General features: G+C 41.0%; 57 protein-coding genes and 2 tRNA genes (1 of these 59 cut by a window edge). 17 read left to right on the forward strand and 42 right to left on the reverse strand.

Features of this window, described 5'->3' with window-relative positions; all coding sequences use genetic code 11:
- Positions 1 to 44 precede the first annotated feature (44 nt).
- Positions 45 to 452: a hypothetical protein gene (locus BM386_RS05300; protein ID WP_091692057.1), complete on the forward strand. Its 408-nt coding sequence runs from the start codon at positions 45 to 47 to the stop codon at positions 450 to 452.
- A 60-nt stretch (positions 453 to 512) separates the two neighbouring features.
- Here BM386_RS05300 and BM386_RS05305 read toward each other — a convergent pair whose 3' ends face one another.
- Entirely contained in the window at positions 513 to 917 is a 405-nt protein-coding gene (locus tag BM386_RS05305; protein ID WP_091692058.1) for a hypothetical protein, read from the reverse strand.
- A 937-nt stretch (positions 918 to 1,854) separates the two neighbouring features.
- Here BM386_RS05305 and BM386_RS05315 point away from each other — a divergent pair.
- Positions 1,855 to 3,471, forward strand: coding sequence for a CTP synthase (locus BM386_RS05315; RefSeq protein WP_091692060.1), 1,617 nt, complete (start codon positions 1,855 to 1,857; stop codon positions 3,469 to 3,471).
- A 41-nt stretch (positions 3,472 to 3,512) separates the two neighbouring features.
- The gene (yidC, locus tag BM386_RS05320) at positions 3,513 to 5,321 is read left to right on the forward strand and encodes a membrane protein insertase YidC (protein WP_091692061.1); all 1,809 of its coding nucleotides are present in this window, start codon (positions 3,513 to 3,515) and stop codon (positions 5,319 to 5,321) included.
- Positions 5,322 to 5,382: 61 nt separating this feature from the next.
- On the opposite strand, the gene BM386_RS05325 is transcribed toward yidC, so the two are convergent.
- Positions 5,383 to 5,628: a YgdI/YgdR family lipoprotein gene (locus tag BM386_RS05325; protein ID WP_091692062.1), complete on the reverse strand. Its 246-nt coding sequence runs from the start codon at positions 5,626 to 5,628 to the stop codon at positions 5,383 to 5,385.
- 294 nt (positions 5,629 to 5,922) lie between these two features.
- A tRNA-Arg gene (locus tag BM386_RS05330) sits at positions 5,923 to 5,996 on the reverse strand.
- A gap of 181 nt (positions 5,997 to 6,177) precedes the next feature.
- Here BM386_RS05330 and BM386_RS05335 point away from each other — a divergent pair.
- Entirely contained in the window at positions 6,178 to 6,933 is a 756-nt protein-coding gene (locus tag BM386_RS05335) for a porin family protein (RefSeq protein ID WP_091692063.1), read from the forward strand.
- A 46-nt stretch (positions 6,934 to 6,979) separates the two neighbouring features.
- Here the strand turns inward: BM386_RS05335 and BM386_RS05340 are convergent, their stop codons facing one another.
- Both BM386_RS05340 and rpoN read right to left on the reverse strand, forming a co-directional pair.
- The gene (locus tag BM386_RS05340) at positions 6,980 to 7,600 is read right to left on the reverse strand and encodes a PA-phosphatase (protein ID WP_091692064.1); all 621 of its coding nucleotides are present in this window, start codon (positions 7,598 to 7,600) and stop codon (positions 6,980 to 6,982) included.
- Positions 7,600 to 9,054, reverse strand: coding sequence for an RNA polymerase factor sigma-54 (rpoN, locus tag BM386_RS05345; protein WP_091692065.1), 1,455 nt, complete (start codon positions 9,052 to 9,054; stop codon positions 7,600 to 7,602). The genes BM386_RS05340 and rpoN overlap by 1 nt, the downstream gene beginning before the upstream one ends.
- 177 nt (positions 9,055 to 9,231) lie before the next feature.
- Between rpoN and asnS the strand changes: the two genes are divergently transcribed.
- Positions 9,232 to 10,683 carry an asparagine--tRNA ligase gene (asnS, locus tag BM386_RS05350; protein WP_091692066.1) on the forward strand — a complete coding sequence of 484 codons (1,452 nt, stop codon included), beginning with the start codon at positions 9,232 to 9,234 and terminating at the stop codon, positions 10,681 to 10,683.
- Positions 10,684 to 10,722: 39 nt separating this feature from the next.
- On the opposite strand, the gene BM386_RS24100 is transcribed toward asnS, so the two are convergent.
- The 17 genes from BM386_RS24100 to BM386_RS05435 all read right to left on the reverse strand — a co-directional run bounded on the left by BM386_RS24100 (position 10,723) and on the right by BM386_RS05435 (position 24,629).
- Positions 10,723 to 11,013: a type II toxin-antitoxin system RelE/ParE family toxin gene (locus BM386_RS24100; RefSeq protein ID WP_091692067.1), complete on the reverse strand. Its 291-nt coding sequence runs from the start codon at positions 11,011 to 11,013 to the stop codon at positions 10,723 to 10,725.
- A 2-nt stretch (positions 11,014 to 11,015) separates the two neighbouring features.
- Positions 11,016 to 11,240, reverse strand: coding sequence for a hypothetical protein (locus tag BM386_RS05360; protein WP_091692068.1), 225 nt, complete (start codon positions 11,238 to 11,240; stop codon positions 11,016 to 11,018).
- Positions 11,241 to 11,287: 47 nt separating this feature from the next.
- On the reverse strand, positions 11,288 to 12,475 hold the full coding sequence (locus tag BM386_RS05365; RefSeq protein WP_091692069.1) for an MFS transporter: 1,188 nt from the start codon (positions 12,473 to 12,475) through the stop codon (positions 11,288 to 11,290).
- 62 nt (positions 12,476 to 12,537) lie between these two features.
- Positions 12,538 to 14,007 (reverse strand): NAD(P)H-hydrate dehydratase, encoded by a 1,470-nt coding sequence (locus BM386_RS05370; protein ID WP_091692070.1) that lies wholly within the window; start codon positions 14,005 to 14,007, stop codon positions 12,538 to 12,540.
- A 1-nt stretch (position 14,008) separates the two neighbouring features.
- Positions 14,009 to 15,322: an MFS transporter gene (locus tag BM386_RS05375; RefSeq protein ID WP_091692071.1), complete on the reverse strand. Its 1,314-nt coding sequence runs from the start codon at positions 15,320 to 15,322 to the stop codon at positions 14,009 to 14,011.
- A 63-nt stretch (positions 15,323 to 15,385) separates the two neighbouring features.
- Entirely contained in the window at positions 15,386 to 15,850 is a 465-nt protein-coding gene (locus tag BM386_RS05380) for an ExbD/TolR family protein (protein ID WP_091692072.1), read from the reverse strand.
- A gap of 1 nt (position 15,851) precedes the next feature.
- Positions 15,852 to 16,487: an ExbD/TolR family protein gene (locus BM386_RS05385; protein ID WP_091692073.1), complete on the reverse strand. Its 636-nt coding sequence runs from the start codon at positions 16,485 to 16,487 to the stop codon at positions 15,852 to 15,854.
- Between the two features lies 1 nt (position 16,488).
- Positions 16,489 to 16,818 (reverse strand): hypothetical protein, encoded by a 330-nt coding sequence (locus tag BM386_RS05390; protein ID WP_091692074.1) that lies wholly within the window; start codon positions 16,816 to 16,818, stop codon positions 16,489 to 16,491.
- Positions 16,819 to 16,874: 56 nt separating this feature from the next.
- Positions 16,875 to 17,678, reverse strand: coding sequence for a MotA/TolQ/ExbB proton channel family protein (locus BM386_RS05395; RefSeq protein WP_091692075.1), 804 nt, complete (start codon positions 17,676 to 17,678; stop codon positions 16,875 to 16,877).
- 576 nt (positions 17,679 to 18,254) lie between these two features.
- Positions 18,255 to 18,341 (reverse strand) — tRNA-Ser (locus tag BM386_RS05400).
- 99 nt (positions 18,342 to 18,440) lie between these two features.
- Positions 18,441 to 19,508, reverse strand: a complete 1,068-nt coding sequence (locus BM386_RS05405) for an asparaginase (protein ID WP_091692076.1) — start codon at positions 19,506 to 19,508, stop codon at positions 18,441 to 18,443.
- Positions 19,505 to 20,281 (reverse strand): TatD family hydrolase, encoded by a 777-nt coding sequence (locus BM386_RS05410; protein ID WP_091692836.1) that lies wholly within the window; start codon positions 20,279 to 20,281, stop codon positions 19,505 to 19,507. The genes BM386_RS05405 and BM386_RS05410 overlap by 4 nt, the downstream gene beginning before the upstream one ends.
- Positions 20,278 to 21,405, reverse strand: a complete 1,128-nt coding sequence (locus BM386_RS05415) for a glycosyltransferase (protein WP_091692077.1) — start codon at positions 21,403 to 21,405, stop codon at positions 20,278 to 20,280. The genes BM386_RS05410 and BM386_RS05415 overlap by 4 nt, the downstream gene beginning before the upstream one ends.
- On the reverse strand, positions 21,402 to 22,028 hold the full coding sequence (locus BM386_RS05420; protein ID WP_091692078.1) for a polysaccharide deacetylase family protein: 627 nt from the start codon (positions 22,026 to 22,028) through the stop codon (positions 21,402 to 21,404). The genes BM386_RS05415 and BM386_RS05420 overlap by 4 nt, the downstream gene beginning before the upstream one ends.
- 1 nt (position 22,029) lies before the next feature.
- Positions 22,030 to 23,241 carry a PP2C family protein-serine/threonine phosphatase gene (locus BM386_RS05425; RefSeq protein ID WP_091692079.1) on the reverse strand — a complete coding sequence of 404 codons (1,212 nt, stop codon included), beginning with the start codon at positions 23,239 to 23,241 and terminating at the stop codon, positions 22,030 to 22,032.
- A gap of 2 nt (positions 23,242 to 23,243) precedes the next feature.
- The gene (locus tag BM386_RS05430) at positions 23,244 to 23,495 is read right to left on the reverse strand and encodes a hypothetical protein (protein ID WP_091692080.1); all 252 of its coding nucleotides are present in this window, start codon (positions 23,493 to 23,495) and stop codon (positions 23,244 to 23,246) included.
- 33 nt (positions 23,496 to 23,528) lie between these two features.
- Positions 23,529 to 24,629, reverse strand: coding sequence for a glycosyltransferase (locus BM386_RS05435; RefSeq protein ID WP_091692081.1), 1,101 nt, complete (start codon positions 24,627 to 24,629; stop codon positions 23,529 to 23,531).
- A gap of 21 nt (positions 24,630 to 24,650) precedes the next feature.
- Between BM386_RS05435 and ruvC the strand changes: the two genes are divergently transcribed.
- Positions 24,651 to 25,226, forward strand: a complete 576-nt coding sequence (gene ruvC / locus BM386_RS05440) for a crossover junction endodeoxyribonuclease RuvC (RefSeq protein WP_091692082.1) — start codon at positions 24,651 to 24,653, stop codon at positions 25,224 to 25,226.
- Between the two features lie 50 nt (positions 25,227 to 25,276).
- Here the strand turns inward: ruvC and BM386_RS05445 are convergent, their stop codons facing one another.
- Complete coding sequence (locus tag BM386_RS05445) at positions 25,277 to 25,828, reverse strand: porin family protein (protein ID WP_091692083.1); 552 nt, start codon at positions 25,826 to 25,828, stop codon at positions 25,277 to 25,279.
- Positions 25,829 to 26,006: 178 nt separating this feature from the next.
- On the opposite strand from BM386_RS05445, the gene BM386_RS05450 reads away from it, so the two are divergent.
- On the forward strand, positions 26,007 to 26,570 hold the full coding sequence (locus BM386_RS05450) for a Crp/Fnr family transcriptional regulator (protein ID WP_091692084.1): 564 nt from the start codon (positions 26,007 to 26,009) through the stop codon (positions 26,568 to 26,570).
- 19 nt (positions 26,571 to 26,589) lie between these two features.
- Here the strand turns inward: BM386_RS05450 and BM386_RS05455 are convergent, their stop codons facing one another.
- The 3 genes from BM386_RS05455 to BM386_RS05465 all read right to left on the reverse strand — a co-directional run bounded on the left by BM386_RS05455 (position 26,590) and on the right by BM386_RS05465 (position 30,823).
- Positions 26,590 to 27,129 carry a hypothetical protein gene (locus tag BM386_RS05455; RefSeq protein WP_091692085.1) on the reverse strand — a complete coding sequence of 180 codons (540 nt, stop codon included), beginning with the start codon at positions 27,127 to 27,129 and terminating at the stop codon, positions 26,590 to 26,592.
- A 149-nt stretch (positions 27,130 to 27,278) separates the two neighbouring features.
- The gene (locus BM386_RS05460; RefSeq protein WP_091692086.1) at positions 27,279 to 28,445 is read right to left on the reverse strand and encodes a PepSY-associated TM helix domain-containing protein; all 1,167 of its coding nucleotides are present in this window, start codon (positions 28,443 to 28,445) and stop codon (positions 27,279 to 27,281) included.
- Positions 28,445 to 30,823 carry a TonB-dependent receptor gene (locus BM386_RS05465; protein WP_091692087.1) on the reverse strand — a complete coding sequence of 793 codons (2,379 nt, stop codon included), beginning with the start codon at positions 30,821 to 30,823 and terminating at the stop codon, positions 28,445 to 28,447. Before BM386_RS05465 ends, BM386_RS05460 begins: the two co-directional genes overlap by 1 nt.
- Before the next feature lie 222 nt (positions 30,824 to 31,045).
- Between BM386_RS05465 and BM386_RS05470 the strand changes: the two genes are divergently transcribed.
- From BM386_RS05470 to BM386_RS05515, 10 genes are all read left to right on the forward strand, one after another.
- Positions 31,046 to 31,645: a hypothetical protein gene (locus BM386_RS05470; protein ID WP_091692088.1), complete on the forward strand. Its 600-nt coding sequence runs from the start codon at positions 31,046 to 31,048 to the stop codon at positions 31,643 to 31,645.
- Positions 31,646 to 31,835: 190 nt separating this feature from the next.
- Positions 31,836 to 33,515: a hypothetical protein gene (locus tag BM386_RS05475; RefSeq protein WP_091692089.1), complete on the forward strand. Its 1,680-nt coding sequence runs from the start codon at positions 31,836 to 31,838 to the stop codon at positions 33,513 to 33,515.
- Between the two features lie 10 nt (positions 33,516 to 33,525).
- Complete coding sequence (locus tag BM386_RS05480) at positions 33,526 to 35,049, forward strand: ferritin-like domain-containing protein (RefSeq protein ID WP_091692090.1); 1,524 nt, start codon at positions 33,526 to 33,528, stop codon at positions 35,047 to 35,049.
- A 188-nt stretch (positions 35,050 to 35,237) separates the two neighbouring features.
- Positions 35,238 to 36,605, forward strand: coding sequence for a purple acid phosphatase family protein (locus BM386_RS05485; RefSeq protein ID WP_091692091.1), 1,368 nt, complete (start codon positions 35,238 to 35,240; stop codon positions 36,603 to 36,605).
- Positions 36,606 to 36,777: 172 nt separating this feature from the next.
- A complete protein-coding gene (locus tag BM386_RS05490) occupies positions 36,778 to 41,829 on the forward strand; it encodes a translocation/assembly module TamB domain-containing protein (protein ID WP_244545464.1) in 5,052 nt (1,683 codons plus the stop codon).
- Positions 41,819 to 44,113, forward strand: a complete 2,295-nt coding sequence (gene tamL, locus BM386_RS05495) for a translocation and assembly module lipoprotein TamL (protein WP_091692092.1) — start codon at positions 41,819 to 41,821, stop codon at positions 44,111 to 44,113. Before BM386_RS05490 ends, tamL begins: the two co-directional genes overlap by 11 nt.
- A 181-nt stretch (positions 44,114 to 44,294) precedes the next feature.
- Positions 44,295 to 44,753 (forward strand): DinB family protein, encoded by a 459-nt coding sequence (locus BM386_RS05500; RefSeq protein WP_091692093.1) that lies wholly within the window; start codon positions 44,295 to 44,297, stop codon positions 44,751 to 44,753.
- Between the two features lie 121 nt (positions 44,754 to 44,874).
- Complete coding sequence (locus BM386_RS05505) at positions 44,875 to 45,246, forward strand: VOC family protein (protein WP_091692094.1); 372 nt, start codon at positions 44,875 to 44,877, stop codon at positions 45,244 to 45,246.
- 31 nt (positions 45,247 to 45,277) lie between these two features.
- A complete protein-coding gene (locus BM386_RS05510; protein ID WP_091692095.1) occupies positions 45,278 to 45,985 on the forward strand; it encodes a class I SAM-dependent methyltransferase in 708 nt (235 codons plus the stop codon).
- Positions 45,986 to 46,086: 101 nt separating this feature from the next.
- Positions 46,087 to 47,193, forward strand: coding sequence for an acyltransferase family protein (locus BM386_RS05515; protein ID WP_091692096.1), 1,107 nt, complete (start codon positions 46,087 to 46,089; stop codon positions 47,191 to 47,193).
- 124 nt (positions 47,194 to 47,317) lie between these two features.
- Here BM386_RS05515 and BM386_RS05520 read toward each other — a convergent pair whose 3' ends face one another.
- The 16 genes from BM386_RS05520 to secY form a co-directional block, all read right to left on the reverse strand.
- Positions 47,318 to 47,854 (reverse strand): pyridoxamine 5'-phosphate oxidase family protein, encoded by a 537-nt coding sequence (locus BM386_RS05520; protein ID WP_091692097.1) that lies wholly within the window; start codon positions 47,852 to 47,854, stop codon positions 47,318 to 47,320.
- A 227-nt stretch (positions 47,855 to 48,081) separates the two neighbouring features.
- The gene (gene cysM, locus BM386_RS05525) at positions 48,082 to 48,957 is read right to left on the reverse strand and encodes a cysteine synthase CysM (RefSeq protein WP_091692098.1); all 876 of its coding nucleotides are present in this window, start codon (positions 48,955 to 48,957) and stop codon (positions 48,082 to 48,084) included.
- A 51-nt stretch (positions 48,958 to 49,008) separates the two neighbouring features.
- Positions 49,009 to 49,857, reverse strand: coding sequence for a serine O-acetyltransferase (locus BM386_RS05530; RefSeq protein WP_091692099.1), 849 nt, complete (start codon positions 49,855 to 49,857; stop codon positions 49,009 to 49,011).
- Positions 49,858 to 49,877: 20 nt separating this feature from the next.
- Positions 49,878 to 50,429 carry a hypothetical protein gene (locus BM386_RS05535; protein WP_091692100.1) on the reverse strand — a complete coding sequence of 184 codons (552 nt, stop codon included), beginning with the start codon at positions 50,427 to 50,429 and terminating at the stop codon, positions 49,878 to 49,880.
- Positions 50,410 to 50,697: an FtsB family cell division protein gene (locus tag BM386_RS05540; protein WP_091692101.1), complete on the reverse strand. Its 288-nt coding sequence runs from the start codon at positions 50,695 to 50,697 to the stop codon at positions 50,410 to 50,412. Before BM386_RS05540 ends, BM386_RS05535 begins: the two co-directional genes overlap by 20 nt.
- A gap of 104 nt (positions 50,698 to 50,801) precedes the next feature.
- Entirely contained in the window at positions 50,802 to 52,082 is a 1,281-nt protein-coding gene (gene eno, locus BM386_RS05545; protein WP_091692102.1) for a phosphopyruvate hydratase, read from the reverse strand.
- Positions 52,083 to 52,104: 22 nt separating this feature from the next.
- On the reverse strand, positions 52,105 to 53,202 hold the full coding sequence (carA, locus tag BM386_RS05550) for a glutamine-hydrolyzing carbamoyl-phosphate synthase small subunit (RefSeq protein ID WP_091692103.1): 1,098 nt from the start codon (positions 53,200 to 53,202) through the stop codon (positions 52,105 to 52,107).
- 119 nt (positions 53,203 to 53,321) lie between these two features.
- Positions 53,322 to 53,879 carry a 50S ribosomal protein L17 gene (rplQ, locus tag BM386_RS05555; protein ID WP_091692104.1) on the reverse strand — a complete coding sequence of 186 codons (558 nt, stop codon included), beginning with the start codon at positions 53,877 to 53,879 and terminating at the stop codon, positions 53,322 to 53,324.
- Positions 53,880 to 53,885: 6 nt separating this feature from the next.
- A complete protein-coding gene (locus BM386_RS05560; protein ID WP_091692105.1) occupies positions 53,886 to 54,875 on the reverse strand; it encodes a DNA-directed RNA polymerase subunit alpha in 990 nt (329 codons plus the stop codon).
- Between the two features lie 39 nt (positions 54,876 to 54,914).
- Positions 54,915 to 55,520: a 30S ribosomal protein S4 gene (gene rpsD / locus BM386_RS05565; RefSeq protein ID WP_091692106.1), complete on the reverse strand. Its 606-nt coding sequence runs from the start codon at positions 55,518 to 55,520 to the stop codon at positions 54,915 to 54,917.
- 18 nt (positions 55,521 to 55,538) lie between these two features.
- Positions 55,539 to 55,937, reverse strand: coding sequence for a 30S ribosomal protein S11 (rpsK, locus tag BM386_RS05570; RefSeq protein ID WP_057939435.1), 399 nt, complete (start codon positions 55,935 to 55,937; stop codon positions 55,539 to 55,541).
- A gap of 15 nt (positions 55,938 to 55,952) precedes the next feature.
- On the reverse strand, positions 55,953 to 56,330 hold the full coding sequence (gene rpsM, locus BM386_RS05575) for a 30S ribosomal protein S13 (RefSeq protein ID WP_091692107.1): 378 nt from the start codon (positions 56,328 to 56,330) through the stop codon (positions 55,953 to 55,955).
- 3 nt (positions 56,331 to 56,333) lie between these two features.
- Positions 56,334 to 56,450: a 50S ribosomal protein L36 gene (gene rpmJ, locus BM386_RS05580; RefSeq protein WP_082632371.1), complete on the reverse strand. Its 117-nt coding sequence runs from the start codon at positions 56,448 to 56,450 to the stop codon at positions 56,334 to 56,336.
- Between the two features lie 7 nt (positions 56,451 to 56,457).
- A complete protein-coding gene (gene infA / locus BM386_RS05585; RefSeq protein WP_057939437.1) occupies positions 56,458 to 56,676 on the reverse strand; it encodes a translation initiation factor IF-1 in 219 nt (72 codons plus the stop codon).
- A gap of 1 nt (position 56,677) precedes the next feature.
- Positions 56,678 to 57,451, reverse strand: coding sequence for a type I methionyl aminopeptidase (map, locus tag BM386_RS05590; RefSeq protein WP_091692108.1), 774 nt, complete (start codon positions 57,449 to 57,451; stop codon positions 56,678 to 56,680).
- 1 nt (position 57,452) lies between these two features.
- Positions 57,453 to 57,671: the final stretch of a preprotein translocase subunit SecY gene (gene secY / locus BM386_RS05595; protein WP_091692109.1), read on the reverse strand. Its footprint extends 1,101 nt past the window's final position; only the last 219 of its 1,320 coding nucleotides appear in the window; its start codon lies beyond the right edge, outside the window; its stop codon occupies positions 57,453 to 57,455.

Genomic DNA, 57,671 nt, shown 5'->3' on the forward strand with positions numbered 1-57,671 from the left:
ATCAGCCACACGCAAGTATGCTTAGTATAAATAAAAAAGAACAGATGGAAAAGCGAGAAAAAGAAGAAGAATATATCCGAAAGTTTATAACCGAACTAGGCACAGAGTCTCCCTCCAAAGGCTTTCATAAATCCGTACTTTCTAAACTAAATCCTGGTACTTCCAGGTCAATTTACAGACCAGTGATTTCTCCTTTTATGTGGAAACTCATAGGAGGAGCTATAGCTACGCTAGTTATTTCTGTTCTATTATTTGTACCGAATGACAATCAGAATCCATTAATTAACCAGATTCCGGAATTTTCACTTCCGGAAGTTGCTGTTTCTCTCCCAAAAATAGCATTGCCAGTGATTGACATTTCTCCAATTGTACTTCAGTCATTGGTGGTATTTACCCTTATGGCATTTCTAATGGTCGTCACCAAAATTCGGAAATGGCGGATTTTGGGCTAAGTTCTAAGCATAAAAAAAGACAGCTCAAGGGCTGTCTTTTTTTATGCGTTAAATAAGGAATTATCCTCTCAACCAGTTGATGAAAGTCTGATAGCCTACACCAATTTCTCTTGCAAATGCTGCTTTAGTTTTCTTACCCGCAGCCTCTACTTTCTTCCACTCTTCTACGATTTTACTTTTTTCAGCATCGGAGAAAGTTCTTCTTTTAGAAGTCTTAGTAGCAGTGCTATTACCTGTTACTAGGGAAATCAGCTCGTTTAATTCGTTTAAGAATCTACCGTCATTCAAGTGAAGACCTGCAGCTTCCAATTTCTTAATTACTTGATCTTTTGGATTGACAGGGGTAACTGCTATTCCCTTAGAAGCTGCTTCATGTAAATCAATTTTACTTCCATCAGCTGTTACATAAATAAAACCATCACCTTTTTTCAGGTCAGCAATAGCTTCTTTGATTAGATCTCTCATATTTTTATTCGTTGATAATTAATTATTACAAACTAAGCGCAATATATATAATTATCATATCTGAAATAATTTCATTGAAAAATAAATTGCTTTTTTAACAAAAAATACGATACACCTACGACTCTATAATTGTGTGTGTAATTAGATATCCATTGCTTCACAGGGGTATTCGAGTTAAAATTTCGAACAATTGCATTATACTATAGTTTTTTAAACCCACTATTAGAAAATTTAGCACATAATTCTTTACTACTAATTTCACTTTGACGAATACTTCTTTGCTCCGGAAAGTTTGAAAAAGCATTTCCTCCTAGCCTCTAGATTAGAGAAATCAGAACTTGATTCCATTTCAATTAAGACAATGGGGATATTATATAAGAAAAATGATTTATTTAGTTTCTTCTTACACTAAAACTCAATACACTTTCGTTGTCGCATCTCAAGATTTCTATTTCTTAATTAAACAAAAAATCATCATCTATGGATTTAATTAAAATGAGATAGAATACACTAGCATTGATACTATCAGGATGTTCCTCAAACTCAGTTCAACCAACTGTATTTATTAACTCGGCGAATTAACTATAAGGCATTCGCTATCAACTCATTAAAACTTATTATCAGTTAATTAATATTCAACCACACACTGATTTATAAGGGTAATTTCTCACAATTTAGCATTCATTATAGTTAGGAGTTTAATAAAAAAACGAGGTAATGACTGGAAAAAAAGTCAAACAAGGGCAGCAAGAAACTAGGCTCTGACAACCCATTTTTGAAAAATTGTCACGTATTGTCAGCTTATACTTTGTGACAAAACCAGAAGAAATTCGAGAAAAGTGAGGTATTTCAAGTTCAAAAAGCCAGAAATCGGGAATTTTTCCATAATTTTGAGCCCCATAAGAATCCAACCAAAATCCCATCCTCCCCCATTCTTATGGCTTCAAGCACCAAATACATCTTTATTACCGGAGGCGTCACCTCCTCTCTCGGCAAAGGCATTATTGCAGCTTCACTAGGCAAGCTATTACAGGCCAGAGGCTTCAGAGTGACCATCCAAAAATTTGACCCGTATCTTAATATCGACCCAGGAACTCTAAATCCTTACGAACATGGAGAATGCTATGTGACGGATGATGGAGCAGAGACTGATTTGGACTTAGGGCATTACGAGCGCTTTCTGAATATCCCCACCTCCCAGGATAATAACATCACTACGGGTAGAATTTACAATAATGTGATTACCAAAGAGCGTAAAGGTGAATTCCTTGGCAAAACCGTGCAGGTAATCCCACATATTACCGATGAAATCAAAGCCAATTTTTATAAACTAGGCGAAGACGGAAAATTTGACGTCGTCATTACAGAGATCGGTGGCTGTGTAGGTGATATCGAATCACTCCCGTTCATTGAAGCGGTTAGGCAAGCAAAATGGGATTTGGGATCAAATAATTTCTTGGTAATACACTTAACGCTGATTCCATTCCTAAAAGCAGCAAAGGAATTAAAGACCAAGCCAACCCAACATTCTGTAAAGCAATTGCTCGAAGCAGGTATTCAGCCGGACATTCTGGTATGCCGTACCGAATATCATCTGCCTTCTGATGTAAAAAAGAAGCTTGCACTATTCTGCAACGTGCAACTGAATAACGTGATCGAAGCAATGGATGCGGACTCTATTTATGATGTCCCCTTGCTGATGAAAAAGGAAAAGCTGGATGAGCGAGTGATGACAAAGCTCAAGCTGACTTCTAAGGAAAACACGGATCTGGAAAACTGGAAAGATTTCCTCGGGAAGCTTAAAAATCCTACACAAGAGGTAACCATAGGTCTTGTCGGGAAGTATGTATCTCTTCCAGATGCGTACAAATCAATTATCGAAGCCTTTACACATGCAGGTGCTTCTATCGAGTGCGATGTAAACCTACGCTTGATTTCATCGGAAGAATTAAATCCAGATAACATCGTTCAAAAACTAACGGATTTAGACGGAATTGTCGTAGCGCCAGGCTTTGGTGAGCGTGGTTTTGAAGGGAAAATCGAGACCGTGAGATACGCTAGAGAAAATAAAATTCCGTTCCTAGGGATTTGCTTAGGAATGCAGGTGGCTGTGATTGAATACGCCAGAAATGTACTCAACCTAAAAGACGCAAACAGCACCGAAATGGATCCAACTACTACTAACCCAGTAATTGGATTAATGGAAGAGCAAAAAAATATTGATCAAATGGGCGGAACTATGCGTCTTGGTGCGTATGCTTGCGACCTCAAAAAAGGAAGTAAAGCTTACCAAGCCTATGGAAAGTCTAAAATCCAAGAAAGACACCGCCATAGATATGAGTTCAATAACGAGTATTTGAAGGAAATGGAAGCCAGCGGGATGATAGCCACAGGCAAAAACCCAGAGACAGGTTTGGTAGAAATAGTTGAAATCAAAAGCCACCCATGGTTTGTAGGAGTTCAATTCCACCCAGAATATAAAAGTACAGTACTTACCCCTCAGCCACTGTTTGTGAAATTCATACAGGCGGCAGTTGACAAAAAAATTAAATAAAACTCCCCGAAGCCTCACTTTCGGGATTACGATTAATCTTTATGGACAGAAATCAAGCAACTGGTTTGATTCTTTTTGCAGCGGTTATCCTTGTTTATTCGTATTTCTTTGCGAGTACACCTGAGATACCTGAAGCTGAAACAGCCAGTGCCACCCAAACAGAATCAGTTCAATCAAATGCAGCTAGCCAACCCCCATTAGCAGAGACAGTTTCTGAAAATGATAGTACGCTAGATGCTGCAAGACTTGCAAAATACGGTGCATTAGCAACCTTGACAGTAGGAGAAGAAGAAACACTTACCCTAGAAAATGACTTAATCCAGGTTGAAATTTCTTCTAAAGGAGCGCAGGTCAAAAAAGTAATCCTAAAAGAATACAAAAGCTGGAAAATGGAGCCTTTGGAACTCATCAATGCAGAGAGCTCCAATATGGATTTCATCATCGAAAGTAAAAGTGGCCCGCTCAACCTAGGCGATCTTTATTTCAGCCCGTCTGTAGAAAGCAGCCAAAATGAAGATGGCGTGTCCATCCAGACACTAACACTTCAGGCAGGTACAGAAAGCGGGCAAATCATCCATACGTTCACTCTTGCTGACGGCAGCTACCAAGTACACAAATCATTTGAAGTAGATCGCTTCCAAGGAGTATTTACCGGAAATGCACTCGCACTGAACTGGGAAGATCAGGTAATTGCGCAAGAAAGTAACCTTGCAGAATCCAGAAGACAAGCGCAGCTTAATTACTATACTACTTCAGGATCATTTGACAACCTCGGAGCTGGCAATGATCTGGAAACTGAGACTATTGCCGAGCCAGTCAAATGGGTAGGTTTTAGCCAGCGATTCTTTACCGCAGCAATGATTGCTGACACTGAGTTTCAAAGCGTGTCTATCACCCAAAGTACTCCTGAGGCAGACAGTACCATCGTACGGAATATGGCCACCAGTCTTTCTATCCCTCTTCAAGATGGTAAGGCTGGATTTACATTTTACTTCGGACCAGACCAGTACAACACACTCAAAAAAGTCACTGATGGCTTTGAAGACAATGTGGACATGGGATACTTTTTCGTCTCATGGGTGAACAAATACATCATCGTGAATCTTTTCGCCTTTTTGGAGAAGTTTTTCACCAATTACGGGGTGATCATTATCATCATCGTTTTCCTGATCAAACTGGCGCTTTTCCCACTTACCTATAAATCATACATCGGTATGGCCAAGATGCGTGTGATCAAGCCTGAGATCGATGAGCTGAAAGAGAAATACGGAGACGATGCCACTAAGATGCAGCAGGAGCAAATGAAGCTCTTCTCCAAATTGGGAGTAAGTCCTATTTCGGGATGTTTGCCAATGGTGCTACAGATGCCATTCCTGTTTGCCATGTTCTTTTTCTTCCCAAATGCGATTGAACTGCGTCAGGAATCATTCCTTTGGGCAAATGATCTCTCTACCTACGACGTGTTTTTCAAACTCCCATTTACCATCCCTTTCTATGGATCCCATGTGAGTATGTTTACGCTCCTGATGACGGTTTCTCAGATTATTTACACGCACTTTAACAATCAGCTGACTACAGCAACAGGACCAATGAAAAACCTGGGCTATATCATGCCTGTGATGTTCATGTTTATCTTGAACTCCTATCCTGCAGGTCTGAGTTTCTACTATTTTGTGTCAAACATGGTGACATTTGGTCAGCAAGCTTTGATCAAGCTATTTGTAGATGATGAGAAAATCAGAGCAAAAGTGGAAGAAAGCAAAGCGAAGAATGTCAATAAAAAGAAATCGAAATTCCAGCAAAAACTGGAAGACGCGATGAAAGCAGCTGATAATTCGAAAAAGAAATAAATCAAAAAAAGAGCCCGATATGGGCTCTTTTTTTTGCTCTAGTTATCCAGAAGGAACGTAATTATTCGCAGGAATAGCTAGTGTAATCATCCTTGAAAAGTGACCAGATCTTTCCATCTTCATCCCGATAAGTGATCGCCTGCGTACGCTTACTGATCTCGATATTCCCATTACTCACCACCGTAGTCCCATCGACAAGCTGTATCGTGCATGGACCGTTCACATCTAAAACATCCACTAAGTCTGTCTCCTCAAAAAGGCTACAACTCGCTAAACCAAAAAACAGAACAGGCAGGTACTTTTTCATTAGTTATCTCAAAGGGCTAAAAGGATTGACTAAAATGAGTAAAAATTACTTCTAAAAAAAAATGGATTTATACACCTCAGTCAGCAGCGGCTAACAAGCCACCCGTTTGATTGAGCGTTGTGACCTCGTCAGAGCCTTTCCCGTATCAGCGGGAATTCAAATACCGAAATTCGGCACTGGCTCTGAAACCTTCCCGAACCCTGTTCGGGATGCGCTATTCAGTAGAGCTATAACAACGCAGCTAGCAATAATAGAACTAAAATGAAAAAAGCCCAACCGTTAGGTTGAGCTTTGTGACCTCGTCAGGATTCAAACCTGAAACCTCCTGAGCCGTAATCAGGTGCTCTATTCAGTTGAGCTACGAAGCCGAATTGGAATGCAAAGGTATTTAAAAATCGATTTGATGCAAGCGCTAACCCCTAAGAATTTTTATAATTTTCTTTGCTAGCTTACGTTCCTACTTAAGAATAATTAAGATCAAAAGAGGGGTAAATCCTCTGGGATTTCCTATTTTTGCCCGCATTGAGTGCATTTAAGTAAACCAATTTGATGAAAAAAATATACACCTTCCTGCTCGCTTTTGTTTTAATTCAAGGAGCATTCGCTCAGGACAGCTTACAAATCGCCAAAAAACCAAAGACTCCAATCGGCGGAAGACCAAATATCCCAAGTGATTTGAAGTTTGAGTTTGGCTTTAATCAACTTAACAATAGATCAGAGGACCTAGGCATCAATTTCTTTGCCTCCCGCACTTTCAATGTTTATTATCAATACCCTGTAGCTATTTTTGGAGACGCATCTGGATTTACTATGGACATAGGAATCGGAGTCGGTACAGATAAATATGCCTTCAAGGACGACCAGACTTTGTATAACAATCCTGCACTGGGACCTGAATCCAGCATATTGCGGGATATCACAGATGTATTGGGAGACGATATCAGGATTAAAAAGAACGTCGTTGCTGCCAACTACTTTGACATGCCGATCGACTTCGTTTACCACTTTAATAAAAACAACTATTCTAAAGGCTTTAAAATAAGTGTAGGAGGTAAAGTTGGCTACTTGTATGAGTCGCACACCAAAGTAAAGTATGAGGATTCAGACAACCTGAAAAGACAAATCAAAGACTCTCAGAATTACGGTTTCGAAAAATTCAGATACGGAATATCTGTCAAAGCCGGTTCCCCAGGATTTTATGCCTGGAGTTACTTCGGGCTGAATAAGGTATTTCAAAAGGGTATGGGACCAAATGGCACAGAAGCCACTCAAATCAACTTTGGTGTAGCGGTGAACGTTTTCTAACAATATTCACGACATAAAATTAAACCGGGGTAAGACTCGGTTTTTTTTATGCCCAAATCCAACTAAAACCCACAAAGCATAAGACGAAGCCAAACAACAAGCCAACGTAAATCTCAATAGGCCTGTGCGCTTCCAGGTACAATCGAACAGTAGCAACTAACCCAGTCAAAATCAAGGATGCAAGTAGTGGATATAGGGGTTGAAAAGTAGGGAATCTAATTCCCAGCACAACTACCACGGCAACTAACCCTCCCAATCCTGTCATATGTGCCGACATTTTCCAGGCAAAGGTAACTAGGGTAAGTCCAACAATTGCCAAAGTAATAACTCCAAGTACCTGCCATAGAATGGGATCCAGCTCCTTCTTTTGGTATAAAAAATAGACGGTAAGCACATAATAAATACTAGTAACCGAAAACGGGATAGCACGATCCTTTAACTCTGCCATGTGAACGCTTTTAAGCGTCCCACTCAATCGTAAGCCTAGAATGGTGATCATCGGAATCGCCAAAGTGGACAATACAATCAAGTAAAAGATTCGGACTTTAAACTCCTGAGGGATACTAGTGGACTCCGGTACGCTAAACAACATCAATCCAAAAACTAAACTTGGAATGACCAATGGCTGTAAAACAACTGAAACAATCAACGAAAAAATTCTCCCCACTACAATTCTTTTCTTAATCTAGCTACAGGGATTTGAAGTTGCTCACGGTATTTCGCAACCGTTCTCCTCGCAATATTGTAGCCTTTTGCGTTTAGCATTTTGACCAACTTATCGTCAGAGAGTGGTTTCTTTTTGTCCTCAGCATCCACCATACCTTGGAGGACAAACTTCACTTCACGATTACTTACATCTTCTCCACTATCGGTAGCTATACCTTCTGAGAAAAAGTATTTAAGCGGATAAACACCAAATTCGGTCTGGATAGCCTTACTATTTGCTACACGGGAAACAGTAGATATATCCATGTCAATTCGTTCCGCAATATCCTTCAAGATCATCGGACGAAGGTTGGTTTCATCCCCATCGATAAAAAACTCTTTTTGATACTGGAGTATAGCCTCCATAGTTCTCAAAAGCGTGTTTTGCCTTTGCTTGATCGCATCGATAAACCACTTGGCAGCGTCTAGCTTTTGCTTGACAAAAGTGACGGTCTCCTTCAGCTTTTTGTCTTTTTTATCACTTTTATCATACGCATCGAACATTTCGGAATAGGATCTTGAAATCCTCAATTCAGGCGCATTCTTAGAATTTAGGCTGATTTCAAATTTACCTCCCACATTGGTCAGCATGAAATCCGGGATAATGTACTGCGTACGCACCAGACCATCTGCCACTCCTCCTGGCTTGGGATTGAGCTTAGTGATCAGATTGACTGCATCTTTCGTCTCCTCGTCTGTAAGATCACAACGCTTCTGAATCTTGGAATAATGCTTCTTGGTAAACTCATCGAAACAGTCATGCATAATTCTCAAGGCATTCATCACTGTTGGATCATCAGGATGCTCTTTGCGCTCAAGCTGGATTGTCAAACACTCCTGAAGATTTCGAGAGGCTATTCCTGCTGGATCAAAATTCTGGATTTTTCTCAAGATCTCCTCCAACTCATCTATATCCGTTTCTATATTCTGGCTGAACGCCAAATCGTTGATAATAGCTTCTAGATCTCTACGGATATAGCCGTCGTTTTCTATGCTACCAATTAATTGCTCACCGATGATTTTTTCTCTCTCGTCAAGTCTAAGAAAGCTTAACTGCGAAACCAGCTGCTCGTGAAGTGAGGACTGACTGGAAATAGGCATCTCCCGGTCTTCTTCATCAGCATTGTAGTTGCCGTCACCCTGCATTTTATATCCTCCGTACTCGTCGTCCAAGTAGTCATCTATATTTACATCGCGCTCTTCCTTTATAGATTCCTCTTCGTAGTTATCATCAAAGTCGTCCTCCGCACTGTCCTTTTCTTCTGTTTTTCCCTCTTCCAGCGCTGGATTAATCTCGAGTTCCTCTTCGATTCGGGTATCCAATTCGGCCGTAGGCACCTGCAGCAATTTTATAAATTGTATCTGCTGGGGTGATAGCTTCTGGGAAAGTGATTGGCTAAGATTTAACTTTTGCATTCAGTATTTGGTAAAACCTGCTGTTTGGGTTCAAAAAAGGCCTTTTCTCTTGAAAAAGCCCTAATGCCAAAGTTAGGAAAAACGAGCAATTTTTTGATAAAAAGCTTATTTAATCGTTTTTTTGCATTCCTTTAAATTATTAGCAGGACATTAAATTCTGCATTAACAAAACACCAAATGGCATTTAACAAACGGGTCAAAATCAAGACCATCCTAGACACGAATCCTATCGGGACAGAAGTGACACTAATGGGCTGGGTACGTACAAAAAGAGGAAACAAAAATGTTTCATTCATTGCACTGAATGACGGCTCCATTATTACCAATTACCAAGTGGTGGCTGACCCAAATTTGATTTCAGAGGAAATCCTGAAAAAATGCACCACTGGAGCATGCATTAAGGTGACCGGAAATGTAGTAGCGTCACAAGGTGCAGGTCAGAGTTCTGAGTTAAATGCTACTGCAATAGTAGTATTAGGCGAAGCTGATCCTGAGAAATATCCTTTACAGCCTAAAAAGCATTCCATGGAGTTTCTTCGGGAAAATGCTCACTTGAGAATGCGCACCAATACATTTAGTGCGGTTTTCAGGGTACGACATGCCTTGGCTTTTGCTGTGCACAAATATTTCAACGATAAGGGCTTTTTCTATATACATACACCTATCATCACTGCATCTGATGCAGAAGGAGCCGGAGAAACATTCAAAGTCACAACGCTCGATTTGAAAAACCCTCCTAAAACGGCAGAAGGTACAATCGATTACAAGCAAGATTTCTTCGAAAGAGAAACTAACCTGACTGTATCAGGCCAACTAGAAGGGGAATTGGCCGCTATGGCTCTTGCTGATATCTATACTTTCGGTCCGACATTCCGTGCAGAGAATTCAAACACTACTCGCCACTTGGCTGAGTTCTGGATGATCGAACCAGAGATGGCATTCTACGATGCGGAGGACAATGCTGATCTTGCCGAGGACTTCTTGAAATATGTGATTCGATATGCACTGGATAACTGTGCAGAGGATCTTGCTTTCCTTGATTCCAGGCTTCAGGAAGAAGAAAAAGTAAAACCAGCTGATCAGAGAAGCGAAATGAGCTTGATGGATAAGCTGAAATTTGTAGTGGACAATGACTTTGTGAGAATCACCTACACAGAGGCAATTGACATTCTTAGAAATTCCAATCCGAACAAGAAAAAGAAATTCTCTTACCTAATTGATGGTTGGGGAGCAGATCTACAGTCTGAGCACGAGCGGTTCTTGGTTGAGAAGCACTTCAAAAAACCGGTGATTCTTACTGACTATCCAAAAGACATCAAGTCCTTTTACATGCGTCAAAACGACGATGGAAAGACCGTTGCTGCCATGGATATCCTATTCCCCGGAATCGGCGAAATAGTAGGAGGATCACAGCGGGAGGAAAGAATGGATGTCCTGACTAAGCGAATGGAAGAAATGAACATTCCTCAAGACGAGATGTGGTGGTACCTGGACACACGCAGATTCGGAGCAACACCACATGCAGGTTTCGGATTGGGTTTTGAGCGAATGGTGCTCTTTGTCACCGGCATGGGAAATATCAGGGATGTGATCGCATTCCCTAGGACTCCTGGAAACGCAGAGTTCTAAAAAAACTAAATCCTCGGCATAAAATGTCGGGGATTTTTTCTATGGCCAATTCTCGGGATTTCTTCGGACATCGAAAATCTCCAAAATGATAAAATTTGAAGCATCAAACCTATAAAATAGAATAACTTGCTTTTGCAAAACGAAAGAATATATACCTCTTTCTTTAGAGTATATTCTTCCAATTTCAGGGTTTTCGCATAAAAGAACTAAAATATTATCAAGCCTTTGAACAAATTTTCGCGATGTACTAACCCCAAAATTATTAACCAAATACTTCTGAATAAAAGACAAGCTTAAAGATGCCTTTTTCATCATTCGTATCTTCCTCATGTTTAAATAATACTTTTCTTTACATCCGACCAATCAATAAGATTTGATTCATCAAAACTTTCATCGTAAGACTTAAAAAGTTGGTCTTTCTGCTCTTCCGTAAGCTGAATAACAGAAGTGCCATCATCTACTTGGTTAACAATATCTATAAGAATCTCTAGCATTACTTCGTCAGAAATTAAATCGACTTTTTGCTTTAGCGTTTTCTTCAATTCAGCTACCGACATGATTTTTAGTGCTTTAAATAAGTGCAGATGAATTTACAAAAAATAAATTAACTCACCACTTTTATCCTTTTTGCAAGAGGAATACATACCAAACTACAGGCAATAGCGATATATCCCACTACATTGTAATTGGTCAATTCTCCCGCAGCATTTTCACCGATGATTATCCCTGCAAGTAATGACGCAGCACCTGTCGCTAATTGCTGTACGGCCGAATTGAAGCTCAGAAAACTCCCTCGATTCTCCGGTTTGGAAGTGCCCGTCACAATTGCCGCTGCCGGTACATATCTGCCATTTGACGTCACAAAGAACATCGTGGAAACCATCAAGACAAAAGGAATGGGTGTAACACCCAAATGGGTAATGATGGCAATAGGGATCAGATTTAGAAGCATGAAAATGATAAAGATCTTCTGCTTACCATACTTATCAGAAAGCTTCCCCACCCACGGCGAAGTAAAAATCGTAAATGCGCCCCCAGCCATATAGATGTAGGTAAGTTGAAGCTCAGTAAATCCAACGTTTGCAACAGTATAAGGACTCAAAAAAGGGATAATCATAAACTGCCCGAACATCATCATAATCGAAAGTGTAATAGCACGCATTTGATTTGAATCACTGGTCACTCGACGAATTACCACCAAAGGATTTGGCCGTACTATGTCATTTTTAAGATGCGCTGTGATAGTAGGGATGTATCTTACGATCATTCCCAAAGCCAAAACTGACAAGCCTGTAAGAATAAAAAATGGTGTATGCCAATCCGATAAACTTGCCAAAAACAAACCAAGTGGTACACCAAGAACTGAGGCTACTGAAAATGCAGCCATTACCAAACCCATGGCTCTGCCTCGTCTGGAATCAGGAATCACATCTCCGATAATCGCTAAAATCAATGCTGAAGTCAGACCTCCAAATAACCCTGAGATCACTCTGGCAACCAAGAGCACGGGATAGCTGGGAGATAAAGCACAACCCAAAGTAGCGATCGCAAAACCAACATAAACCCAAACGAGAATTTTCTTTCGATCAAATCGATCCAGAACAAATGCCCCAAAGAAGCTGGAAATTCCTGCACTGAATGTATAGCATGACACCAATAACCCAAACTCACGAGGGGTGATATCAAAGATCCTCATTAACTGAGGACCTAAGGGCATCAAAATCATGAAATCGACAATGTGGATAAAATTAATGGCCGCTAAGGTCCAAAGCAGTAGCTTTTCTTTGTTCATGGTAAAATTGGATAAGCAAAGAACCTAAGAGAAACAGATAAAGTTTACCTAGGAACAAAGAATCAGAAAATACCCAATTGAATATAGGTATCCGGAATTGCGGCGATAATATCACTGGCAATCATCGATCTCCTTTTGGATTTTGAAGCCATTTCCCCCGCCAATCCATGTTGATACACCCCACAAAGCGTTGCATTCTCAGGAGAATAGCCCATCCCCAGAAAAGACGTAATCATTCCTGTAAGCACATCACCTGATCCTCCAGTTGCCATGTATTTGGTGCCGGACGAATTTACAACCTGCCTGCCATCTGGCAAGCTAATGACCGTGTTAGCACCTTTAAGCACGAGAATCAACTCATTGTCAACAGCAAACTTTTTAGCCATTTCCAAGCGCTCTATATGATTGCGAGCTAAACCTACATGCCTGTTAAACTCTCCTATATGAGGAGTTAAAATTGAATTCTTAGGAACTAAGGATAGTAGATCAGGAAATCTAGCCATAATATTTAACCCATCTGCGTCAACAACGATAGGCTTTTTGAAATCCTGTAAAAACTGTCTAAATAAACGCTCTCGATTTTCTATCCCCCAACCAGGACCAATTCCCACTGCATCGTAAAACTCCGGGTTTGGAATCAAGCCCCAAGAAGCCATAGCCTCAGGAACAGCCGTCTGAATGATAAAGCGCTCAGAGTCTTCCATATGACAGGTGACCAATCCAGAGCCAGTTCGCAAGGCACTTTTCGCACAAAGAATGAGTGCTCCCATCTTACCGGGACTTCCCCCCAGAAGTAAGATTTTACCCAAATCACCTTTGTAGCTAAATCTATTAAAAACCTTATGTAATGAAGGGATATGATTGGCTTCAAGGTAATGCATCGATGAGTTAATGCCTTTGTAGGCAGCATTTACAACCCCAATTTTAAGTACTACCAGATCCCCAACATACTCGGCATTTTCAGGAAAAATCAAGGAAAGCTTTGGAAACTCAAAACTAACAGTGAAATCTGCTTGCACTGCCGTGTTTGAAATAATTTCATCAGAAGGCAAACCAGAAGGAATATCGACACTAATAACCTTCCCTTTGAATTCATTTAGCCTAGTAATGTATTCAACTGCATAAGGTCTTAGCTCACCATGCACCCCCACGCCAAGAAATGCATCTATCAAAATAGAGTTCTCTGGAAACTGCCAATCTTCAAAGGATAAAATTTCAATTGACTTTGGGAGTTTATTATAGTTCAAAAATCCATCAGTACTTAATTTATCTGGAGATTCAAAACACTGAAGGATAGAAACTGAATATGAATGCTCCGTTAAAAGTCGGGCGATAGACAACCCATCGCCTCCATTATTCCCCGCGCCAACAGCGATTAGAACGAATGAAGCAGTAGAAAAACCTTGGCTCAAATACCACTTCACAAAAGCCGTCGCAGCAGCTTCCATCAATTCATGGCTTTCTTGTCCAGTTAATTTTAGATGCTGCGCATCAAGTTCTTTGACCTGATCTCCAGCTAGTATTTTTTGCATGTTATACTATTTCAGTTTCCAACCCCTTTTTTGGGATAGTAACTAAAAGTAGGAAACCTAAGCCAACAAGAAAAAATATACCAAGAGAAAGAGCTGAGTTCCTCATACTTCCTGTGAGCTGCTCAATAAAACCGTAGGAAAAAGTACCTAGTACAATGGCCATTTTCTCTGTCACGTCATAAAAGCTAAAATAGGAAGCATGATCAGTAGTTTCTCTAGGTATTAATTTGGAAAAGGTAGATCGGGATAAAGACTGTATTCCGCCCATCACTAACCCTACTACGAATGCCAAAGCAAAAAACTCATAAACAGTATAGACATAATAAGCTCCAGCGCAAATGGCCACCCATACTAACACCATGATTACCAAACTCTGCTTATTTCCATATTTTTTTGAAATATATGCAAAGAAATAGCTGCCGGCTATAGCCACTATCTGAATTATCAGAATGGTCATGATTAGCTGATCACCTGGCAACCCAAGTTCTTTATCCCCAAATGTAGCTGCCAGATACATGACGGTCTGAACCCCCATGGAATAGAAAAAGAAAGAAGCCAGAAAGCGATTCATTACTTTTATTTGCTTCACCTCGTTCCAAACCTTGCGTATCTCTAGATAGCCTTTGAGTAGAAATTCCTTCTTAATATCCTTCCCAAAGGGATTATGAGGTAATATTCTAAATGGAATCTGAGAAAATCCTGCCCACCAAAGCCCAGTAATAAGAAAGGAAACTCTAGCTGCCATACCATCATCAGATAGCATAAACCATGAAGGGAACTGGATCATAAGTAGATTTATTACCAATAGTATAACGCTACCAATATAGCCTAGTGCAAACCCTTTCGCACTAAGGATATCAAACTTGTCGGGAGTAGAGATTTCAGGTAAGTATGCGTTATAAAACACGATACTACCAGCATATCCTACACTCGCAAGAATACTGAAACAGATACCCCACTCTAGATTTGGACCGTCAAAAAAAAATAAGGCCATACAGGAGATGGATCCCAAGTAGGCAAAAAACTTCATGAACTGAAGCTTTTTTCCACTTGCATCAGCAATGCCGGAAAGAATAGGAGAAATAAGAGCAATTATTAAAAATGAGAAGGAAATGGAATAGGAATATAAAACTGTGTTTACAATTTCAAACCCAAAAAAATCAACAATATCATTGGCATTTAAACCTTTAGTAACGCTGTTGAAATAGACTGGAAAAATCGTAGATGTAATCACCAAGCTATAGACTGAATTAGCCCAGTCATACATGGCCCAGGCATTTTGAACCTTCTTGGTGTTTTTAAGAATTGACAGCATATATACTACAAAAAAAAGCTATCCCGGAAATCGGGATAGCTTTCATATATTCAATAGAATAGTTTAATCGTTATTTACTTTACCAGTTGAAGCGTACAAAATTCTTCTAGCATCAGCTTCTCTCAATTCGGTTTGAACATCGGAGATAGGGCCCATTTTCACATCTCTATCAGCTTTCATAGAAATAGTAATCAGTCCACGATCCGCTTCAGGTAGCAAATCACGCTCTTGGTTTACCCACTGAACAATATCAGGAGTATTCAACAAGGCATCATTGGCCTGTACTCTAGGTTCTGTACCGTAAAGTGCTGTATTCTTAGGCTTACCAATGAAGATATAAGAAATAAGCGTCTTCTTCTGAAGCTTTTGAAGCTGGGTAGCTTGAGGAATCTTCTGCTCCACCAAGATCTCCTGATCTCTTAGCACGGTTGTTACCATGAAAAAGAACAGTAGCATAAAGATAATATCCGGTAACGCTGAGGTTGGGATATTTTCCGAGACTTTATTTTTCTTTCCGAACTTTCCCATCTTAATTTCCTCCTATCTTATTAGGTTCTGCAATAGATATCGCCATTGGAATACCTTCTTTGCCTCGATCTTGTAAACTCACTTCAGCATCATTCTTACCAGTCAGAGCTCTATACTCATCAGTGCTTAAGTTGACGCGTTCAGCATAGATATCAAAATATGCCTTTTTGGTCAAGTCAAATACCTCAAGGTATTTATCATAGCTGGTACCACGGTCTGTTTTGATAGAAACTACAGCTTCTCCTGGATCATCAGAAGATTCTGGAAGTTTTGCAGACAAGGCTTTCAAAGAAGCTGGAAGCGTGTTATAAAGCGCGGCTGCCTCTTCATCTGGAGCACCAAAGTTTAGGATAAACGCTTTGATATCTTCATCTAATCCTTCAGGATCATCTCTAAATTCACCTTCAACCAACAATTGATCGTTAGCATTAAGTAGGATTGTAAAGATATTTCGCTCGTTCAGATCAATCTTTGGAGGAGGATTATTTGGATCTAGCTTCGGAGGAAGAATATTCAAAATACCCTTATCCGATGCGATCGTAGTGGTGACGAGAAAGAAGATCAGCAGCAGGAAAGCAATATCTGCCATAGAGCCTGCATTGACCTCCGTACTCATTCTATTTTTCTTTCTGGCCATATTACTTTATCGCTTTATTCAATTCTGTTAATACGATGCTAGCTAGAGCAACGATTGCAAGAATATAAGTGGTGATAAGCATTCCGCCAACCAACTGAGATCCGCCAGGAGTCAGATTGAAAGGAGAAGCTTCAAACTTAGGAAGTACTTCATTGCTTGATATTGAATAAGCTATGAAGAATAATACAACTATACCAACAATTCCCACTGCAGTTTTAAGCAAGCTTTTTGGATTATCCAAAGACTTGATTAATGGCATTAAAACAGCCACTACAGCACCAACTGCGATTAGGATGTAACTTCCGTATAATAAGATGTCATAAGTATCCATAATGTAGTTTTTCTTTGAGGTTAACTTTTTTATTCAGGTTCAACAGAATTGACGGATTACTTACCAGTCAATTTATGTTTAACCAAGATGTCAACCAATGTAATGGAAGCATCTTCCATGTCATTCACCAAAGAATCAATTTTAGCTACACAATAGTTGTAGAACAACTGAAGGATGATCGCTACGATCAAACCAGCAACTGTAGTCAAAAGGGCGATTTTGATACCACCTGCTACTAGAGAAGGAGAGATATCACCTGCTGCTTCGATAGAGTCGAATGCACCGATCATACCAATTACTGTACCCATGAAACCCAACATTGGAGCAAGAGAGATGAAAAGAGAGATCCATACTAGACCTTTTTCCAATCTACCCATTTCTACAGAACCGTAAGAAATAATAGATTTTTCTACCATTTCGATTCCTTCAGAATATCTCATCAAACCTTGGGTAAAGATAGAAGCTACAGGGCCTTTGGTGTTTTTAGTAACATCTTTAGCTGCTTCTACTCCTCCTGATTCAAGAGCATCTTCCACTTTAGTCAACAATTTCTTAGTGTTGGTGGTAGAAAGGTTCAGGGTGATGATTCTTTCTAATGCAACCGCAAGACCCAAGATCAAACAGATCAATACTGGAGTCATGTAAAGAGGATCACCTTCGATGAATTTCTCTTTTACAACTTGGTGGAAGCTTAGCTCCTCTTCAACGATCTCATCGTCAACAATGGCAGGAGATGCAGCAGGCTCAACTGCTACTGGGGTTGGTTCTTCTTGTGCTGCGGTATCTGCATCTTGTGCGTTAGCGATAACAGGTGCGAATAGGATGCCTGCAAGCATGAACAAAGCGATTAACTTTCTCATAATGTGGATTTTAAATAGACTTTTGATAAAGGTTAAATGGTTTCTACTCTAGAATCGAGTTTTAAAGTTATCATTTTTTAAATTCAAAAAACAAACGACTCTTTTAGAATTTTGTGAAAAATCAGGCTTATATCTCAGGATTAAGCAAGGTTTTACACGAACGGACATATTTCCTTTTACATTTTAAAAGGTTACATCACTTCAAAACTCGCGACTAAGGTTCTTATTTTTTCGCAGAAAGAAAAATTAAAAATCCCTAGAGCGCTAAGCTTTCTTTTAAGCAAACTCAATATCCTGATTTAATGGCAATTACAATTTGGCACAAATACCATTTATATCAAGATGAATCTTTTGGAAAGGACAATAAGTTGCAAAAATCTTATAACAAACCAGCTACACTGCCCAATAGAATTAACAAAGTTTAAACTTTTTAGAATGCTTATATGGAAGCTGATTCCAAATCATCCCCAGCTCTGTAGGATATCGACCCGAGTTCACGAATTCTTGAAACCCGCTAGTGCTCTAAAATAAAAAGCCCTAACCATCAACAATTCAGACAGTTAGGGTTATATGATGTAGAGAGGAAGGGATTCGAACCCTCGATACCCTCACGAGTATACACGCTTTCCAAGCGTGCGCCTTCAGCCACTCGGCCACCTCTCTAGATGATTTTCTGATCCAGAATCCCGAATCGGAGTGCAAAGAAAATTATTATTAATGCCCTTTCCAAATAAACATGAAAAATAGCCAATGAAATTGCTCTTAAGCACTCATCTCCCCTGCCAAAGGCACTTTTAACTTGGCGATAATCTCTGAGTGTCTGCTTTCCTGACCTAGCAAAAACATCAATTTAGTCACGGCTGCTTCGGTGGTCATATCCGTACCACTGACCACTCCTACACTCAATAACTCCTTACTGGTCTCATATCTACCTTGGATCACACGGCCCCCATTACATTGAGATACATTCAAGATAATGATCCCCTTTTTGATTGCTCTCTGCAATGATTCCATAAACCAGGCCTCGCTTGGGCTGTTTCCAGATCCGTAAGTTTCCAAAACGATCGCCTTTAAACCTTTGATGTTGAGCGTGGCATCAATTACATTCTGCGTGATCCCGGGGAATAATTTGAGAATAAGCACATTATTATCAAGTGAATTTCTGTTCACCAATTTTTTATGTGTCTCTAGGGGGCGAATAGCTTGTGTATTATAATCTATCACAATACCGGATTCCGCCAGAGGTGGATAGTTCTCAGACTCAAATGCATCAAAATGAACACTTTGAACCTTCTTGGAGCGATTTCCTCTTAGCAAAAGGTGATTAAAGAAGATACATACCTCAGGTACAATAGGCTCTCCATTGATTTTTGCGGTAGCAATTTCTAAGGATGTCATCAGATTTTCCCTAGCGTCAGAACGCATTGCTGAAATAGGCAATTGGGCTCCTGTGAAAATCACCGGTTTATTTAGCCCCTGAAGCATATAACTAAGCATAGAAGCCGAGTAGGCCATAGTATCTGTCCCGTGTAGCACGACAAAACCATCGTAACTATCGTAATTTTCATAGATAATATAGGCCATGTCCTTCCAATGACTCATCGTGACATTCGATGAATCAATCGGCTCTGGGAAGGAAATTACTGTGATGGCAATATCCATCGTGTAGAGAATAGGAATCTTCTCCAAAATCTGTCCGAAATTAAATGGCACTAATGCCCCGCTATCATCGTACGCCATCCCAAGTGTCCCTCCAGTATAAATAATCAATACTGAAGAAGTTTTGCTGGTACGCATTGCGGTATTTAATCGTACTATCTTATAATTCATGATTCAATCTCACGGAAAAGGTTGAGGGCGTTTTGTTTTGTCTTAAGAGCTACCTCCTCTTTCGAAATCTGTAGGTAATCTCCTATTTTCTCTGCAATAATAGGTAAATAAGCTGGAGAGTTCCTTTTTCCTCTAAATGGCACTGGAGCAAGATATGGAGCGTCCGTTTCCAGCACTAAATGCTCAAGGCTAACCTCAGGAATAACTTTATCTAACCCGCCGTTCTTAAAGGTAGCAACGCCGCCAATCCCAAGTAAAAAGCCCATTTCAATAATTTGCTTTGCTTGATCTAGATTCCCATTAAAGCAATGAAAGATCCCTTTCAGCTTTCCATCATGCTCCTCACGTACGATTGCAATTGTTTCATCCATTGATTCACGGCAGTGAAGTACTATGGGCAAGTCTCTCTCTTTCGCCCAATTGATCTGAATTCTCAATGCTTCTTTTTGCTGCTCAAAAAATGTCTTATCCCAATATAGATCTAATCCAATTTCCCCAACAGCTGCAAATTGGCGCTTGTTCAGCCAGTCTTCCATTATAGCCAGTTGCCCACGAAAATCCTCCTTTACATCGCAGGGATGCAAACCCATCATCGGAATGCATAGCCCAGGATATTTCTCCTCACAATCCAGCATTGCTGAGATCGTCTCTACATCTACATTCGGCATGTAAACCCGCTCTATGCCAGCATCTCTGATGTCTTGGATCACCTGATCCCGATCCGAATCAAACTTAGAGGAATAAATATGTGCGTGGGTTTCTATGTAGGTCATTGGTAAACTCTGGTCTTCCATTTTGTCTTGGAAGGCCAAAAATAGTAAAGAATAGTAAGGACGGTAGTACAGAAATTATAAAAATCAAAAACTAGGAGATAAAGCCAGTTGATTTTCACCCTAACTTTACTGGTTAAGCCAATCAGGAAAATGCCTTGTAGAAGAGACTTGAATAAAGCTAAACTCAGCCCTAATGATGGCTTCAGAACAATCAGCCCTATTGCTGCCACAAAGTAAACAACCTGTATTGCTAGAATTAACTTCCAGTAAACCGGCAAGGTCATCACTCCACTCATCCATCGCTTTCGCTGATCAAGTAAAGCTTTGAAACTGACTTCAGGTTTGGTGATGGCAAGCATTTTGGAACTTACCTGATGAGCGATTTTGAAACCTGACTTCTGAATAGCTCTGGAGATCTCAAGATCCTCAGTGAGACAAAAAGGCAAGTCCTTAAAACCTCCAGACTTCTCATAAGCTTCTTTACTGATCACCATGTTGTTTCCAAGTCCTGTTGTCTGAATCCTCATGTCCGTGGCTACTTTGACAAACCCTAGGGTCAACCACCAATCAACTTCCTGAAACTTTTCCAATAAACTAGTTGCCTTCACTTGGGTAATCCCTATGAGCAGACCGACATTTTTGCTAAAACATGAAACCCCTTCCCGTATCCAATTGGGATTTACCTCACAGTCAGCATCGGTAAAAAAGTAATATTCACCTGTGGCTTTTTCCTCCAAAATCGCCAGCGCATTTGCCTTTCCATTTTGATTATAAAAACCAGTTTGGGAGGAGCTCACTGTAAGAAAAGTTCGGTTTGGCATCCTTCCACACCAGTCAGTCAGTATCTCAGCTGTAGCGTCTGAACTTTGATCATCAGCAAATAGAAATTGTATTCGATCCGAAGGGTAGTCTAATTTTTCAAAAGATCTTAGCAGATCAGGAAGATCTTTTTCCTCATTTCTAGCCGCTATCAGCACAGAGACTTTTGGAAAGTCCTCTTTTATTGGCTTCGAATGATCTTTCCAGAAAAAACGCAGCAGAACCCATGCTACTACAAATTGGATATAAAGTAGCCCTATGACTAGTTGTGCAAGTATCACAAATAGCGCAATCCAAGCAATCATAACACATCGGTTTTCCAGCCCATCTCCTGAATATAATCTAGGTATTGCGGCAAAATCTTCGGCAAAAGTTCTTTGGTCTTCAATTGATCATGAAAGACCGCAACACAGCCTTCCTTCGAATGCTTAATAGATTTTCTTAAAACCAATTCAGGGTCCAGGCTTTGATCGTAATCTCCCGAAAGCATAGACCACATTACAATCTGTTTGAATTTGGAAACCTCCACAGCTTGTCTTGAACTGATCAAACCGTATGGTGGCCGAAAAAGCTTAGTTCTGACCCCCATTACATCTTGGAGGGCTTTATCGCAAAGTTCAATATTATCGAGATAAACCGACTTTTCTGTCTTCCAGCCATGGAGATGATTAAATGTGTGGTTACCGATTTTATGGCCTGAGCTGACAATGTCTTTAGCTAAAGATGGATTCTTTGCCACATTATCACCAACGACAAAAAAGGTTGCATTCTGATTTCTTTTGGCTAATTCCTCCAATACAAAATCAGTGACGCCAGGCACAGGCCCATCGTCAAAAGTCAAGAAAATCGTATTATCTGCTGCACTTTTCTTCCAAATCCGCTCAGGATAAATCATCTGAAAAAGCCTTGGAACGGTATGCCATATCATGCTATTGAAACTTTAAGCTGAGCAAGGTCAAGTCATCTCTCAGCGGAATGTCTTTCGAAAAAGTGTTGATCTTCTTCAGAAACTTTCGATGAAATTCATCAGGATCCAGCCCTCCATTTTTAGCCACAAATTTCTCCAATCGCTGCTCTCCAAATTCCTCTCCGGATGGATTCATAGCTTCGGTCAATCCATCAGTGTAGAGATGCAAAGAAAAATCAGTCAATTTCTCACGCTTACCTACCTCCAGGAAAGGCAGCTCATCAAAAGCTCCTAGAATAGTGGTACCTGCGTCCAGATTCTCTCCTTTTTCTGCGCCTTCTCGATAAAGCAAAGGTGGATTGTGCCCGGCATTGACGTAGGTCAGTTTTCGGGTTTTGAAATTGAAATACCCTAGGAAAAACGTTATGAATCGCTCGCCATGCGTATTTTCATACAAGGTGTAGTTCAATTGCTTTACTACCATTTCCAAATCTGCATCGCTGCGCAAAAGCGTACGAAGAGCCGCCTGGAAATTCGACATCAGCAAAGCCGCCGATATTCCCTTTCCGGAAACATCTGCAATACAGAAATAGACTTCATCCTTGGATTTTCGGATCAAATCATAATAATCCCCGCCCACCATGCTGTGAGGAAGATAGGTCACTTTTGCCTTCAGTTCCTTGTCAATGGGCAACTCTGCCGGGAAAAGCATCTGCTGAACCTGCGAGGCAATCGCAACTTCACGATTTAAGATTTCCTGCTCCAGTTGCTTTCTGGCAAATCGCTTATTTTCCAAAGCCACTACCAGAATATTCGTTAAAGCCTGCGTGAAATTTAGGTCTAAGTCCAGACTCAAATCCTTTCGCTTGAGGAAGAGAATCGCCAGCATTTTGTCCTTGTGATAGACTGGCAGATACGTTTCAAGCTCCGCAAAGGAGTATTGTTCTTCTAATTCCAACCTTAATTCTCCCGTAGCTTTTTCATCCACCACCTGATCGGAAGAAATCAGCTTGGGCACATTTCCTTTGACTCCGTGGGAAATTTTATTTTCAAAAGCCCCCTCTTTGGCAACGTATAGAATCAAGGATTTGATATTCAAATGAACTAGGCAGGTAAACTTGAAAATATTAAGCAAAACTGCCTCTGACTGGTTTTCATTAATAGCCTGGGTGATCTCCAGAAGAGATTTCAATTGCAGTTCCTTTCGTTCGAATTTGTGTGTTTCTTTGATCAATTCTACAGTGTATTATGTGCCATCAGGCCTTTTTTTGTTGCCAAAAAGTGTAAATCTTTTCCTTCTTTGATAATGTCAACTTCCCCAAACCGCTCGGTATCGGGATCATCTAGACATTTGATAAAACCTTGTTCATAGAGACTTTGCAAAGTGGAGAGTAGCAAATCCTCTTCCCAAGCTAAGGCTTCCGCAAGGTAGGAATAGGGCTGGACAAAATAGAGTTCGTCCATCAAGTCAAATTCTTGGTCGTTCATGATTTAATTTTCAGATTCTAAATTAACACTTCTCTAGTTCTCCCTGCCTTTCCAAGTGAATTTTCCACTTAAAGCCGCAATCCCAACTCGTAAAACGTAGAAAGGATGTACCACTGAAATTTGGAGTATTGCACCAGTATTAAGTTGCCTTCCCATTGTTTTAAGAACTTTGCCTAGGCTCAGTTTTTCAGCAGCGATTTTGATCAGCCAAGCTACTCCAAAAGTCAGTAACCCTTTTGCTCCCAGAAGTACTAGATACACGCTTCCTATCCATACCAACTGAATAAGAAAAGCTGCTATTGCGGAGCAGGCATGGGAAATAGAAAAATGTGCTCTCCATTTACTTGCCCATCGTACACGTTGACTGATCAAAGAATCCCAAGTAGGCTCTGCTTTTGTCTTAACACTTGTATCTGCTGAAACCAAATAGTGACAAGCATCTTTGCCATACTTTGCATGGATTTTCTTTAGCAAAAACTCATCATCCCCAGACGCCACTTGACGATTCCCTTCATATCCATTTACTTCCTCAAAAGCCTCCTTTCTATACGCCAGATTTGCAGCGCTACACATCAAAGGCTTCTTCTGCGCAAAAGAATAATTAGTAAGAACTAAAATACTAGCCCAGTCCATAGCTTGAAAATCCGCTAAAAAGCCCGGCTTCTCCTCCACCATGACAGTTCCTGTTACCAGCTGAACTTTTGGATCTTGAAATGGCAAAACCATACTTTCTACCCAATCCTCTGCGAATTCACAGTCAGCATCTGTACAAAGCATGATTTGTCCCTTTGCTTCCTTTACTCCTACTTCCAGCGCACTTTTCTTGCCCAGGTTTCCACTTTTCAAAATTCTGACATAGTGATCCCGCTTAAAGGTCTTTTGCAAAAGCGCCAAAGAATTATCTTCAGAATGGTCATCTATCAACAGAATCTGGAGATCGGGATAGGTTAATTTCTTCAAATTCAAACACAAGCCTGGAATATTTTCAGCCTCATTTCTGAAAGGAATAAGCAAAGTCACTGCAGGAACAAAAGTCTGATCCGCAGATATTTCAGATTTGGGCGCCCAAAATCTACTCATCCACCAATGCAATGTGAAGTAACTCAGAGACCAGATCAGGTAAAAACTTAGCATGTTTTGGGCTAACTTGCAGGGGTGAGCAAAGAACAAGAAAAAGCACCAAAGGAAAAAATCATATTAGGCATAGATCCGGGAACCAACGTGATGGGCTATGGAGTGATTTTGACCGAAGGAAAAAAGTACAAACTCTTACAGTACGGTGTGATTCACCTTAAAAAGTATGGAACGCATGAGTTGAAACTCAAGAAGATTTTTGAACGAATCACAGGAATTATAGAGGAGTTCTTACCTGACAGTGTAGCCTTGGAGGCTCCTTTTTTTGGGGTAAATGTGCAATCTATGCTGAAGCTTGGTCGAGCGCAGGGAGTGGCAATGGCAGCAGCATTGGCAAGAGATATACCGATCACAGAATATTCTCCAAAAAAAGTAAAGCAATCTGTGACTGGCAATGGAAATGCCTCCAAAGAGCAAGTTGCGGCCATGCTTCAGACACTTTTCACGATAACTGAACTTCCCAAAATGCTGGATGCAACTGATGCGCTGGCAGTGGCCTTATGCCATCACTTTCACGAAGGCAGAATCCAGACTAAAGGAAGAAATGCTGGTTGGAAATCCTTTATTGAAGAAAATCCAGATCGGCTTAAAAAATAAAAACCCGGCGCTAACCGGGTTTTTACTTTCTTATGGACTTTTAAAATCGTTTAGAAATCATAGCCAAGTGAGATTTTCAATACATTGTTTTTGACATCCTGATTGTAATAATTGACACTTTGGAACCCTATATCATAGCTCACTTGTGCATTTAGACCCAGTGGTAAGTTGGCACCTACTCCGACTACGCCGGAAATATCATAGCCTCTGATAGGCTCGGTAGTAGATTCAGTGCTTCCATCTGAAAACTCACGATTCCTAGAAACTAATACAGATCCTTGTGGGCCTGCAAAAACATTAAGAAATGGAAGGAAATTAACACGGACTAAGACGGGTACATCCAAATAACTTAAAAGCTCTTTGTCAGTAGATGGTGATCCGTTCAAAAGATTTGTGTACCCCTTCTGAGAATATTGAATCCCTGGCTCAAAAGCCAAGAAACCAGCGCCAATCTTATAGTACGCTCCCGCATGAAACCCTGAGAGAGGATCAGAATCAAAGTCAGAGAAATTCGCACTGCTGAAGCCTGCACGAAGCCCAAATTGTGCATGCGCTGTTCCAAACAGCCCAAGGACGAATACAAATGCCAAAAGTTTTTTCATGGATTCATTGATTAGTTGATAGAGTTAAATTAGAAGTTTTAAATAAATATTAGCTTAAAATCCTAGATATTTCCATTTTTACAAGCAGTCTTAACTTGCTTCTTTTTAAATTAACTGTGTCAAAAATCGCACTCATAATCGTAGCAAAGCGCTACCGCAACTTTTTAGTAAAGAACAAATGGAAAATTTCTCAAGTCTTTTCAGCAAATTCCCTACCACAAGTATTGAAGCTAAAGAAGCTTTCGCAAGTCATCTAGAAGAATTTGAAGTAGAAAAAGGCTTTTTATTAGAGAAAGAAGGGCAAGTAAGCAAGTACCTTTACTTCGTGGCTCTAGGTTCTGCACGAAGTTATTACATACGCGACAATCGTGATATTACAGTCTCCTTTACCTTAGACGAAGAATTTGTCACTGCCATGCATTCTTTCATCACACGAAAACCCTCCTACGAAAACATTGAAACGATGGAGAAAAGCAAGGTGTTCAAAATCTCATACGATAATCTCCAAGCTTGCTTTCTTGAATTTCCGGAGCTTGAGCGGGCATACCGAATGATTTTGGAGCAATACTATATAGTGCTGGAAGAGCAACAGATCTTCACCAAATTCAAAACTGCTAGGGAAAGATACCTCGAATTGATGCAATATCGGCCAAAAGTAATCCACAAAGCTTCAGTGGGTCAAATCGCATCATTTCTCGATATGACCATAGAAACGCTCAGTAGAATACGGGCAAGAATCTAACTTTCATAATTTCCCTCAATCAACTCCCACTTCCCTTAAACTGATCCTCCTTATAGGCAAAAAGCACATTAAAGGTAGTCAGGGAACCGTAGCACCTGGTGATGTACTGCTGGAGATGCACGCGATCCTCATCATCCAGTTTCGGGTGGTTGTTGATATTTTGCTCCAAAACCCGCAGCTTTTCCCGCACCATCACAATCTTGTGAAAGAAAGTTGCCATAGGAATTTCCTTGGATTGCAGGCTTTCGTCATTGGGCTCGAAAACCACATTGCCACCCATCCATTTTCCACCGAGTGGTACGATGGGTGCTCGCTCTGAAGTCTGGATTAAAGCTTCACGGATGGCTTTTTCCACATCCTTCATCGTGAGCATGGGAAAATCAGGAACCTTTGCTTCCTCTACAGTAAAACCCTCGTAATCTCTTGCGAGGGTTTTTACTTCCTCCGTGTTATAAAAATAGATTTTGTAATAAGTGTCGTCCACAGAAAGGATCATCCCTGTGCCGAATTTTGGGTGGGAAAGCTTGCTTCCCGGTGCTAATTCACTTGCTGCTGCCATATTTTCAAAAAAGATTTAGAAGACCAAAATAGGCAATTTTGCGAAAACCTAAACTGTCTATAGTCCGAGGAATACTCAAAATTTAAAATAAAAAGAAAAGGCTGCAATCCCTTGCTACCTTCCTTTATTTCAAGCTTTGAAAAAGCAAATCAAACTTCCGTTAGTACCATTTTCGATTTTCTTTGAGCAGCTGGTTCTTTTTTCGCTTTATTCCTTCTCCCCCACCAGATCAAAAATCCTGTTACCGGAAGTGAGGCGATAATCGCGCTTAGGAAAAAAGCCAAAATCTTACCCGGCAATCCTGCTATGGCTCCCACGTGCACATCATAATTCATCCGCATGATTTTCTGAGCGATTGTCGCCTCTTCGAATCGGTTGTAAAAATGGTCTACTGGAAGTTCTTCGAGCGTATTCTGATCAAAATATCTATAATCAGATTTCCAATAAGTCGATGCATCGGGATTGGCATTAGCAGCAAGGGCAGATCCCTCAAATTCAGGCGGATGAACTTCTATATATTCAGCATCGGGATATTCCGCATTCATTTTCATCCACACCGCATCCAAAGCAGGGATCTCTCCCTGATAGGTTTGGGTAGAATCGGATAAAGGGTTGTAATACTCTACAAATTGATCTCCACCGGAAGCCATAAAGTAAAGCCCGTCTCTAAACCAAATAAAACCCCAAACCAAACCGGTAATCGCGAAAACCAAGGCAAAAGTCATCACATAAAAGCCCAGCACCTGATGCAAATCGTAATTCTTCCTTCTCCATCTTGCTGACCACTTGATCTTCAAACTTTGATTGAGATTCTTCTTTTTCTTTGGCCACCAAAGGATCAGACCAGAGATGACCATAAAAAGGAAAATTAGGGTGAAACTCGCTACTACAGGCTGACCGATTTCCGGCGGTAGCCAGAGGTAAAAATGCCCGTCCAAAACGATTCGGAAAAAGTCTGCGTACTCCTCTTTGAGCTTCAGCACCTCACCAGAATAGGGATTGATGTAGGCAATCTGGTAATGGTCATTTCCCTCTCCATAGCTGAAGAAAATCGCCTGAACGGATTTTTCTTTGTTAGGGTAAAGCAACGCATGCAAATGACCTTCTGGATAGGCCTCTTCTGCGATTTTTGAGATTTCGCTGGGAGGCAAAACAGCTTTGTCCTCTGGCTCCACATGCAAAAAGGAATAGGTCAAATCCTTGATCTCTGCCTGAAAAGCATAGATGCAACCGGTCACTGCCACTATAAACACAACGAGCCCGGATGAAAGTCCGAGCCAGAGGTGTAGTTTATTTACGGTCTTTTTAAAATTCATCAAAATCTATAATTAAGGCTGATGGAAGCATTACGCAAGTTCTGCGGAGTCACGGTTGACCATCCTGAATAGTATTTCTGATCTGTCAAATTGTTCACTTTCAAAGCCAGGAAATATCTGGAACCTGTATAGGAAAGTGAGGCATTGTAAACCTGGTAAGCAGGAAGCGCAAAGCTACCGATATTTGCTCTATTCATAGTAAGGTATTCGTTTGCAGCATTTCCCCCAAATCCTACTCCGAAGCCTTTTAGTGCTCCAGCAGAGAAGGAATAGCTCGCCCAGAAGTTGAACAGATTCTCTGGACCAGCTTCCTCAGGACGAAGTCCCAAATAGCCACTTTCCGCATAATCCTTAGTCACTTCAGCGTCATTTGTACTGAATCCAGCTACCAAGTTCAAACCTACCACCGGAGTGGCGATCACGCTGAACTCAAAACCCTTGCTGACTACTTCCCCACCCTGTATGGAGTTGTTGATATTAGTCGGATCAGTCATCACACGATTGGAAACGGTGATGTTGTAGTAGCTGGCGGTGGCAGAAATTTTATCTTTGTAAAGATTGGTTTTCACCCCGAATTCCAATTGATTGGCTTTCTCAGGATCAAAAGTTTTTAGCCTGTTATTGGTCCCGTCCGCATCGCTTACATTTACTGGAGCAATATTCACGAAGCCATTCATGTAGTTACCAAAAATGGAAACCTTGTCCTTCACTGGCTGATAAACTATTCCAAATTTTGGAGAAACAGCCGTCTGGGTATTTTCTTCAGAATCTGTTCCCCAAGCTTCATTCTTGAAATTGTCAATTCGCACACTTGCCATGGCGGAAAGCTGAGGAAGCAATTCAATCACATCAGATACATAGGCACTCATGATGCGGGTATTTCCGGTGGAATTTCCTTCGAAAGAACCCTTCAACAAATCATCTACGCCAGCTTGAGTCAATACACCTGTATCCGCTCCATCTGAAAGCGTCACTACACCATTTCCTACCCATCCTGTGCTGCTATTGATCAAGTCAGCGTCGTAATAATCCAAACCAACGATCATCTTATTTCTCATGGAACCCAAGTTGAAATCACCGATGAAGTTCTGCTGAATATCTGTAGTGACGGTTTGCGCATTTCGGTCAGAGATAAATCTGGTAAATGAATCTCCATCACTTGCATCAAATAGGTAATGATAATATCCGTCAGTTTTGGTGGAGCTTCTGGAAACTACCGTCTGTGAAGTCCAGTTGTTAGAAAGCTTGTAAAAAGCCTGCGCCTGAAGTGCGTAAGAGGAGTTGTTGATGCTGAGCTCATTTCCTGTAAAGGATTTCTCATAGTTCCGCTCAAAAGGATCGATGGAGTCAAAAGTCAGCGGATTATTTCTGTTCAAGAAAATCATCGGAGCATTCACCGAATTCGAGTTCAAAAATTCGGTATTGATCAGGAAAGTCAGTCTTTCGCTCGCTTCGAATTTGAAGGAAGGAGCAATGAAAAATGAGTTTCTTCCCCCGGCGTCCTGGAAAGTATTATTGGACTGATAGGCTGTATTCACACGCATGGAAGCGTTTTCGTTCAGCGGCACATTGACATCGCCAATGATTCTGTTCAGGCCATAGCTTCCTGTGATAAAACCAACTTCACCTTTGAAAGTATCAGTTGGGCGCTTGGTCGTGATATTGATCAGTCCTCCGTAAGAAATCACAGAGCTACCAAAAAGCGTCCCGGATGGGCCTTTGATCACATCCACAGTTTCCACATTTGCCGGATCCAGACCACCGTTGTTCAAGCTTGGCATTCCGTTCACCATAGTTGGCTGCACTGCAAAGCCACGCATGGAATAGTATTCCGCTCCATCGCCTCCACGTCCTGTAGATTCCCAAAGTCTGGTGATACCTGTGGCGTTCTTCAAGGCATCATTCATGTTGGTCACTACTTGGTCTTTTAGTAGTTTTTGGGAAATAGAATTGTAAACCTGAGGATTCTGCAGATCCGTAAGTGGCAGCTTCGCAATGGTGAAGTTACTATCTGAGTAAAATCTATTGGAAGATAGGTCTGTTACGATTACTTCTGACAAATCTGTGGAGCTTTCTGATAATGTGAAATTAAGGGAAAGGGCTTCTCCTGCGTTGAGCTGAATGCTTTTCTCCTGTGTTTCAATTCCAACAAAAGAAGCAAACACGGTATAAGTACCTGGCGCAATGTTCTTGATTTCAAAAAAACCATTTCTATCGGTCGCCTGGCCTTTTGCAAGGCCTTTGATCCCGACATTTACAAATTCCATCGGCTGATCATCCGAAGTAGTTACAAATCCTTTGATGCTGGCAGACTGGGCGAAAGCGCCAAAAACACAAAGGAAAAATAGGCTGGGGAGGAGTAGAAATCTACGATTCATGTTGGTTTGGTTTTCAAATATTTCACAAACCTATTACTTAGATTAATTCTAAACAAGCGTTATTTAGAATTAATCTAATAAAAATATTGAATGAATATCTCTACCCTTTCCCACACGACTATCATCAAAACATTAGATATATTTGATTCTTTACTTTTTTGCATCTCTGGCAACCCAAATTACAGGAGATTTGGATAGTTTAGCTAAACAACTTCTTTGCTGATGAAACGCATTCCCTACTTAAGCATCCAAGCCATCTCGGTTTTTTTGGGCTTCACCTTCTGGGGCTCCGGCATGGCAAAGCTCTTCTACGAGCATCAGTTTTTTGGATGGATAGGGCCGGTTTGGTTGATCGAAGAACTCGAACCTTACGGACTTGGACTTTATGGAAAATTCATTGCGCTCAGCCAGATCACCATTGGCTACATGCTGGTCACCATACGCTATAAGCTTCTTGGCAGCATCATGATGCTTCCGCTGATTGGCAATATCCTGATGGTGACCATCTCATTGCAATGGAAAGGAACTCCATTTGTGCTTGGCTTCCTGCTTTTACTTGATTTGATCCTACTTTGGCAATACCGTGACTTTTTCAGGCCACTTATCGATGAGGGTAAAAGTAGATTTGATATAAAACCCAGAAAAATCAGGACTAGAAATGGGCATTTGGTATGGCTTGCTGGACTTGCTTTGCAGTTTTTTGCTATCCAGGTTTCTTATTGGAATTGGCCGGCAGCCTGCGGAGTGGTTTTGATGGGATTGTTACTTTCCGGTCTAAGCTTCAAGGTGGATAGAATGCATTCGATTTTAGATCAAAAATAAATTCTTTGCCTCTTCAATTTATTCTAAAAAACTTTGAAACCCACCAATTTACTTTTTCTACTCATAAAAACGTAAGTAGTTAATAAATAGCTATTTAATTATATAAAACAGGCATTTCAATTAGCTATTCCAGCATAAAACCGATATCTTATAGCTTTCTTTTTAGTGAATACTTTTAACCATTTATTTCATGTCTTATTTAAATTCTCCCCGCTTGACTTTTTCGGGACTGTTTCAGGCAGACCCTTCCACAGTCAACAATGATCCTACCCACTTCAACAATGAAACCTTCAAGCCGAGTTTTCAAAAAATGCAAGAAGGCAAAAATGCCAACGGCTGGTGGAACCCTGAAGGCACTGGCAACTGGCGATTTCTGAATTGCGAGGTAAAAAGTGTAACCTACCTTGATGGTACATCCACCACCAATGAAGCCGATGATCCTGTTCTGAGCATGTCCATCATGGATTCAGGCACAAAAGTGGCAGGTAAAATCGTCGATCTAGATACTCAGCAACAAATGGTCTCCGCCCTGTGGGGATTAGTCGTACGTCTGGTTTCTGGAGAAAAAGAAATCCTAAAGGCGGATTATGAGGTGGCTTCATTCACCAATATCTGGATGAGTAGGGCTCCGGCTCTCAGTGGTGACACCACAGCAGCAGCCATCTATCAATCTGTCCTAAAAAACATTCATTGGGATATTGACAATTCAGATTCTCGCTTTCTCAAAGAACTTTATCTACTAGGAAGGTATCAACTTTCTATCCAGTTTACTGTGGATCTCTACGACATGGATCATACTTCTCCACAGTTTACCATTGGCAGAATTACGGGATCAATAGCACCTCAATACAGTGAACCCAGCTTTTTCACCATTGGAAGGCCACTTTTCCCGCAAACCAGCAAGGTAAATTACGCAAATGCTATCGTAGATCTGGAACAAAAAGCAGTTGTACTGGACCTTGCTAATTCCTTTCCTGTAAATCCCGATGGGAACTTACTGAACAATTCCAATTTATCCCTGGCGGTACTTGACAGTTCTGACAACAATAAGCCAATTGAAATCGGTGTAATTGATTTCCAAGATCCAGGCTGGTATTCTGTGAAATCAGGAATTATGAGTTTCCCTTTAGCCGATAAACTGGAGCTTGTAGAGAACAACCCCTTGATCATCTTGGATCAAAATAACAACGTGCTCTTAAAGGAGAGTTTAGAATATGTTTGCGCAGATAAGTTTGTGTTTTACCTCAATCCAGGCGAATCTTGTGAAGTAGAATTCTATGCCACTTCGCTAGGAAAACCGCTAGGCAACAGAACCATAGAACTGCAACTCAATGCTAGTCAATTTGGCCCTACCCCTCCTCAGGTTGGATGGCCTGAATCAGCACTGTCATTCCCTGAAACAGTAACGCTGGATGACGCTGGAAAAGCAAAAGTGACCATCATTGCCGGTGATCCTGGCAATCCTCGGGGATATATTGATGGACAGGTTTATGGTATCGCTTATAATCTCTCCACAGATCTTTTTTCAAACTGCAATCCTTCAAATTTCATCAGTATCCTGGTATTTGACAAAGTACCCGAAGATAAAATAGCCAATCCTACTTGGGATGACATTCAGCCTATAATGCAACAGTATGCCAACCTTTACCCGCTGATGTCGAAGGGAATATTTAATCTGGCTGATAAAGAAGTTGTAGATGCCAATGCTGAGATTTTAAAGTTCGTCTTTGGCAAGGATAAAACTGATCCCAATTACATGCCAGCTACCAGGGATCTTTCACGCGATAAGTCTGCTATGATTCTAAACTACCTGAACTCAGTCTTGAATCAAGCTGCCCCAAACGACTCAGTCACTTTTAAAAAATTATAACCCCCAAATCATGATTTTTCTTAAGCAAATTTCCATCAATACCATAGAAGAACTACGTACTGCTATACAGACAGCTATTGAGCTAGAACACTCTACTATTCCTCCATATCTAACCGCAAATTTCACTCTGAGCAACACCGGCAACGATGCTATTTCCAATGTGATCAGCTCGGTAGTCGGTGAGGAAATGCTTCATTTATCTATCGCCTGCAACCTGCTCAACGCGATAGGAGGAAGTCCAATTCTAAATCAACCGGAATTCATCCCTAAGTATCCTGGTCCACTTCCCGGAGGTGTAGATACAGGTCTAATTGTTCCTTTGGAAAAATTCTCCGTTGAGTTGGTCAGCGATGTCTTCATGTCCATCGAAGAACCTGAAAAACCTATTCATATCAATGCATTGACCGGAGCAGAAGGCTCAATGACCATTGGGCAGTTTTATCAAAAAATAAGTGAGAAACTCATCTTTTTTGAAAAAGAAGCCGAGAAATCAGGTCAAACCATCTTTACTGGTGACCCTGACAAACAACTTATTTACCCGAAGTTTTTCCCTGAAAAGCTACTATATCCGATCAAAGGATTGGATGCTGCGCTGAACGCCATAACCATCATAGTGGATCAAGGCGAAGGCACAGGCACAGATCCTTTTGTAAATCCAGATGACTCGGCGGTCGAAGAGCCAGCACATTACTATCGGTTTCAGGAAATAGTCAAAGGAAAATCCCTGGTCCGGGATAGCTCAGGAGGATACTCCTACTCTGGATCTCCAGTGGCATTTGATCCTAAGTCTGTTCCAAATATGAAAGCCAATCCCAAAATGGCTGATTTCCCTGTCAATTCCCTCGCCTATCAATACAGCAAATTGTTCAACTTTACTTACACCAGTTTATTGAACTGTTTGCATTTAGCTTTCAACGGCCAACCTGAAAAAATGGATGATGCAATGGGCCTGATGTTTTCTCTCAGACTTTATGCAGGCAAATTACTAGCAACCCCATATCCAAATTGCCCAGGGTACGTAGCCGGCCCCAGCTTTGAGTTCGTAGCCAATGAGGAAGTTCCTAAAGAAGGAAATCCTTTTATGGAAAAGGCGTTTTTCAAAGCAAACTCCCTAGTGACAAAGATTTCGGTAAGCGACATAGAAAAATCCAAGGATTTCTATGTAAACCTTCTGGGATTCACTGAAGATGAAAGGTACAGAATCAATGCTGGAGGGAATTTCGGCAACGAATCCTATGTGCAACTAAATCTATTAAAAGGAGGTCAAAATATAGTGACACTTGGGCTTTATAAAGACATTAGCCAGCCTTTTGCCCCAGCTCCTCAAAATGGCACAGTACCAAGTTTTATCGTGGAAGATATTGAGACTACCCTTAAGATTTTCCAGAAGGAAAAAATCAAAATAGATTCGCAGGATGGTCAAATTATAGTATCCAATACTTCAGATCAAGGATATGTAGATCGCTTTTTTTTCTTCAGAGATCCTGACAATAACTCCTTTGTTATCCGGGAAAACATGACTTATACCAATTAGTCAATCTTAAACCTACAGATTCAAGAGACACCTCAATACTTGCTTATTGAAGGTGTCTTTTTTCTGAGAGGGATTTAAATGGGGACTTACAATTAAATCAGATTTAAAAATTCCTTAATGCATCTAATCGCTAGAACCTCACATTTATTCCCTTCTTTACAATCTTATTTTATTAAAATCCTGGCTTAATGAATACTGCACCTAAGTTCATATTTACATTTCTATTTTTAGTAGTCTCATCCTTTCCTCTTTTCGCGCAGAAATTTCTCCCAACCGATTTTCCAGACCGTATCATTCTTACCTGGTCGGATGACCCAATGACTACCCAATCTGTAACCTGGAGAACATCCGCAGCTGTAAAGGACTCAAAAGCACAATTCATCCTTGCCCCAAATACGCCAATTTATTTAGACAGCGTGGAAACTATGGAGTCCAAGACTGAATTTCTAGAAGTGGATAGCGTGCAGGCAAATTACCACTCAGTGACATTTCGAAATTTAGAACCCGCGACCACTTATGCCTATAGAGTAGGAAATGAAGGTACTTGGTCGGAATGGTTTCAATTCACAACGGCACCGGAAAAAGGCACTCCTTTCTCCTTTGTTTACTTCGGAGATGCGCAAAACAACCTAAAATCCCAATGGTCTAGAGTCATCCGTCAGGCCTATTCAAATTTGCCAAAAGCAGCTTTCATGCTTCATGCAGGAGACCTGATCAATAGAACGCAATCGGACTCTGAATGGGGCGAATGGAACCATGCAGGTTCTTTTATCAACGGCATGATCCCAAGTATAAGCACCCCTGGCAACCATGAATATGACAGTGAAGAAGACGGCACCTTGGTTTTGGATTATCATTGGAAAAAGCAATTCACACTGCCTGAAAATGGCCCTAGTGAGTTTTCAGAGTCCGTTTATTACCTAGACTATTCGGATTTGAGAGTGATCTCTCTGAACTCTCAGGAAATCGTACAAAATGAGGTTTCCATGGAAACTCAAAAAGTCTGGCTGGAAAAAGTCCTTGCTGAAAACACACAGAAATGGACCATCATTACGTTTCACCATCCGATATATTCATCAGGCACTGGCCGTGACAACAAGGAGTTCCGCGAGGCATTCAAACCGATTTTTGACAAGTACAAAGTTGACCTCGTACTTCAGGGCCACGACCATTCCTATGGCCGGGGCAGAAACCTTCCTTCTGGGGTAGCTAATCAAGACCCTGAGGCACAGGGCCCAGTATATGTGGTTTCCGTCAGTGGGCCTAAAATGTACAACCTGACCTTTGACAAGTGGATGGATCGCGCGGCCTCCAACACCCAGCTGTATCAAATTATTTCTATCGAAGGCAACCAGCTTCGCTATGGTGCCTACACCGCCACAGGTGATTTATACGATGCATTTGACCTGATCAAGGAAGAAGGAAAGCCAAAGGAATTCATAGATCGTTCCGATAAAGCTATCCAGGAGGCAATCGAACTCACTCCAGGTTCGGAAAAGAAAATGACTCCTGAAGAAATGGCTGAATACATGCGTACCTACAAAAATGGTAATTGACAAGAGTTCAATGCCTCTGGAAACTCAACAAAGTATAGTTTAATTGGGTTGAAAGTAAATGTAGAAATAGGTAATCTGGCTTATTTATTGCCCTATAATTACTTTAGTGAAAAGTACATTTACTTATATTATTTAAACACTCAATCCCATTAAACGCTTTTTCGGTAAATTTTTGAAGATTCTGGGTATTACGATAGCCGTAATTTTGGTAATCGTAAGTGCCTTGATTCTATTTATCCGCAGCCCTTGGGGTCAGGGGATAATTGTGGACAAAGCGACCTCCTACGTTTCTGAAAAAACAGGCACTGAAGTATCCATTGAGCGCCTTTTCATTACTTTTTCGGGAAATATTTATCTGGAAGAATTATACCTAGAAGACACCAAAGGAGATACCTTGGTTTACTCAAAAAACCTGGAAGCGGGAGTTGCTTTTGGCCCACTACTGACCACTGGAAATATCTCTGTCACCAAACTGGATTGGGAAGGCTTGGTAGCCCGAGTGAGCAGAAGCGCAGAGACTGAGCAATTCAACTTTGACTTTTTGATTGAGGCATTCTCTTCCCAAGCTGTGGATTCTACACAAACTGTAGCTGCAGATACTACCGCATCCGATCCTTTAAAAATCAAACTTTCTCCCATTTCTCTGCGAGATTTTGACATCAAATACCTCGATGAAGTGATGGGTATTGATGCTGAGATATTACTGGGAGAATTGGATGTGACTATTCCGGGTTTGGATTTGGAGGAATATGAATTTGATATTGAGGAGGTAACTCTGAAAAACACTAAGATCAAATATCATCAGACAAAACCGTTTCCTCCATCAGAAGAATCTGCTGAGGAATCTCCTTCGCCAATTGTAAATGTGGATGAACTAGTCCTCGCAAATGTCAGTGCTGATTATGTAAGTGAACCTGATAAGCAGAATGCGCAAGTTCAGATCGGGAGTCTACTGGTAGAACTTCCAAAAGCAGACCTGCGCACTCAGACCATTGAACTTACCACCCTGGCATTGGATAAATCCTCTATACTTTTCCATGATTTCTCCACAGATACTCCAGTTGAAAGTTCAGAAAGCACATCCGAATCATCTCCATTCGCCTGGCCAGATTGGATCGTTGAAGCTGAGAAAATTGACATAGACTCCACAAACATCGAATACAAATCAGCAGATGTAGCCGTGCAAAAAGGCAGCTTTAATCCTGAAGCAATTGTTATCTCCAACCTGAGATTTGATGCTGAAGATTTGTTCCTAAAAGACGAAGAAGTTGGGCTAAGCCTGCAGGAATTCCATTTTCAGGAAGGCAGCGGATTTGCGTTGAAAGAGTTTCAGTTTGATCTGGAGGCTGGCAATGACTCCGCTGAGCTGGACAACCTTTTACTCGCCACTAACAGAAGTAATCTCGATGCTACTATCGGATTAGAATACCCTTCTATTCAAGCACTGATAGATGATTACGAAAGCCTGAAGTTTGACTTGGAAATCAATGAATCCAAATTAGATGTGCGTGACAGCTACTTCTTCGATCCAACATTAGCACAAGACACGCTGATCAGAGAACTGGCCAAGGATCCTATCTTGCTGGATTTGATTGCCCGCGGAGATTTGAAAGACCTTGATATTCCAAGTTTAAACCTCCATTGGGGAGCAAGTGATTTCTCTGCAAATGGAATGGTAAAAAACCCGATGGACGTTGACCTACTTTCTTTTGACTTTCCAGAAATCAACCTTTTGACTAATAGAGAAACACTACTGAAATTCGCAAAAGAAGAAGATTACGGGGTAAAGTTTCCTGAACAACTAGACTTGCAAGCAAGTGCCAGTGGAATGCTGGATGACCTTCTTGCTGACCTGGATTTACAGACCGATATGGGTAATATCCTGTTAGCTGGCACCTACCAAAACGATGGACAACTAGCCTTCGACGCAGATCTGAAAGTAGATCAACTTCAGCTTGGCAACCTTCTCAAGCAACCGGAATTCGATACTTTAACTTTTGAAATCATCGCTAATGGTTCTGGCTCGGATCTGAATAACCTGAACGCAGAACTCTCCTCCACTTTTGAGCGACTTCGCCTGTATGGATCTGATTATTCAGGTTTGAAGCTGAAAGGTAAACTGGTAGATGGAGCGGGAGATCTAGAGGCAGGTTTGAACTCAGAATTTCTGGATTTCTCCTTGCTGACCGAACTAGACCTGGATTCTACCAATTCTATTATCAATCTCCACCTCGATCTGGAAGGTGCGGATTTCTATGCACTTGGCCTTACGGCTAACAACTACAGAGCCAAGCTAATATTAGATGCTAATTTTGAGGGAAATCCAGCCGAATTTGACCTTAAAGCACTACTCCATGAGGGCACTATTCTCTACGATGATCGCAATTATCCATTGGGAAAAATATCTTTAGAAGCCAGCGTAAGAGAGGATTCTACTAGCGTGGACATCGCCAGTAAGTTACTCAACGGGTATATGCGTACCAATACCAACCCGACCGACCTAACAACCGCTTTAACAGCGCATTTCAGACACTACCTGGATGAATTAGATTCCTCGTATCAAGTGGGGGAAGGAAACATAGTCATGAATATGGATCTGAAAATTTCAGATGATCCATTACTCACAGATGTGCTATTGCAAGGCTTGCAGGAATTTGATTCGGCAAGCATCAAAGCCGATTACTACCAAGAGATCGATTCACTTACAGCTACTATAGAATTCCCTTATGTCAACTATGGGGGAACTGAAGTGGATAGTCTTGGGCTTAGAATTCGCTCAAATGAAAACGTGTTTCGCCTCTACTTTGGTTTTCAGGATCTGACTTCAGGACCACTCAGCATGGACAAGACCTTCGTCACCGGTCAGCTGGCAGATTCCCGAATGTATTTTGATTTTCACTCCTATGAAGACGAGGAGCGCACTTACCATGTGTCATCTGATATCGGACTTGATGGTGATACGCTAAGCTATCATGTTTCCTCAATTGATTTGATTTTGAAAGGTGAGCAATGGAATGTACCGGAGGAAAACCTGGTGAAATATTCCGGGGAAAGCCTGGAGTTTAAAGACTTCACATTCAGCAAAGCGAATCAGGAACTGTCCATGGTGAATAATGTTGAAGGTTTTACTGATGAAAATATCGCACTGGTCTTTGAAGGGTTTAGACTTTCTACGATTACCAGTTTGCTGAATCCTGAGGAAATCATCGCTGGCGGCAAAATGGACGGCAGGCTTGTGGTAGAAAATCCTTTTGGCGCTACTGGACTGATGGGTGAGCTTAGGGTGGACAGTCTGAAGGTGTTGGATGTACCACTCGGGAACATGAATTTGGACGCAACGGCAAAAAGTCTGGGTAACTACATATTGGCATTAAGTCTTAAAGATGACGGAGTGGATTTCGACCTGAATGGTGAATTCGTAGCAGACGAAGCAGGAGGAAACTTTGACATCCAAATGGATCTGAACAGAATTGAAATGCAGAAAATTGCAGGTTTGTCTCAGGACCAGATTTTGGATGGATCAGGGTATTTATCAGGCACCATCACGGCTAATGGCACCACAAATGAGCCGAAGTATGAGGGAGAGTTTCAATTCCATGAAGCTTCATTTGTACCTGCACAGCTCAGCACGAAATACATACTTTCCAACGAAACCATCCGTGTAGATAACGAAGGGCTTTACTTTGACCAGTTTACCATCCGTGACACAGAGAGTAACACCTTTGAGATAGACGGAACAGTATTTACTGAAAGCTATATCAATCCATCTTTTGATTTGAAACTCACCGCTGACAATTTCCTGGCAGTAAACTCGACCGATAAAGAAAATGATTTGGTTTATGGAAAAGCAAGTCTTGATGCGGATGTCACCATCAGAGGCGACTTAGTTCTACCGATTGTGAGAGCTGAACTTGGGGTGAAAAACAACACTGATTTAACCGTAATTATCCCAGAATCGCAACTTGACTTAGTGGAGCGTGAAGGAGTAGTATTGTTTGTCAACAAAGAAAATCCTTACGATATCCTTACCAGACAAACCGAGGAAACAACCAGTGCATTCTCTGGATTTGATATTCGGGCACTGTTGAAAACTGATCCAGATGCTCTCTTCACTATCGTCATTGATCCGGCTACCGGTGATAATCTGCAGATATCCGGAGATTCCGATCTGCAGATGGATATCAACCCAAATGGACGGATCACGCTGAGCGGAAACTACGAAATCACTGGCGGACATTATGAAATGTCACTTTACAATCTGGTGAGCAGGAAATTTAAAATCAATCCTGGAAGTCGAATTACCTGGAACGGCGATCCAATGGATGCCTCCATGGATATACAGGCAATCTACGAGGTGGAAACGGGAGCTTCAGAGCTAATGTCAGCTCAGCTTACAGGAAGCACTAATCAGACCCAGAACCAATATCAGCAGCAGCTTCCTTTCTTGGTTTATTTGAATGTCAAAGGCGAATTATTGAGACCGGAAATATCTTTTACACTCGACATGCCAGAGAACCAACGAGGGGCATTTGGCGGAAATGTATATTCCAGGGTTCTACAGATCAACGAGCAAGAAGACGAGCTAAACAAGCAGGTTTTCTCACTTTTGGTACTAAATAGATTTTTTCCTTCATCGGGCAGTGATGGCTCAAATGGCGGAGCAGAGGCAATTGCAAGAAACAGCGTTAGCCAAGTGCTCTCTGACCAAATGAATGCGCTTTCCAGTAAGCTTTTTGGGGACAGCGGCTTCCAGGTAGGTTTTGATGTGGACAGCTATCAGGATTATCAATCAGGGAGTGCACAGAACAGAACTGACTTGAATATAAGTGCCCAGCAGACGCTATTTGATGATCGACTGATCGTGCAGGTCGGCAGCCAGGTTGATCTGGAAGGAAGTTCGCAAAGCTCCGAGCAGGCAAATTCGGTGTTGGCTAATATCAGTTTCGAATACATGCTCACAGAAGACGGAAGATGGAGAATCCGAGCATTCCGCAAAAACCAATTTGAAAGTATCATTGATGGGCAGCTTATCGTGACCGGTGGTGGTTTGATATTTAACCGTGAGTTCAATGAATTCCCAGAACTCTGGAGGGCGCCAGATCCTGAAGAGGAAGACAAGACTAATCCAATAGACGAACTGGAAGAAAAAAGCAACAAAGAAAAAAGAGCTGAAAGAAGGAAAGAAAAAAAGGAGGCAAAAGAAGCACAGGAAAATGAAGATTAAACATTTCATATCGACGTTAATCTTAATTCTGCTTGCAACAGTCTATAGTTGCAATGTGAAAAAGTTTATCCCAGAAGGGGAATTCCTCTACAAAGGAGCCGATCTGAAGGTGAATACTGAGAGCCAAATCAACGAGTTGGACCAAGTAGAAGAAGAATTGGAAGGTCTTCTCCGTCCAGAACCAAATAGTAAGATTTTTGGAATGTACGTAGGGCTCTGGGCCCACTACAAAGGCACCCAGGAAAAGCCCGGATTCATTAATCGTTTTCTCAATAAAAAAATAGGTGAAGAACCTGTTTATTTCAGTCAAGTAGATCCATCTAGAACTGAGGATCTTATTCTTAACAGACTGGAAAATCGTGGTTTTTTCTACAGCACTACAGATTCCGAAGTGCTCCGAAAGGGGAAATTTGCATCAGTCGATTATACTGCTGAGATCTCCACTCCATACACGTTGACCGAAGTGGTGGTGGAGCGAGACAGTATGGAAATTGACAAGGAAATCATCGCGATGATGCAGGAAACCAAGCTGGATTCTGGAAGTAGGTTTGCCCTGAACACCTTGAATGCAGAAAGGGCTAGAATCGATTCCACTTTGAAGGAAAAAGGCTATTACAATTTCAATTCTGACTTCCTGATTTTCGAGGCTGATACTAATATCTCCGACAGCCTGCGCTTATTCAAATTATACCTCAGGCTCAAGAAAAATGTACCTCCTAACGGAATCATTCCTTACAAAATCGACACAATCAATGTCTTTCCGAATTACTCAATCGATGAAGATGGGGAAAGCCTGGATACGACATTTTATGACAATAAAAACTTCATCCAAGGCAACTTGGTATTCAAGCCAAAGTTGCTAAATGACTACATTCTTATACAAGACGAACAGCGATATAATCCTACGCTTTCCAAATTATCAAGTAACCGCCTAAGCACAATTGGTAATTACAAATTCGTAAATCTGCGGTATGAGGAACTAGCTACCAATGATTCTCTGGGTCATTTGAAAGCGAGTTTTTACTTGTCCCCCATGACAAAGCGCTCCGTCCGAGCCGAGCTTTTGGCTGTCTCCAAATCAAACAACTTTGCCGGTCCGGCTCTGAATCTGGTGTATCGAAACAGGAATCTTTTCAAAGGTGGAGAAACGCTGAATTTGACGGGAAGAATAGGATATGAATTTCAGATTGCCGGAGGAGAAGACAGAAAGGGGCTGACCTCACTTGAACTGGGATTGAATGCAGATCTGATCTTTCCACGGGTGATTTTCTTCGTTCCGATAAAAGAGAAATTCAGCTATTCGGTACCAAAGACGAAAATGGGTGTAGGTGTAGAATACTTAAGTAGAGGTGGCTTATATAACCTTAATTCAGTTTCTACCAACTATGGCTACTTCTGGAATGCAAATCAGTTTGCTTATCATGAGATCAATCCGATCAGTCTGAGTGTAGTTAACCTGAGCAAAACCTCTCCAGAATTTGACAAGATTTTGGATGACAATCCATTTTTGAAGCGAAGCTTCGAACAGAATTTTATTGCTGGAATCAATTACACATTCAATTACAACAAGCTGAATGACAGATTTCGTACACATGGATATTTCCTAGGAGTAGGTTTGGATTTTGCTGGAAACACTCTAAGTCTTGTTGATAAAGCTATTGGCAAAGATGACGGCAAGTTTCTGGGATTGGAATATGCCCAATATGGCAAGGCTGATCTGGATCTTAGATATCACCTAAACATCGACAAGAAACAAACGATAGCTACCCGATTATTTGCAGGTGTCGGAGTTCCTTTTGGCAACTCCTCCTCTTTGCCCTATGTAAAGCAGTACTTTTCCGGTGGACCAAACAGTGTTCGAGCATTTAGAATCAGATCTATTGGACCAGGTACCTATCGACCAGAAAATTTCGATGTAAATTCTTTCTTCGACCAATCCGGTGACATCAGGTTGGAAGCAAACATTGAATATCGCTTTCCGATTGTCTCGCTACTAAAAGGAGCCTTATTTATGGATGCCGGAAACATCTGGCTGATGAATGAGAATGAAGCGCTGCCTGGAGGGAAATTCACCAAAACCTGGTGGAACGAACTTGCTGTAGGTACCGGAGTCGGTTTGCGTGTGGACATTCAGTTTTTTGTGATCCGATTTGATCTGGCCACTCCAGTTAGAATTCCTTATCTGGAAGAAGGGGAACGTTGGGGCAACACATTTGACATCGGAAGCAAAACTTGGAGAAAGGAAAACCTGATTTTCAATTTTGCAATCGGGTATCCTTTCTAAAGAGTACTATGATGTAGTTTTGTTATTTTGGAACATCATTTCTACCTGCCAATTTCCCAAAAAACCGCTCTAACTCAGTATATTCAAGCAGATAATAATTGACTTGATGAACACCTGAAGTCAATATGAAATCCGAAAACTGGTTCCTGAATCAATTAACACCCACTATACCAATCGTCTCATGAATAACGACTTCAATATCTGGGAAAACAACCGCAACATTTACCTGAAATTTCTCATTCACAACTCACTTGAACAACTAAACAAGATTCCTGAAGGATTCAACAATAACCTGATTTGGAATATTGGCCATGTGATAGTCGTACAGCAGCGTCTGGTCTATGGACTTGCAAATCTGCCCTTGAATATTTCCGATGATTTGTTTCAAAAATATAAGCCTGGTACAAAACCTGAGCTGGCGGAACCGCTGGAGACAGTAGAGCTTTTCAAGGAGTTATTGATTGAGCCAATAGAGCAGACCAAATCGGATTTTACATCTGGAAAACTAAATGACTATTCACCTTATACTACGTCGAAAGGATTCCATTTAGCCAGTGCTGCAGATGCGATCACTTTTAACAATTACCACGAAGCGATGCATCTAGGTACAATGGTAAGCCTGCTGAAATTCATCAAATAACTAATTCGCCATGAACAGGATCTCCACTCTTGCCACCGCCATTTCAGTTTCCTTTAGTCTCGGCTTTTTTGTACATTCTTTTTTTCCTCCATCAAAACCAGAACCTAAACAAGTAGAAAACATGAAATTAGGAGCATTTTCTGTTAGCCTCAGCGTCAAAGACCTTAGTAAATCCAAGGAATTCTATGAGAACCTTGGTTTCTCCGTTTTCGGCGGAGACATGAAAAATAACTATTTGATCATGAAAAACGAGCGTACTCTGATCGGGTTATTTCAAGGTATGTTTGAAGAGAATATTTTGACATTCAATCCAGGATGGGATGAAAATGCGAAGAAGGTGGAAGGCTTTCAGGACGTGAGAAAAATCCAGCAGCATCTTAAATCCGCGGGAGTAGAAATAATCAATCCGGCAGATGAAAACTCAGAAGGTCCCGCCAGCTTTGTGGTAAAAGATCCAGATGGAAATATGATTCTCTTTGATCAGCATCTTTAGTCGCAGCCCTTTTTAATACTTAAACTCACTTATGAATAAATCAAGCACAGCGGAAATACGAGAAAGATTCGATAATGATGTGGAACGTTTTTCCAATCTCGACACCGGACAGGTCGCAACTATCGATGCCAAAATATCTTTGGAACTCATCACCGAAGCAGCAAAACGAATTGTGCAAAATGCTGAATCTATTTTGGATGTAGGCTGTGGTGCGGGTAATTATTCGCTGATGATGCTGAGCAAAATCCCAGATTTAAACTGCACGCTGCTAGACTTGAGCGGCAAAATGCTCGAAAAAGCGATGGAACGTGTTTCTGCAGAGACTAGCGGAAATGTATCTATTTTTCAAAGTGACATTAGGGATGTGTTGTTGCCCGATGCTTCTTTTGACATTATTCTGGCTGGAGCTGTACTTCATCACTTACGGGATGATATTGACTGGGAAAGCACATTTACGAAGCTGTTTAAACTCCTCAAACCAGGAGGATGCTTGATGATTTCTGATCTGATCACCCAAGACACAGCACTTCTGAATGCCTACACCTGGGAGAGATATGGAGATTATCTGGAAAGTATAGGAGGAAAAGAATATCGAGATAAAGTATTGGGCTATGTGGAAAAAGAGGATTCCCCTAGATCGATGAATTATCAACTGGAATTGATGAAAAGGGTGGGTTTCAGTAAGGTTGAAATCCTTCATAAAAACATGTGCTTTGGTGCTTTTGGAGGGATAAAGTAACTGAACAGGCCACCAGCCATTTATAAAAAACCAGTGGGTTTTCAAATGAAAATCGAAGTCAAATCCTTATTTTGGATAACTACTGTTTTTAAGACAAACCCATGACCAACCTACCTTTATCTGATCATAAACGATTGGTTTCCCTTGATGTATTCCGGGGGATCACCATGTTTTTATTAGTTGCAGAAGCTGCTTCCGTTTACCATACACTCTTGGAGGCCAATCCTGAAGGTGCTTTTCTACATCCCTTCTTTTTACAGTTTACCCATCACCCTTGGCATGGGCTTCGATTCTGGGATTTGATCCAACCCTTTTTCATGTTTATAGTGGGTGTGGCTATGCCATTTTCCCTGAATAAGAGAATGGCAATTGCCAGTGACCGAAGTAAGGTGACTCGGCATATGCTAAAGCGATGCTTGCTTTTATTTCTATTTGGAACTGGTCTCCATTGCGTATATTCGGGTGAGTTGGTTTTTGAGCTTTGGAATGTTTTGACCCAGTTGTCCTTTACCATTTTGGTCACCTATTTTTTACTAGATAGGACATGGAAAGTACAATTAGGCATCTCAATGGGTTTACTTGCCTTGACGAAAATCATGTACAGACTTTATAATCCGGAGGTACCTTATGAGCATGAAACTAACTTCGGGAATTACATGGATCAGATCCTGATGGGACAGATCAATAATGGCGGTTGGGTAGCAATTAATTGCATCCCGACTGCCGCGCATACGATTTGGGGAGCAATTTGCGGGAATTTGCTTCTTTCCAAAAGGTCAGAGAAGGAAAAAATTAAAGCTCTGGTAATTGCGGGAGTTCTTGCCTTAGCAATTGGATATGGCTTGGATCTAGTAGGAATTACTCCGATTATCAAGCGGATCAGCACCACTGCATTTGCTTTTGCTTCTGGAGGTTGGGCGATGTTGGCGTTAGCTTTCTGCTATTGGTTGGTAGATGTCAAAAAGATCAATTCATGGGTTTTCCCTTTCGTGATAGTAGGCATGAACTCAATTTTTATTTACCTCTTTGCAGAGATTTTAGGACATCGCTGGCTCTATGGATTTATTGAGATTTTCAGCGCAGGAGTGTTAAATGCCCTTGGAATAGGTGAATCGGCTATCGCGATTATTACAGCTTTTCTGACCTTAGGAGCCATGTGGTATTTATGCTATTTTCTATATAAAAAGAAAATCTTCTTTAAGATTTAATTTCCTTATGGTACAGCAAAGAAGCAACGAAAAGACATGGTATGATGCAACTTCTCTAGAAGCAGCATACCAGAAAAAAGGTGATCCGACAATCGGATCACCTCTGAACTTTAAAGTGCCCCAACTACACTTTTAAAGTCCCTTCAATGGAATCATCCATGGTTTTTCCTGAAATAGCGCTGATCAAAACTTTGATTCCAGCGACTGCATTTCCATGCTTATTGTCCCAATAATATCCACTGTCAGGTATAAATTGAATTACTGAGATTCTAGGGTCATCTTTTCCTTCGGTAAACCAAGCCTTGACAGTAGGGTCCCAAAGTTCTTCGATTTTGGCTCGGTCATCGGTAATTACCGCATGCCCATTAAGCTCCAAAAAGTCAGAATAAGATGAACCTTGAAAATATAGTGTAACATCCGTATCTGCAGCAATCTCCATGTTTTTCATGCTGTCCTTGGCACTCAGAAACCAGATATTTCCGGCATCATCTGTTTTCTGAACAGACATAGGCCGGGATTTATGCGAATTATTTAGGCTGGTAGAAGTGACAAAAAAGCAGGAGCCTGACTTGTCGATCAGACTACGGATTTTCTCCACAGCTTCTGACCCCATCAAATCTTCTTTATTTTGTTCTTCTTGGTTTTCGTTAATCGAGTTCATGGTATAGTTGGTTTAGTCTTTCAATTATTAACCTATAAGTAGGTTCAATTGAAATATTGCAAACCCTCTGCCCAAGAACATACTTCTATTATAAAATCCACCAAAGTAGCCTCAAAACATCATTAGAGATTATTTAAGAGGTAATCCTTTCTTGACGAAAGAAAAGATCAGTGGATTAAACCATAGCAATAATACCTCAATAGGGGAAAATGATTCCTAGGCTGGAATTAACCAAAAAGATCAGAACTTAAATAACGATCACCCCGATCACAGGTAATGCAAACTATAAGACCTTCTTTCAAAGTCTTGGATAACTCAATAGCAGCATGCAAAGCACCACCGCTACTCATTCCTGCGAGTATGCCTTCTTCTCTAGCCATGCGACGAGTCATCTCAGTAGCTTGATCCTGACTTACATCTATGACTTGATCCACGCGGCTTGGATCAAATATCTTTGGCAAAAACTCAGGTGACCATCTTCTGATTCCAGGAATACTAGATCCATCTGTAGGTTGAGTCCCTACGATCTGAATGTCAGGATTTCTTTCTTTCAGATATTTTGAAACACCCATGATAGTGCCCGTAGTACCCATAGCAGAGACGAAGTGTGTGACTTCCCCATCTGTAGCCTCCCATATTTCCGGCCCAGTGGTTTTATAGTGAGCCATGTAATTGTCAGGATTACCAAACTGATCTAGCATGAAGTATCCTTCTTTGCTCAACTGCTCAGCTAAAGTCCGAGAATATTCTATCGTCTTTGCTGCAGGGGTCAAAATCACCTCAGCTCCGTAAGCCTCCATAGAAATTACTCGCTCTTTGGTGGAATTGTCTGGCATGATCAAGGTCATCTCTAAACCCAGCACCTTGGCGACCATGGCCAATGCAATACCGGTATTTCCACTTGTTGCTTCTACCAACTTGTCGCCGGACTTGATTTCACCCCGATCCATCGCGCTTCTCAACATATTATAAGCCGCTCTATCTTTTACACTTCCACCGGGATTCTGTCCTTCCAGCTTACAAAAAATCTTAACTTTTGGATTTACTGGAATATGATCCAACTGGATCAACGGAGTGTTTCCTATTAGTTCGAATAGCTTCATGAATGTAGAGTTGAAATTTGGTGTCCAGAGAAGGCCAGAAGGAAAATACTTCTAGTGACTTAATTCATCCTGGTCATTTTTGAAAACATACATATCTGTCACGGCTGAATCCGCGTGATACATTTGAGTTTGGTAATATACTTTGCTTTTCGGAGCCACACTTTTTGTCAGCCAGACATTTCCGCCTATGATACTGCCCTTTCCTATGACAGTATTTCCACCAAGTATCGTTGCTCCAGAATAAATCACGACTTCATCTTCTATAGTAGGATGTCTCTTGTTATCTGCATCAGCTTTATCCACACTCAAAGCCCCAAGGGTCACGCCTTGATATATCTTCACGTGATCACCGATAATAGTCGTCTCCCCTATCACTACACCTGTACCGTGGTCTATGCAAAAATACTGACCAATCGTTGCTCCAGGGTGAATATCTATCCCCGTGCGACTATGCGCAAATTCAGTAATCATTCTTGGAATCAGTTTGACACCAAGTGCATTTAAAGAATGTGCGATTCGATAAGCGGAAATAGCATAAAATCCGGGGTAACTTCTTAAGATTTCTGTTCTAGATTTGGCAGCAGGATCACCGGCAAACATTGCATCCACATCTTGATTGATCCAGTCAAAGACCTGCTCAAGATTAAGAAAAAAAGAATCTGCTAGTTTGGATCCTATCCCCTTGTGCAAATGAGGATTTCTCTCCAAAATCGACGAGAGATTTTCCTTCAATTTCATTAAGGAAGCTTCTATCTGTGATTTATCGCTAATTTTCTCAACTGTATATTCTGGAAAAAGCAAACCCAGTAGATCTTCGAAATACTGCTGAATTACTTTAGGAGAGGGGCATTCTGAGCAATCTTGATGTGCTTTGTAAAGTTTTGAAACAAAAGATTCCATGAAAAACAGGTTAAAAGTATCTATAGCACAAAACCCACACGAATCACATAAGGTTCACCATAAGGTGACCGAAGGTTGTCATGCAATACATTGTATAAAAAAGTAAAGTTAGCACCGCCTCTGGAACCAAATGGGGCAAAGTAACCGCCTCCGAGGAAAAGAGCATTCGACCAAATTCGCTCAAATTGGTCAGATAGTAGGTTATAATTATCAAAATTGATCGATTCATATTCTGCATGCGCGAAAATATTCGGGAAGATGTTATACCTACTAAATACCCTTCCACCATAGGAAGAGGTCTCGCCGCCTATGTAGCGTCTGTCATTGAAATACTGATAAGTAATCCCCACTCCAGAGGAAAATTTTGGAGTGATCATCACCCCCACAAGCGGGGAAAAGTCAATTAAAGTAACGGTACCAAACTGCATCCCAAAGTTTCCGCCGTAATACAATCTCTCTTTGAAAGGAATGGAATCGCCATCATAGATTTCCCGCTGCGCAAATGCGGAAGTTTGAAACAGGACAAACCCTATAAAAAATAAGAGCAGGTATTTACTTTTTAACAATGACATAGAGATCTTCAGAGTTTTTCTTCATTAAGTACTTTTCACGGGCAAACTTCTCCAAGAGTTCAGGATTGCTCATCAATTCCTCTCGCTCAGCCTTGATTTTCTCTTTTCTCTCTAGATAAAACTCCTTTTGATCTTCAAGCTGGCCTAATTTATTACTCAACTTTACCTGATTCACCACATTATTAGAATCAATAAAAATCATCCATGCAATAAAAAAAACAAGACCCAGAAAATAAAAGCTTTTGGTGTACTTAAGGTATTTGCTCATATGTCATGATTGTTATTGGGCATCAAGGTACAAAAATGGTGCAAAAAAAAGACAGCCTAACGTGGTAGGCTGTCTTAAAATAAAACTTTTCGTAAATCGCTAAATTAGAACTTGCCGTTGAAAACAGCTGAATCTCCTAATTGCTCTTCGATTCTCAACAACTGGTTGTATTTAGCCATACGGTCAGATCTAGATGCAGAACCAGTTTTGATCTGTCCGCAATTCAATGCTACAGCAAGATCCGCGATAGTAGAATCTTCAGTTTCACCTGATCTGTGAGACATTACTGCTGTAAAACCTGCTTTGTGCGCAAGATTCACTGCATTGATGGTCTCAGTCAATGTACCGATTTGGTTTACTTTGATCAAGATAGAATTGGCAGACTTCTCTTCGATACCTCTCTGAAGGAATTTTACGTTAGTAACGAAAAGGTCATCACCTACTAGCTGGATTTTATCACCGATTTTGGCTGTCAACATAGCCCAACCTTCCCAATCTTCTTCAGCACATCCGTCTTCGATAGAATCGATAGGGTATTTTTCAGTTAGCTCAGCTAGGTATGCAACCTGCTCTTCTCTGCTTCTTGCTACTCCAGTAGAACCTTCAAATTTGGTATAGTCATATTTACCATCTACAAAGAACTCAGAAGCCGCACAGTCCAAAGCGATGGTCACGTCATCACCAGCCTTGTATCCAGCCTTCTCAATAGCGTCCAAGATGCTTCCAAGAGCTTCTTCAGTTCCGCCTGAGAAATTAGGAGCAAAACCACCTTCATCACCTACAGCAGTGCTTAGCCCTTTGTCATGAAGGATTTTCTTCAAGTTGTGGAAAATTTCAGTTCCCATTCTCATCGCTTCTGAGAAAGTAGGAGCACCAACTGGGCGAATCATAAACTCTTGAAATGCGATAGGCGCATCAGAATGAGATCCACCGTTGATGATATTCATCATTGGCACAGGAAGTGTATTTGCATTTACACCACCTACATATCTGTAAAGAGGCTGATTTGATTCCATAGCTGCAGCTTTGGCAACTGCCAAAGAAACACCAAGGATAGCATTTGCACCTAGATTACCCTTGTTTGGAGTACCGTCAAGATCTATCATGATCTGATCGATCATATTTTGCTCGAACACATCAAAGCCTACCAATTCGGATGCAATGATGTCATTTACATTTGCAACTGCTTTAGTAACACCTTTGCCCATATATGCACCTTTATCTCCATCGCGAAGCTCTACTGCCTCATTGATACCAGTAGATGCACCACTAGGTACAGCTGCACGTCCAAAAGCGCCATTTTCTGTGTAAACATCTACTTCTATTGTAGGATTTCCTCTAGAATCGAGGATTTGTCTTGCATGAATTGATTGAATCAACGTCATAGTTTTAAAAGGTTTAAGGGTATTAATTTTTATTGATTAAAGAAATAAAATCGTCAAACAAATAGCGGGAATCATGTGGTCCTGGAGATGATTCTGGGTGGTACTGTACAGAAAAAGCTGGTTTATTTTTCAGCCGGATTCCGGCAACAGTATTATCATTGAGATGCACATGCGTGATTTCCACATCAGAATTTTGCTCTGTATCCTCACGAGTAATATTGAAACCGTGGTTTTGAGAAGTAATTTCACTTTTACCGGTTAAAATATTCTTAATTGGATGGTTTAATCCACGGTGCCCATGGTGCATTTTATAGGTAGAGATACCGCAAGCTTCAGCCAAAAGCTGATGTCCGAGGCAAATTCCAAATACAGGCTTTCCTGTTTCCAAGATATCTTTGGTAGTTTTCACCGCGTACTCCATTACAGCTGGATCACCCGGTCCATTTGACAGAAAATAAGCATTTGGAGCCCATTCTTCCATTTCTGAAAGAGTTGCTTTCGCAGGAAAAACCTTGCAATAGGCACCACGGTCAACCAAACTTCGAAGAATATTCTTTTTGATCCCAAAATCCATACAGGCAACCTTAATCGAAGAATTTTCATCGCCAACGAAATAAGGCTCTTGAGTACAAACTGTAGATGAAAGCTCAAGTCCATCCATATCCGGAACCTTATCCAGTTCGGCTTGAAGACCTTCCAAATTATCTTCAAACTCTGAGCTGATGATTGCATTCATTGCGCCTTTAGACCGAAGATGTCTTACTAGCTGCCGAGTATCTATATCTGCGATCCCCGTGATTCCATTCGACACAAGATAATCCTGTAAAGAACCTGAAGCATTAATACGGGAAAATACGTCTGAAAAGGTGTTAACGACAATACCTCCGATAGTTGGATGGTCAGATTCCACCTCTTCATCTATCACGCCATAGTTACCTATGTGGGAAGTAGTAGTTACAATGATTTGACCAGTATAGGATGGATCTGTATAGATTTCCTGATATCCTGTCATTCCGGTGTTGAAGCAAATCTCACCACCATTAGTTCCTGGGTTACCGATTAAAGAACCGCGAAAGACCGTGCCATCGGCCAAGAGTAAAGTTGCTTTTTGTTTGATCATTTTGCTAAGTAATTGCCCAAAGTTAAATATTTATTGGGAAGGAAGTTAAATGAAAAGGGTATAAAAAAAGGATTGAACAAATGTCCAATCCTTTCAATATCGTGAATCCACTGATCAACTTATTTGTTATCAGTTTCTTCTTCAGCGGAGTCAGCAGAAGCTTCAGGTGCCTTAGGCTCTTCAGCGTCCTTTGCAGGAGCTTCTTCTACTGCTGGTGCAGCAGTTGCTTTAGTTTCCTCAGCAGCAGTAGATTTACCAGAACCTCTACGAGATCTTCTAGTAGTTTTCTTAGCAGGCTGAGCATCTTTCAACATCAATTCGTTGAAGTCCACCAATTCGATGATACACATTTCTGCATTATCACCCAATCTGAAACCAGTTTTAATAATTCTGGTATATCCACCTGGACGAGTAGCTACTTTAGCGATTACTTCACCAAATAGTTCGATGATAGCTTCCTTATTTTTCAAATAAGCGAAAGCCATACGTCTATTGTGCGTAGTATCTTCTTTAGCTCTTGTTACCAGTGGCTCCAAATACTTCTTCAATTCTTTTGCCTTGGCAAGCGTTGTTGAGATACGCTTGTGAAGAATCAGCGAAGTTGCCATATTAGAAAGCATTGCTTTTCTATGAGCGGCCTTCCTTCCAAGGTGGTTAAATTTCTTACCGTGTCTCATTATTATTTATTCTTCATCAAGTTTATACTTAGAAATATCCATCCCGAAGGTCAGGCTTTTTTCTTGGATAAGTTGCTCTAGCTCAGCTAAGGATTTCTTACCGAAGTTTCTGAATTTCATCATGTCAGAAATTTCAAGTTTGGCAAGGTCTCCCAAAGTCTTCACGTCAGCAGCTTTAAGACAGTTGAATGCTCGAACAGAAAGGTCGAGATCAGCCAAGTTGGTCTTAAGAAGCTTTCTCATATGCAAGAATTCTTCGTCGATTGGCTCCGGCTCTGCTACTCCAGTTGAATCAAGAACCATAGTCTGGTCAGAGAACAACATAAAGTGTTGGATAAGGATTTTGGCAGATTCCTGAAGTGCTTTCTCCGGGTGGATAGAGCCGTCAGTAGATACTTCCAAGATCAATTTTTCGAAGTCAGTCTTCTGTTCTACTCGCGTATTCTCAACACTGTATTTCACATTCTTAATAGGAGTGAAAACCGCATCGATAGCGATAGTACCGAAGATTTGCTCTTTTGGTTTGGATTCTTCAGCTGGTAGATACCCTCTTCCCTTATCCATCGTCAATTCAATCTCAAAGTTTTTGGTCTCGTCGATATGACAAATAACCAACTCTGGATTTAAGATTTCGAAAGAAGAAGTAAACTTAGCAATGTCCCCTGCAGTGAAGACAGACTGATTTTTAATCTCAACAGTGATTTTTCCGTCAAATGCTTCATGCACCTTTTTGAATCTCACCTGCTTAAGGTTCAAAATAATATCTGTAACGTCTTCAACTACACCTTCGATGGTAGAAAACTCATGCACTACACCAGGAATCTTGATGGCAGTGATGGCATAACCTTCCAAGGAAGAAAGCAAAATTCTTCTCAGGGCGTTACCGATTGTAACTCCATAGCCTTTTTCGAGTGGTTTGAAAGTGAATAAGCCATGAAAATCATCGGCTTTTTCCATTACCACTTTCTCGGGCATTTGAAATGCTAGTATGGACATATATCTCGTTCTTTTTTAAAAGCTGAAAATATTAAAATATTACTTAGAGTAAAGTTCGACAATGAGTTGCTCCTTGATATTCTCTGGAATATCATCTCTGCCTGGAACACTGACGAATTTGCCGGTCAATGATGTGCCATCCCACTCTAACCAGGAATATTTATTAGCACCTCTACCTGCTAAGCTGTTAGTGATTGCTTCTAGAGACTTAGATCTTTCTCTTACAGAAACTACATCACCTGGCTTAAGTGTAAACGAAGGAATGTTAACTACCTCACCGTTTACAAGCACATGCTTGTGAGAAACTAGTTGTCTAGCACCTCTTCTGGTAGGGGAAATTCCCATTCTATATACCGTGTTGTCCAATCTAGCTTCAAGAAGCTGAAGAAGGTTCTCTCCGGTGATTCCAGTTTTTCTGGAAGCAATATCAAACATCTTAGCGAATTGTCTCTCCAATACACCGTAGATGTATTTTGCTTTTTGCTTCTCAGCAAGCTGGATTGCATATTCAGACTGCTTTTTTCTTCTACCTCTTCCGTGCATGCCGGGAGGGTAGTTTTTCTTTGCAAGTGCTTTGCTATGTCCTTCTATAGCTTCGCCGAATTTTCTGGCAATCTTTGCTTTAGGACCTGTATATCTAGCCATTGTATTACAATTTTATGATTAAACTCTTCTACGCTTAGGAGGACGACAACCGTTGTGCGGCATTGGAGTCACATCGATGATCGTAGTCACGTCCAATCCTACATTTTGCAATGTTCTGATCGCTGATTCACGACCAGATCCCGGACCTTTTACGAAAACTTCGATTTTTCTCAAACCTAAGTCATATGCTACTTGTCCACAGTTTTGCGCCGCCATCTGAGCTGCGTAAGGAGTATTTTTCTTTGAACCTCTGAAACCCATTTTACCGGCAGAAGCCCAAGATATTACTTGACCTGCATTGTTGGTAAGAGAGATAATGATGTTGTTGAAGGATGCTCTGATGTGAGCTTGACCTACAGCTTCAACCTTTACTACTCTTTTTTTACCCTTTGCTTTATCGTTTCTTTTCTGAGCCATAATCTAAATCAGGTTTTATTTAGTTGCTTTCTTCTTGTTAGCAACTGTTTTTCTCTTACCCTTCCTTGTTCTGGCGTTGTTCTTGGTGTGCTGACCACGAACTGGAAGTCCTTTTCTGTGTCTCAAACCTCTATAGCAACCGATATCTTGTAGTCGCTTGATGTTCAATTGGATCTCTGACTTTAATACACCTTCGGTTCTGAACTCTTCTGCAATAATGTTACGGATAGCAGTTGACTCATCGTCATCCCACTCACCTGCTTTTTTATCGAAAGAGATACCGGCCTTGGTCAGGATAGCTTTGGCTGCAGATCTTCCTATTCCGAAGATATAGGTAAGTCCGATTACGCCACGCTTATTGTCTGGTATATCTACACCTGCAATTCTAGCCATAATTTAACCTTGTCTTTGTTTAAACTTAGGATTCTTCTTATTGATGACATACAATACCCCTTTTCTACGGATAAGCTTGCAGTCAGCACTTCTTTTTTTGATGGATGTTTTTACTTTCATCTCAGTCTTATTTATATCGATATACAATTCTGCCTTTACTCAAATCATAGGGAGACAGTTCCAACTTTACTCGATCACCAGGAAGAATTTTAATATAATTCATCCTCATCTTACCAGATATGTGAGCGATCAGTTGATGCCCATTCTCTAGTTCCACTTTGAACATCGCATTAGACAATGCCTCTTTGATCGTACCGTCTTGCTCTATTGATGTTTGCTTGGCCATATTAGAATTTAAAATTCTCTTCTATGTATTTATGAGAGGTTAACACCTCTGTTCTATCTTCAAATATCGCTACTGTGTGCTCATAATGTGCTGATGGTTTTCTATCCGCAGTGCGTATAGTCCATCCATCACGCTCTTGGACAATATTCCGTGTACCAAGATTAATCATGGGCTCAATTGCGATCACCATTCCATCTTTCAGTAAAGGACCGCTTCCTTTCTTTCCATAATTGGGAACTTCAGGGCCTTCATGTAGATTTCTACCTAATCCATGTCCTACTAGCTCTCTGACTACAGTGTAGCCCTTTGCTTCGACAAACTTCTGGATGGCATTACCCACATCACCTATTCGCTTCCCAAAGACAGCTTGCTCAATTCCAATGTAAAGTGAATCTTTGGTGGCTTTTAATAATGCTTTGACAGCAGGAGAGACCTCACCAATAGGGTACGTATAAGCGGAATCGCTATGAAAACCTTGGTGAAAGACTCCACAATCTACTGAGATTATATCGCCATCTTTCAATTCATATTCACTGGGAAAACCATGTACTACTACTTCATTCACAGAAATACATAGTGAAGCAGGAAATCCATTGTAGCCCTTGAATGAAGGTACTCCATTATGATCCCTGATAAACTCCTCAGCAATTTTGTCTAGAAAAGAGGTCTTTACCCCTTCCTTGACATATTTCGCTACTTCCCCATGGGCTTTCGCTAGTATGTCGGCACTTTCTTTTATTAACTTAACTTCTTCCGAAGTCTTGTAGTTGATCATCTTAGGCAACTTGGTAATTAGAAGGATTATTCTTCACATTACCGCTTTTCATCATGCCTTCGTAGTGTCTCATCAACAAGTAACTCTCTATTTGTCTCAAAGTATCCATGATAACACCTACCATAATTAGTAGAGATGTGCCACCATAGAATTGAGCAAACTCAGCACCTACTCCAGATATAATCGCAAGAGCAGGAAGAATAGCTACCGCAGCTAAGAG

Origin of the sequence: Algoriphagus locisalis (assembly GCF_900116615.1) — a bacterium.
Lineage (GTDB): Bacteria > Bacteroidota > Bacteroidia > Cytophagales > Cyclobacteriaceae > Algoriphagus > Algoriphagus locisalis.

Excerpts from the sequence above, each read along its gene's own strand:
- BM386_RS05300 (WP_091692057.1), top strand. The coding sequence starts at position 45 with ATGGAAAAGCGAGAAAAAGAAGAAGAATATATCCGAAAGTTTATAACC.
- BM386_RS05305 (WP_091692058.1), bottom strand. The coding sequence starts at position 917 with ATGAGAGATCTAATCAAAGAAGCTATTGCTGACCTGAAAAAAGGTGAT.
- BM386_RS05315 (WP_091692060.1), top strand. The coding sequence starts at position 1,855 with ATGGCTTCAAGCACCAAATACATCTTTATTACCGGAGGCGTCACCTCC.
- yidC (WP_091692061.1), top strand. The coding sequence starts at position 3,513 with ATGGACAGAAATCAAGCAACTGGTTTGATTCTTTTTGCAGCGGTTATC.
- BM386_RS05325 (WP_091692062.1), bottom strand. The coding sequence starts at position 5,628 with ATGAAAAAGTACCTGCCTGTTCTGTTTTTTGGTTTAGCGAGTTGTAGC.
- BM386_RS05335 (WP_091692063.1), top strand. The coding sequence starts at position 6,178 with ATGAAAAAAATATACACCTTCCTGCTCGCTTTTGTTTTAATTCAAGGA.
- rpoN (WP_091692065.1), bottom strand. The coding sequence starts at position 9,054 with ATGCAAAAGTTAAATCTTAGCCAATCACTTTCCCAGAAGCTATCACCC.
- asnS (WP_091692066.1), top strand. The coding sequence starts at position 9,232 with ATGGCATTTAACAAACGGGTCAAAATCAAGACCATCCTAGACACGAAT.
- BM386_RS24100 (WP_091692067.1), bottom strand. The coding sequence starts at position 11,013 with ATGAGGAAGATACGAATGATGAAAAAGGCATCTTTAAGCTTGTCTTTT.
- BM386_RS05360 (WP_091692068.1), bottom strand. The coding sequence starts at position 11,240 with ATGTCGGTAGCTGAATTGAAGAAAACGCTAAAGCAAAAAGTCGATTTA.
- BM386_RS05365 (WP_091692069.1), bottom strand. The coding sequence starts at position 12,475 with ATGAACAAAGAAAAGCTACTGCTTTGGACCTTAGCGGCCATTAATTTT.
- BM386_RS05370 (WP_091692070.1), bottom strand. The coding sequence starts at position 14,007 with ATGCAAAAAATACTAGCTGGAGATCAGGTCAAAGAACTTGATGCGCAG.
- BM386_RS05375 (WP_091692071.1), bottom strand. The coding sequence starts at position 15,322 with ATGCTGTCAATTCTTAAAAACACCAAGAAGGTTCAAAATGCCTGGGCC.
- BM386_RS05380 (WP_091692072.1), bottom strand. The coding sequence starts at position 15,850 with ATGGGAAAGTTCGGAAAGAAAAATAAAGTCTCGGAAAATATCCCAACC.
- BM386_RS05385 (WP_091692073.1), bottom strand. The coding sequence starts at position 16,487 with ATGGCCAGAAAGAAAAATAGAATGAGTACGGAGGTCAATGCAGGCTCT.
- BM386_RS05390 (WP_091692074.1), bottom strand. The coding sequence starts at position 16,818 with ATGGATACTTATGACATCTTATTATACGGAAGTTACATCCTAATCGCA.
- BM386_RS05395 (WP_091692075.1), bottom strand. The coding sequence starts at position 17,678 with ATGAGAAAGTTAATCGCTTTGTTCATGCTTGCAGGCATCCTATTCGCA.
- BM386_RS05405 (WP_091692076.1), bottom strand. The coding sequence starts at position 19,508 with ATGAATTATAAGATAGTACGATTAAATACCGCAATGCGTACCAGCAAA.
- BM386_RS05410 (WP_091692836.1), bottom strand. The coding sequence starts at position 20,281 with ATGACCTACATAGAAACCCACGCACATATTTATTCCTCTAAGTTTGAT.
- BM386_RS05415 (WP_091692077.1), bottom strand. The coding sequence starts at position 21,405 with ATGATTGCTTGGATTGCGCTATTTGTGATACTTGCACAACTAGTCATA.
- BM386_RS05420 (WP_091692078.1), bottom strand. The coding sequence starts at position 22,028 with ATGATATGGCATACCGTTCCAAGGCTTTTTCAGATGATTTATCCTGAG.
- BM386_RS05430 (WP_091692080.1), bottom strand. The coding sequence starts at position 23,495 with ATGAACGACCAAGAATTTGACTTGATGGACGAACTCTATTTTGTCCAG.
- BM386_RS05435 (WP_091692081.1), bottom strand. The coding sequence starts at position 24,629 with ATGCTAAGTTTTTACCTGATCTGGTCTCTGAGTTACTTCACATTGCAT.
- BM386_RS05445 (WP_091692083.1), bottom strand. The coding sequence starts at position 25,828 with ATGAAAAAACTTTTGGCATTTGTATTCGTCCTTGGGCTGTTTGGAACA.
- BM386_RS05450 (WP_091692084.1), top strand. The coding sequence starts at position 26,007 with ATGGAAAATTTCTCAAGTCTTTTCAGCAAATTCCCTACCACAAGTATT.
- BM386_RS05455 (WP_091692085.1), bottom strand. The coding sequence starts at position 27,129 with ATGGCAGCAGCAAGTGAATTAGCACCGGGAAGCAAGCTTTCCCACCCA.
- BM386_RS05460 (WP_091692086.1), bottom strand. The coding sequence starts at position 28,445 with ATGAATTTTAAAAAGACCGTAAATAAACTACACCTCTGGCTCGGACTT.
- BM386_RS05465 (WP_091692087.1), bottom strand. The coding sequence starts at position 30,823 with ATGAATCGTAGATTTCTACTCCTCCCCAGCCTATTTTTCCTTTGTGTT.
- BM386_RS05470 (WP_091692088.1), top strand. The coding sequence starts at position 31,046 with ATGAAACGCATTCCCTACTTAAGCATCCAAGCCATCTCGGTTTTTTTG.
- BM386_RS05475 (WP_091692089.1), top strand. The coding sequence starts at position 31,836 with ATGTCTTATTTAAATTCTCCCCGCTTGACTTTTTCGGGACTGTTTCAG.
- BM386_RS05480 (WP_091692090.1), top strand. The coding sequence starts at position 33,526 with ATGATTTTTCTTAAGCAAATTTCCATCAATACCATAGAAGAACTACGT.
- BM386_RS05485 (WP_091692091.1), top strand. The coding sequence starts at position 35,238 with ATGAATACTGCACCTAAGTTCATATTTACATTTCTATTTTTAGTAGTC.
- tamL (WP_091692092.1), top strand. The coding sequence starts at position 41,819 with ATGAAGATTAAACATTTCATATCGACGTTAATCTTAATTCTGCTTGCA.
- BM386_RS05500 (WP_091692093.1), top strand. The coding sequence starts at position 44,295 with ATGAATAACGACTTCAATATCTGGGAAAACAACCGCAACATTTACCTG.
- BM386_RS05505 (WP_091692094.1), top strand. The coding sequence starts at position 44,875 with ATGAAATTAGGAGCATTTTCTGTTAGCCTCAGCGTCAAAGACCTTAGT.
- BM386_RS05510 (WP_091692095.1), top strand. The coding sequence starts at position 45,278 with ATGAATAAATCAAGCACAGCGGAAATACGAGAAAGATTCGATAATGAT.
- BM386_RS05515 (WP_091692096.1), top strand. The coding sequence starts at position 46,087 with ATGACCAACCTACCTTTATCTGATCATAAACGATTGGTTTCCCTTGAT.
- BM386_RS05520 (WP_091692097.1), bottom strand. The coding sequence starts at position 47,854 with ATGAACTCGATTAACGAAAACCAAGAAGAACAAAATAAAGAAGATTTG.
- cysM (WP_091692098.1), bottom strand. The coding sequence starts at position 48,957 with ATGAAGCTATTCGAACTAATAGGAAACACTCCGTTGATCCAGTTGGAT.
- BM386_RS05530 (WP_091692099.1), bottom strand. The coding sequence starts at position 49,857 with ATGGAATCTTTTGTTTCAAAACTTTACAAAGCACATCAAGATTGCTCA.
- BM386_RS05535 (WP_091692100.1), bottom strand. The coding sequence starts at position 50,429 with ATGTCATTGTTAAAAAGTAAATACCTGCTCTTATTTTTTATAGGGTTT.
- BM386_RS05540 (WP_091692101.1), bottom strand. The coding sequence starts at position 50,697 with ATGAGCAAATACCTTAAGTACACCAAAAGCTTTTATTTTCTGGGTCTT.
- eno (WP_091692102.1), bottom strand. The coding sequence starts at position 52,082 with ATGACGTTGATTCAATCAATTCATGCAAGACAAATCCTCGATTCTAGA.
- carA (WP_091692103.1), bottom strand. The coding sequence starts at position 53,202 with ATGATCAAACAAAAAGCAACTTTACTCTTGGCCGATGGCACGGTCTTT.
- rplQ (WP_091692104.1), bottom strand. The coding sequence starts at position 53,879 with ATGAGACACGGTAAGAAATTTAACCACCTTGGAAGGAAGGCCGCTCAT.
- BM386_RS05560 (WP_091692105.1), bottom strand. The coding sequence starts at position 54,875 with ATGTCCATACTAGCATTTCAAATGCCCGAGAAAGTGGTAATGGAAAAA.
- rpsD (WP_091692106.1), bottom strand. The coding sequence starts at position 55,520 with ATGGCTAGATATACAGGTCCTAAAGCAAAGATTGCCAGAAAATTCGGC.
- rpsK (WP_057939435.1), bottom strand. The coding sequence starts at position 55,937 with ATGGCTCAGAAAAGAAACGATAAAGCAAAGGGTAAAAAAAGAGTAGTA.
- rpsM (WP_091692107.1), bottom strand. The coding sequence starts at position 56,330 with ATGGCTAGAATTGCAGGTGTAGATATACCAGACAATAAGCGTGGCGTA.
- rpmJ (WP_082632371.1), bottom strand. The coding sequence starts at position 56,450 with ATGAAAGTAAAAACATCCATCAAAAAAAGAAGTGCTGACTGCAAGCTT.
- infA (WP_057939437.1), bottom strand. The coding sequence starts at position 56,676 with ATGGCCAAGCAAACATCAATAGAGCAAGACGGTACGATCAAAGAGGCA.
- map (WP_091692108.1), bottom strand. The coding sequence starts at position 57,451 with ATGATCAACTACAAGACTTCGGAAGAAGTTAAGTTAATAAAAGAAAGT.